Source organism: Mycolicibacterium llatzerense (assembly GCF_025331195.1).
GTDB lineage: Bacteria > Actinomycetota > Actinomycetes > Mycobacteriales > Mycobacteriaceae > Mycobacterium > Mycobacterium llatzerense.
The window spans coordinates 933,040-983,931 of sequence record NZ_LXOV01000001.1; the positions used below are offsets into that span (position 1 = coordinate 933,040).

The 50,892-nt window shown below is 68.2% G+C and carries 40 protein-coding genes and 2 pseudogenes (1 of these 42 only partly in view); 21 read left to right on the top strand and 21 right to left on the bottom strand.

Annotated features, from left to right (window positions below):
- Window positions 1-3,776 carry the 3' portion of an alpha-(1->3)-arabinofuranosyltransferase gene (locus A7G45_RS04845; RefSeq protein ID WP_260937969.1) on the top strand. The gene continues 370 nt to the left of window position 1, outside the view, so the window shows 3,776 of its 4,146 coding nt (coding positions 371-4,146); its start codon lies beyond the left edge, outside the window; it ends in the stop codon at window positions 3,774-3,776.
- Here A7G45_RS04845 and A7G45_RS04850 read toward each other — a convergent pair.
- A complete protein-coding gene (locus tag A7G45_RS04850) occupies window positions 3,742-4,929 on the bottom strand; it encodes an acyltransferase family protein (RefSeq protein WP_260934353.1) in 1,188 nt (395 codons plus the stop codon). The genes A7G45_RS04845 and A7G45_RS04850 overlap by 35 nt on opposite strands.
- A 139-nt stretch (window positions 4,930-5,068) precedes the next feature.
- On the opposite strand from A7G45_RS04850, the gene A7G45_RS04855 reads away from it, so the two are divergent.
- Together A7G45_RS04855 and A7G45_RS04860 are read left to right on the top strand one after the other, a co-directional pair.
- Window positions 5,069-6,265: a cell envelope lipid trafficking protein PgfA gene (locus A7G45_RS04855; RefSeq protein ID WP_260934354.1), complete on the top strand. Its 1,197-nt coding sequence runs from the start codon at window positions 5,069-5,071 to the stop codon at window positions 6,263-6,265.
- A gap of 17 nt (window positions 6,266-6,282) precedes the next feature.
- Window positions 6,283-7,938 carry an MmpA family trehalose lipid delivery protein gene (locus A7G45_RS04860; protein ID WP_260937971.1) on the top strand — a complete coding sequence of 552 codons (1,656 nt, stop codon included), beginning with the start codon at window positions 6,283-6,285 and terminating at the stop codon, window positions 7,936-7,938.
- Here A7G45_RS04860 and A7G45_RS04865 read toward each other — a convergent pair.
- Window positions 7,904-9,373, bottom strand: a complete 1,470-nt coding sequence (locus A7G45_RS04865) for a sugar transferase (protein ID WP_234785506.1) — start codon at window positions 9,371-9,373, stop codon at window positions 7,904-7,906. The two genes, A7G45_RS04860 and A7G45_RS04865, sit on opposite strands and share 35 nt — an antisense overlap.
- Before the next feature lie 316 nt (window positions 9,374-9,689).
- Complete coding sequence (locus A7G45_RS04870) at window positions 9,690-10,877, bottom strand: glycosyltransferase family 4 protein (protein ID WP_260934356.1); 1,188 nt, start codon at window positions 10,875-10,877, stop codon at window positions 9,690-9,692.
- A 57-nt stretch (window positions 10,878-10,934) separates the two neighbouring features.
- On the opposite strand from A7G45_RS04870, the gene A7G45_RS04875 reads away from it, so the two are divergent.
- The 3 genes from A7G45_RS04875 to A7G45_RS04885 all read left to right on the top strand — a co-directional run bounded on the left by A7G45_RS04875 (window position 10,935) and on the right by A7G45_RS04885 (window position 13,614).
- A complete protein-coding gene (locus A7G45_RS04875; protein WP_260937973.1) occupies window positions 10,935-11,693 on the top strand; it encodes a class I SAM-dependent methyltransferase in 759 nt (252 codons plus the stop codon).
- Between the two features lie 55 nt (window positions 11,694-11,748).
- Window positions 11,749-13,221: an aldehyde dehydrogenase gene (locus A7G45_RS04880; RefSeq protein ID WP_260934358.1), complete on the top strand. Its 1,473-nt coding sequence runs from the start codon at window positions 11,749-11,751 to the stop codon at window positions 13,219-13,221.
- Between the two features lie 171 nt (window positions 13,222-13,392).
- Window positions 13,393-13,614 carry a hypothetical protein gene (locus A7G45_RS04885; protein ID WP_260934360.1) on the top strand — a complete coding sequence of 74 codons (222 nt, stop codon included), beginning with the start codon at window positions 13,393-13,395 and terminating at the stop codon, window positions 13,612-13,614.
- Window positions 13,615-13,690: 76 nt separating this feature from the next.
- Here the strand turns inward: A7G45_RS04885 and A7G45_RS04890 are convergent, their stop codons facing one another.
- On the bottom strand, window positions 13,691-14,488 hold the full coding sequence (locus A7G45_RS04890) for a crotonase/enoyl-CoA hydratase family protein (protein WP_260934361.1): 798 nt from the start codon (window positions 14,486-14,488) through the stop codon (window positions 13,691-13,693).
- Window positions 14,489-14,651: 163 nt separating this feature from the next.
- Between A7G45_RS04890 and A7G45_RS04895 the strand changes: the two genes are divergently transcribed.
- Window positions 14,652-14,786, top strand: a complete 135-nt coding sequence (locus tag A7G45_RS04895; RefSeq protein ID WP_260934362.1) for a hypothetical protein — start codon at window positions 14,652-14,654, stop codon at window positions 14,784-14,786.
- Window positions 14,787-14,842: 56 nt separating this feature from the next.
- Window positions 14,843-15,418, top strand: a complete 576-nt coding sequence (locus A7G45_RS04900; protein ID WP_043985663.1) for a TetR/AcrR family transcriptional regulator — start codon at window positions 14,843-14,845, stop codon at window positions 15,416-15,418.
- Here the strand turns inward: A7G45_RS04900 and A7G45_RS04905 are convergent.
- Window positions 15,415-15,942, bottom strand: coding sequence for a dihydrofolate reductase family protein (locus A7G45_RS04905; protein ID WP_260934366.1), 528 nt, complete (start codon window positions 15,940-15,942; stop codon window positions 15,415-15,417). The two genes, A7G45_RS04900 and A7G45_RS04905, sit on opposite strands and share 4 nt — an antisense overlap.
- A gap of 58 nt (window positions 15,943-16,000) precedes the next feature.
- Between A7G45_RS04905 and A7G45_RS04910 the strand changes: the two are divergent.
- The 4 genes and pseudogenes from A7G45_RS04910 to A7G45_RS04925 all read left to right on the top strand — a co-directional run.
- A pseudogene (locus A7G45_RS04910) lies at window positions 16,001-17,119 on the top strand (acyl-CoA dehydrogenase family protein); the annotation flags it as partial.
- A 549-nt stretch (window positions 17,120-17,668) separates the two neighbouring features.
- Window positions 17,669-18,121 (top strand): annotated as a pseudogene (locus A7G45_RS04915) (acyl-CoA dehydrogenase family protein); the annotation flags it as partial.
- 101 nt (window positions 18,122-18,222) lie between these two features.
- The gene (locus A7G45_RS04920) at window positions 18,223-18,708 is read left to right on the top strand and encodes a hypothetical protein (RefSeq protein ID WP_260934368.1); all 486 of its coding nucleotides are present in this window, start codon (window positions 18,223-18,225) and stop codon (window positions 18,706-18,708) included.
- Between the two features lie 54 nt (window positions 18,709-18,762).
- Window positions 18,763-19,230 (top strand): hypothetical protein, encoded by a 468-nt coding sequence (locus tag A7G45_RS04925; protein ID WP_135357739.1) that lies wholly within the window; start codon window positions 18,763-18,765, stop codon window positions 19,228-19,230.
- Between the two features lie 6 nt (window positions 19,231-19,236).
- Here the strand turns inward: A7G45_RS04925 and A7G45_RS04930 are convergent, their stop codons facing one another.
- Complete coding sequence (locus tag A7G45_RS04930; protein ID WP_260937977.1) at window positions 19,237-20,022, bottom strand: crotonase/enoyl-CoA hydratase family protein; 786 nt, start codon at window positions 20,020-20,022, stop codon at window positions 19,237-19,239.
- Between the two features lie 147 nt (window positions 20,023-20,169).
- Between A7G45_RS04930 and A7G45_RS04935 the strand changes: the two genes are divergently transcribed.
- From A7G45_RS04935 to A7G45_RS04945, 3 genes are read left to right on the top strand one after another with little or no spacing between them, the layout of a single operon-like run.
- Window positions 20,170-20,913 carry a lysophospholipid acyltransferase family protein gene (locus A7G45_RS04935; protein ID WP_260937979.1) on the top strand — a complete coding sequence of 248 codons (744 nt, stop codon included), beginning with the start codon at window positions 20,170-20,172 and terminating at the stop codon, window positions 20,911-20,913.
- Window positions 20,914-20,937: 24 nt separating this feature from the next.
- Window positions 20,938-22,554 (top strand): acyl-CoA ligase FadD12, encoded by a 1,617-nt coding sequence (gene fadD12, locus A7G45_RS04940; protein ID WP_260937981.1) that lies wholly within the window; start codon window positions 20,938-20,940, stop codon window positions 22,552-22,554.
- Window positions 22,544-23,788, top strand: coding sequence for an alpha/beta hydrolase (locus A7G45_RS04945; protein ID WP_260934407.1), 1,245 nt, complete (start codon window positions 22,544-22,546; stop codon window positions 23,786-23,788). Before fadD12 ends, A7G45_RS04945 begins: the two co-directional genes overlap by 11 nt.
- A 39-nt stretch (window positions 23,789-23,827) precedes the next feature.
- On the opposite strand, the gene A7G45_RS04950 is transcribed toward A7G45_RS04945, so the two are convergent.
- Together A7G45_RS04950 and A7G45_RS04955 are read right to left on the bottom strand one after the other, a co-directional pair.
- Complete coding sequence (locus A7G45_RS04950) at window positions 23,828-25,246, bottom strand: WS/DGAT/MGAT family O-acyltransferase (RefSeq protein ID WP_260934408.1); 1,419 nt, start codon at window positions 25,244-25,246, stop codon at window positions 23,828-23,830.
- Between the two features lie 45 nt (window positions 25,247-25,291).
- A complete protein-coding gene (locus tag A7G45_RS04955) occupies window positions 25,292-26,515 on the bottom strand; it encodes an alpha/beta hydrolase (protein ID WP_260934410.1) in 1,224 nt (407 codons plus the stop codon).
- 144 nt (window positions 26,516-26,659) lie between these two features.
- Here A7G45_RS04955 and A7G45_RS04960 point away from each other — a divergent pair, with 144 nt between their 5' ends.
- Both A7G45_RS04960 and A7G45_RS04965 read left to right on the top strand, forming a co-directional pair.
- Window positions 26,660-28,819: an acyl-CoA dehydrogenase family protein gene (locus A7G45_RS04960; protein ID WP_260934412.1), complete on the top strand. Its 2,160-nt coding sequence runs from the start codon at window positions 26,660-26,662 to the stop codon at window positions 28,817-28,819.
- 89 nt (window positions 28,820-28,908) lie between these two features.
- A complete protein-coding gene (locus A7G45_RS04965; protein WP_260934415.1) occupies window positions 28,909-30,138 on the top strand; it encodes a septum formation family protein in 1,230 nt (409 codons plus the stop codon).
- Window positions 30,139-30,208: 70 nt separating this feature from the next.
- Here A7G45_RS04965 and A7G45_RS04970 read toward each other — a convergent pair whose 3' ends face one another.
- Complete coding sequence (locus tag A7G45_RS04970; protein WP_260934417.1) at window positions 30,209-31,567, bottom strand: WS/DGAT/MGAT family O-acyltransferase; 1,359 nt, start codon at window positions 31,565-31,567, stop codon at window positions 30,209-30,211.
- Window positions 31,568-31,614: 47 nt separating this feature from the next.
- The gene (locus A7G45_RS04975) at window positions 31,615-33,102 is read right to left on the bottom strand and encodes an amino acid permease (protein ID WP_260934419.1); all 1,488 of its coding nucleotides are present in this window, start codon (window positions 33,100-33,102) and stop codon (window positions 31,615-31,617) included.
- Window positions 33,103-33,207: 105 nt separating this feature from the next.
- Here A7G45_RS04975 and A7G45_RS04980 point away from each other — a divergent pair, with 105 nt between their 5' ends.
- Window positions 33,208-34,125, top strand: a complete 918-nt coding sequence (locus A7G45_RS04980) for an alpha/beta hydrolase (protein ID WP_260934420.1) — start codon at window positions 33,208-33,210, stop codon at window positions 34,123-34,125.
- 271 nt (window positions 34,126-34,396) lie between these two features.
- Window positions 34,397-34,675, top strand: a complete 279-nt coding sequence (locus A7G45_RS04985) for a hypothetical protein (protein ID WP_043391134.1) — start codon at window positions 34,397-34,399, stop codon at window positions 34,673-34,675.
- A 66-nt stretch (window positions 34,676-34,741) separates the two neighbouring features.
- Here A7G45_RS04985 and A7G45_RS04990 read toward each other — a convergent pair whose 3' ends face one another.
- Genes A7G45_RS04990 through A7G45_RS05010 form a run of 5 tightly spaced genes read right to left on the bottom strand, consistent with a single transcriptional unit; the run spans window position 34,742 to window position 40,759 of the window.
- Window positions 34,742-35,887: a 3-ketosteroid-9-alpha-monooxygenase, oxygenase component gene (locus tag A7G45_RS04990; protein ID WP_260934422.1), complete on the bottom strand. Its 1,146-nt coding sequence runs from the start codon at window positions 35,885-35,887 to the stop codon at window positions 34,742-34,744.
- The gene (locus tag A7G45_RS04995; protein ID WP_260934423.1) at window positions 35,884-36,963 is read right to left on the bottom strand and encodes a 2,3-butanediol dehydrogenase; all 1,080 of its coding nucleotides are present in this window, start codon (window positions 36,961-36,963) and stop codon (window positions 35,884-35,886) included. The genes A7G45_RS04990 and A7G45_RS04995 overlap by 4 nt, the downstream gene beginning before the upstream one ends.
- 4 nt (window positions 36,964-36,967) lie before the next feature.
- On the bottom strand, window positions 36,968-38,515 hold the full coding sequence (locus A7G45_RS05000; RefSeq protein WP_260934425.1) for an FAD-binding protein: 1,548 nt from the start codon (window positions 38,513-38,515) through the stop codon (window positions 36,968-36,970).
- 11 nt (window positions 38,516-38,526) lie between these two features.
- On the bottom strand, window positions 38,527-40,209 hold the full coding sequence (locus tag A7G45_RS05005) for a steroid-22-oyl-CoA synthetase (RefSeq protein WP_043391144.1): 1,683 nt from the start codon (window positions 40,207-40,209) through the stop codon (window positions 38,527-38,529).
- Window positions 40,202-40,759, bottom strand: a complete 558-nt coding sequence (locus tag A7G45_RS05010; RefSeq protein ID WP_043391146.1) for a nuclear transport factor 2 family protein — start codon at window positions 40,757-40,759, stop codon at window positions 40,202-40,204. Before A7G45_RS05010 ends, A7G45_RS05005 begins: the two co-directional genes overlap by 8 nt.
- A 203-nt stretch (window positions 40,760-40,962) precedes the next feature.
- Between A7G45_RS05010 and A7G45_RS05015 the strand changes: the two genes are divergently transcribed.
- Entirely contained in the window at window positions 40,963-41,391 is a 429-nt protein-coding gene (locus tag A7G45_RS05015) for a PaaI family thioesterase (RefSeq protein WP_157850368.1), read from the top strand.
- Window positions 41,392-41,411: 20 nt separating this feature from the next.
- On the opposite strand, the gene A7G45_RS05020 is transcribed toward A7G45_RS05015, so the two are convergent.
- The 6 genes from A7G45_RS05020 to A7G45_RS05045 all read right to left on the bottom strand — a co-directional run bounded on the left by A7G45_RS05020 (window position 41,412) and on the right by A7G45_RS05045 (window position 49,967).
- Window positions 41,412-42,443, bottom strand: a complete 1,032-nt coding sequence (locus tag A7G45_RS05020) for a PucR family transcriptional regulator (protein ID WP_260934431.1) — start codon at window positions 42,441-42,443, stop codon at window positions 41,412-41,414.
- Between the two features lie 19 nt (window positions 42,444-42,462).
- A complete protein-coding gene (locus A7G45_RS05025; RefSeq protein ID WP_260934433.1) occupies window positions 42,463-43,461 on the bottom strand; it encodes a MaoC family dehydratase in 999 nt (332 codons plus the stop codon).
- A 1-nt stretch (window position 43,462) separates the two neighbouring features.
- Window positions 43,463-44,980, bottom strand: coding sequence for a fatty-acid--CoA ligase FadD4 (fadD4, locus tag A7G45_RS05030; protein WP_260934435.1), 1,518 nt, complete (start codon window positions 44,978-44,980; stop codon window positions 43,463-43,465).
- 43 nt (window positions 44,981-45,023) lie between these two features.
- On the bottom strand, window positions 45,024-46,298 hold the full coding sequence (locus A7G45_RS05035; RefSeq protein WP_260937983.1) for a calcium:cation antiporter family protein: 1,275 nt from the start codon (window positions 46,296-46,298) through the stop codon (window positions 45,024-45,026).
- Window positions 46,299-46,894: 596 nt separating this feature from the next.
- Complete coding sequence (locus A7G45_RS05040) at window positions 46,895-48,724, bottom strand: phosphoenolpyruvate carboxykinase (GTP) (protein ID WP_043391155.1); 1,830 nt, start codon at window positions 48,722-48,724, stop codon at window positions 46,895-46,897.
- 217 nt (window positions 48,725-48,941) lie between these two features.
- The gene (locus tag A7G45_RS05045) at window positions 48,942-49,967 is read right to left on the bottom strand and encodes a hypothetical protein (RefSeq protein WP_260934438.1); all 1,026 of its coding nucleotides are present in this window, start codon (window positions 49,965-49,967) and stop codon (window positions 48,942-48,944) included.
- 90 nt (window positions 49,968-50,057) lie between these two features.
- Here A7G45_RS05045 and trmB point away from each other — a divergent pair, with 90 nt between their 5' ends.
- On the top strand, window positions 50,058-50,861 hold the full coding sequence (trmB, locus tag A7G45_RS05050) for a tRNA (guanosine(46)-N7)-methyltransferase TrmB (protein WP_071288484.1): 804 nt from the start codon (window positions 50,058-50,060) through the stop codon (window positions 50,859-50,861).
- Window positions 50,862-50,892: the final 31 nt, after the last annotated feature.

Sequence of the window (50,892 nt, forward strand, 5' to 3'; positions counted from 1 at the left end):
CGTCCGAGACCCTGCCCATGATGCTGGCGCCGTGGGTGCTGCTGCCGGTGATCCTGGCGCTGCGCGGCGACCCGCGAATCCGGCAGCTCGCGGCCCGCTCGGCGGCCGCCGTCGCGCTGATGGGCGCGGTGAACGCCGTCGCCACCCTGACCGGCTGTCTGGCCGCGATCATCTGGTGGGCGGCACACCGGCCCAACCGCCGCTGGTGGCGCTTCACGGCGTGGTGGTTCGGCTGCACGCTGCTGGCCATCCTGTGGTGGGCGGTGGCGCTGCTGCTGCTCGGCCGGATCAGCCCGCCGTTCCTGGACTTCATCGAATCGTCGGGCGTCACGACCCAGTGGCTGTCGCTGACCGAGGTGCTGCGCGGCACCTACGGCTGGACGGCGTTCGTCGCGACCAACGCGACGGCCGGTTCGTCGTTGGTCACCGGCTCGGTGGCGGTGCTGGCCACGACGCTGGTCGCGGCCGGCGGCCTGGCCGGCCTGGCGATGCGCAGCATGCCCGCGCGGGGCCGGCTCATCTCGATGCTGCTGATCGGCCTGCTGCTGCTCGCGGTCGCGTACGCGGGTGGGCTGGGCTCCCCGATCGCGCACGAGGTGCGGGCCTTCCTCGACGCCGGCGGCACCCCGCTGCGCAACGTGCACAAGCTCGAACCCGTACTGCGATTGCCGCTGGCGCTGGGCCTGGCCCACGTGCTGGGCCGGATTCCACTGCCGGGCACCGCACCGCGCCGGGAATGGATCAACGCGTTCGCCCATCTGGAGCGGGACAAGCGGATGGCCGTCGCGGTGGTGCTGCTGACGGCGCTGGCCGCCGGGACGTCGCTGGCGTGGACGGGCCGTCTCGCCGCGCCCGGTACCTACCGCGCGATCCCGCAGTACTGGCACCAGACCGCGGACTGGCTCGACGCGCACAACGCCGAGACGCCGGGCCGGGTGCTGGTCGCGCCGGGTGCGCCGTTCGCCAACCAGGTGTGGGGCAACACGCACGACGAGCCGCTGCAGGTGCTGGAGCGCGGCGCCTGGGGCGTGCGCGATTCGATTCCGCTGACCCCGCCCGCGACCATCCGCGCCCTGGATTCCGTGCAGCGCCTGTTCGCCACCGGACGACCGTCCGCCGGATTGGCCGACACCCTTGCCCGCCAAGGTATCTCGTTCGTCGTGGTGCGCAATGACCTGGACCCCGACAACTCCCGGTCGGCCCGGCCGCTGCTGGTACACCGGGCCATCGAAGGTTCCAAGGGGCTGACGAAAGTCGCCCAGTTCGGCGACCCGGTCGGGCCCGGCCTGCTGGAGGGCTTCGTCTCCGACAGCGGCCTGCGGCCCCGCTACCCCGCGGTCGAGATCTACCGCGTGACCGGCGCCGCCACCACCCAGCCGTACCTGGCCGACGCCGACACCATGGCCCGCATCGACGGCGGACCCGAATCACTGCTGCGCATCGACGAGCGTCGCCGCCTGATGGGACGAAACCCGTTGGGCCCCATGATCTTGACCTCCGATGCGCAGCGAGCCGGACTCCCGGTGCCCGAGGTGACCGTCACCGACACCCCGCTGGTGCGGGAGACCGACTACGGGCGCGTCGACGACCATTCATCGGCCGTGCGGGCCCCCGACGATCCGCGCCGCACCTACAACCGCGTCATGGATTACCCAAGCCCCGGCGCCACCCCCGCGTACGGCCAGTGGCCGGGCGGACGGATCACCACCTCGAGTTCGTCGTCCGATTCCACCGCGCTGCCCAACGTGTCCACGGCAGCCGGGCCGGCCGCCACCATCGACGGCGACTCTTCGACCAGCTGGGTGTCCAACTCGCTGCAAACCGCTGTGGGGCAATGGCTTCAGGTCGACTTCGACCATCCGGTGACCAACGCGACCGTCACCCTGACGCCCAGTGCGACGGCGGTCGGCGCCCAGGTGCGCCGCGTCGAAGTGGCAACAGCCAACGGCACCAGCACAATTCGTTTCGACCAGCCCGGCAAGCCGCTGGTCGCCGCCCTGCCCTACGGCGAGACCTCGTGGGTCCGATTCACCGCGATCGGCACCGACGACGGTTCACCGGGCGTCCAGTTCGGCATCACCGACTTCTCCGTGACGCAGTACGACGCGTCCGGCTTCGCCCATGCGGTGAGCCTGCGGCACACCGTCGACGTGCCCGGACCGCCCGCGGGATCGGCTGTGGCGCAATGGGATTTGGGCAACGACCAGCTGGGCCGGCCCGGCTGCGCCGAGGGACCGAACGGCGTCCGGTGCGCCGCCACCATGGCCCAGTCGCCCGAAGAGCCCGTGAACATGAGCCGCACCCTCACCGTGCCGGCACCGATGGCCGTCGCGCCGACGGTGTGGGTGCAGGCGAGGCAGGGTCCGCACCTGGCCGATCTGGTCAGCCAACCCGGCACCACCCGGGCCACCGGCGACGCCGACGTCATCGACGTCGCGGGCTCGGCCTACGCCGCCACCGACGGCGACCCGCGCACCGCCTGGGTTGCTCCGCAGAGCATCGTGCAGTTCCGCAATGGCGCCAACCTGACCGTGCACCTGCCGACCCCGACGACCGTCAGCGCCCTGCGCCTGGTGCCGAGCGCCTCCGAGTTGCCGGCCCACCCGACCGTCGTCGCGGTGGACCTGGGCAACGGGCCACAGGTGCGACGGATCGGCGACGGGCCACAGACCATCAAGCTCGCCCCCGCGAAAACCGACACCATCAAGCTGTCGATCCTGGACTGGCACGACCTGATCGACCGCACCGCGCTGGGATTCGACCAGGTGAAGCCGCCCGGACTGGCCGAAGTCATCGCCCTCGACGAGCGCGGCACACCGATCGCTCCTGCCGACGCGGCCGCGAACCGGCGTCGGGCCATCACGGTGCCGTGTGGCCGCGGCCCGATCGTCGCGATCGCCGGCCAGTTCCTGCAGACCTCGATACACACCACCGTCGGCGCGCTGCTCGACGGTGAGCCCATCGCGGCCCAGCCATGCCAGTCCGCGCCGCTGCAACTGCCCGCCGGGCAACAGGAGTTCCTGATCAACCCGGGTCCCGACTTCACCGTCATCGGCGCCCGGCTGACCGGCCCGCTCGCGGCCCACATCCACAGCGCCCCAACGACTCCCGCGCAGCTGAAGAAGTGGACGTCTGATCACCGCGAAGTGCAGGTGACCCCGTCACCGGTGCAGCGCGTGCTCGTCGTCCCCGAAAGCGTGAACCCGGGCTGGACCGCCCACACCGCCAACGGCGCAATCCTCACCCCGGTGACCATCAACGGCTGGCAGCAGGGCTGGGTGCTGCCGGCCGGTACCGGCGGCATCGTCACGCTGACGTTCGCGCTCAACACCCCCTACCGCATCGGCCTGTTCGGCGGGCTCGCGCTGCTCCCACTGCTGGCGCTGTTGGCGCTGCTGCCGATGCGTCGGCCCGTCGATGACGAACCGACCCAGACCTGGCAGCCACGTCCCGCGGTTGTCGGCGTGGCCCTGGCCGGGTTCGGATTCCTGGTGGCCGGATGGGCCGGCCTGGTGACTGTCGCGGCGGCCATCGGCATCCGGTACCTGCTGCGCTCGCGCGAGCAGTGGCTGGACGGGTGGACCGTCATCGCCTCGGCGAGCGGCCTGATCGGCGCGGGGGCGGTGCTCAGCGCGTACCCGTGGCGATCGGTGGACGGCTACGTCGGACATTCGCCGTGGGTGCAGTTCCTGGCGCTCATCTCGGTGGCCGCACTCGCGGCGTCGCTGTGGGATGCGCCGGCTAACCCACCGCAGCAGGCTCCGGCACGTCCGTGATCGAGCTGTCCCGCGGTGACGGGGCATGCCGGGACTCCCAGCGGCGCAGCAACTCCCGGCAGGGCGACTCGATCAGCCCGTAGCTGACTGCGGCGATCGCGAACCCGAAAACCCAGGTCAGGATCAGCACGATCGGCATGTGGCCGTTGAACGGGAACTCGCCGATCACCGGGAACACCATGGCCAGCGCCGCCAGGTGCCAGATGAACAGGCCGTAGGACCACCGGCCCAACGTCACCATGACGGTGCTGCCGAGGATCCGGTGCGGGGTTCCGGGTGCGTCCAGCACCAGCGGCGCCAGCAGCGCCCCGGCGACGACGGCGCCCATCGCGGTCTTGACCACGACCTGGCTGACGGTGCCCGGCGCGAGCCCGATGTTGCCGGCCAGCGGCGTCGCCGCGATGACGAACGCCACCCCGGCGATGGCGGCCATGACCCAGCGCCGCCGGGCCAGCTGGTGCATCCGGCCGACGGGCATGACCGTCAGCTCCGCCAGCAGCATGCCCGCGGCGAACCAGGAGAACAGCGCCGGCAGCCAGTTCATCTGGTTGACGCCGAACGGCAGGTGCCACGGCAGCGCGGGCCAGGCGAAGCTCGCCACCCCGAGCACCGCGATGGCGGGCACCCGCCAGTCCACCGGCAGTCGGCGGGCCAGCAGCGCCAGCACGGGCAGCACCAGATAGAAGCTGACCTCGACGGCCAGGCTCCACATCTGGGTCAGCCCGGCGGTCAGCGTCAGGGGCACGTAAACCTGGGTCAGCGTGAGGTTCGACAGCCACACCGTGAGATCGGCGTGGGCGTCGGGCAGCAGCGCCAGGATCACCACGACGGCCACCACATAACCCGGCATGATCCGGACCACGCGGGACCGCAGGTAGTGGCCCGTCGGCGGCCGGTGCCGCAGTCCTCGCGCGGCGGCCGCGTGCCCCCGCCACAGCAAGAACCCCGACAGCGCGAAGAACACCGCGACCGCCAGGTCGAAACGGGTGAACAACCGGCCGTACCAGCCGCTGCTGTTGGCGGTCTGGAACGCCACGTGAGTCAGCACGACGCCCATGGCGGCGCAGGCCCGCAGGCCCTCGACAGCGGGCAGGAAACTGCGGGTGCCGCTCACCCGAGCGCTGTCCGCGGTGTCGTGTCCTTCGTCGCCCACGAACCCAGTGTGCCGGGTGCCCGTACTCGGCGGCGAATCTCACTTCCACCCCGACACCACTATGAGGGTGTGCCTTAGTAAGGGCTGTTAGGGTCAGTCGGGTTGCTGTGTGGCTGGCAGACAAAGTGAGGAGCACGGGTTGAACCGCGCTGTGGGGTTGCGAATCGCAGCATGCGTCTTGATGGGGCTCGGCGCCGCCCTGCTGATTGCTGCTCTGCTGTTGACTACTTATACGTCGGGGAAAATCGCCAAGATTCCGCTCGACATCGACACCACGCTGGTCAGCAACGGCACCGGCACCGCTCTGGACCCGGCGTCGCTGCTGGGCGAGAAGTTCGTCGTCAACAAGAACGTTCCCGTGGTGTTGCAGCGCCAGCTCAGCGTTGAGAACCCGGCGAACGCCGACGTCGTGACGCTGCAGGTCGGCAACACCGTCCGCCGCACCGACAAGCAGCAGGACAACGGCCTGCTGCTGGCGCTCGTCGACACCGTGACGCTCAACCGCACCACCGCCGCCGCGGTGACAGGTGCGGCCGGCTCGGTGCAGAAGCCGCGCACCATCGAGGACCCGAACCCGCCGACCAACGTCGCGCTGCCCCACACCGGACTGAGCTACCGCTTCCCGTTCAGCACGGAGAAGAAGACCTACCAGGTGTTCGACCCGATCGCGCAGAAGGCGTACGACGCCAACTACGAGGGCGAAGAAGACGTCAACGGCCTCTCGGTCTACAAGTTCACCCAGAACGTCGGCTTCGACGCCGACGGCAAGCTGGTCGAGCCGATCAAGTTCTCGTCGCTGTATGACAAGGACGAAGACGGTTCGGTGACCGCGCGCGCCGAACTGTGGGGCGTGCCGTCGGCCGAGCCGACCGACCCGATCACCATGCAGCGCTACTACGCCGCTGCGCGCACCTTCTGGGTGGACCCGGTCTCCGGCACCATCGTCAAAGAGAAGGACCGCGGCTTCCACTACTACTCGCGTGACGCCCTCAAGCCTGAGGTGACGTTCGCCGACTTCACCGTCACCTCCAACGAGCAGACGGTCGAGTCGCAGGTCGCCGCGGCCCACGACGAGCGCGACAAGCTGGCCCTGTGGGACCGCATCCTGCCCATCACGTTCGGTGGCCTGGGCCTGGTGTTCCTCGTCGGTGGCGTGCTGCTCGCCGGCTACAGCCTGCGGTCGCAGGCCGCGCTGATCGATCCGGGCCTCGACGCCGCCGGGCATGGCTTCTTCGGCCGGCGCGACACCGATTCCGGACCGATGCCCGCCGCTGAGGCCATGACCGAGAAGCTGCCCACCCAGCGGCCGACCGATCTGCCACCGGACCGGATCTGATCGCTTTTCGTCGTGCCCTGCCGGCGCTGTACGCGCTGGGGCTGACGCTCGCTGTCACCGCGCCGCTGCTGGCGCCCGGTTATCTGCTGCTGCGTGACGCGGTCTCGACGCCGCGGTCCTACCTGTCCGACGCGGCCCTGGGCCTGTCCGAGGCCGCGCCCCGGGCTCTGCCGCAGGACTTCTTCCTGGCCGTGCTCTCGCCCGTCGTCGACGGCGGGTTGCTGGTCAAGGCACTGCTGATCCTGGGGCTATGGTTCGCCGGCTGGGGCGCGGCTCGGCTGGCAGCTGCCGTTCTGGACGCCGGTCTCGGCGGGCAACTGGTGGCCGTCACCGTCGCGGTGTGGAACCCCTACGTCGCCGAGCGGCTGCTGCAGGGGCACTGGAGCCTGCTGGTCGGCTACGGCTGCCTGCCCTGGGTCGCCCTCTCGAGTGATTTGTGCACGATTATCCGCGGTGAGCGCGAACAATCGTGCACAAATCGCTGGAGCCTGGTCTTTTGGGTGGCGCTGGCCGGGCTGACGCCGACGGGTCTGCTGCTCGCGCTGGTGGTGGCGCTGGTGTGTTCGCGGACCTGGCGCGGCGTCTGGGTGACGCTGGCTGCCGCCGTCGGAGCCGCGCTGCCGTGGCTGGTGGCGACGGTGGTGGCGCGCGCGGTACTGCCGGTGGCGAGCGCGGGTGTGCCGGCGTTCGCGGCGCGGGCGGAGCCGGGACTCGGGACGCTGGGCAGCCTGGCCGGGCTCGGCGGCATCTGGAACGCATCTGCGGTACCGGCGTCCCGCACGACGCTGTGGGCGCTGGTCGGGACGGTGGTGCTGCTGGCCGTGGTGGCCTGCGGAGCCCGGAAGGCATGGTCCGTCGCCGCGGCGCGGCCGCTGCTGGTGCTCGCGGTCGTCGCCGTGGTGGTGCCCGCGCTGCTGGCGACCGATGCCGGGTCCGCGTTCCTCGACTGGCTGATCCGGACCGTGCCCAGCACCGGTGTACTGCGCGACGGGCAGAAGTGGGTGGCGCTGGCGATGCCGGGCTATGCCCTGGCCGGGGCCGCCGCGGTGGCGGTGCTGCGGCGCTGGCTGCCAACGGCTTTCGCGGCGGCGGGCTGCTGTGTGGTGGTGCTGGCGGCGCTGCCCGACCTTGCCTGGGGCGTCGGCGGCCAGCTGCGGGCGGTGCAATACCCGGCCGGCTGGTATTCGGTTGCAGCCCAGATCAATTCCGACCCGAAGCCCGTCGCGGTGCTGCCGCCCGACGTGATCCGGCAGTTCCCGTGGGCCGGACCCTCGGCAGTACTGGACCCGCTCCCCCGATGGGTTTCCGCCGACGTGCTGGCAACCGGAGACCTGGTGATCGGCGGCCGGACCGTGCCCGGGGAAGGCGTGCGGGCCCGGCGGGTGCAGGACCTGCTGCTGCGGGGCGCCGACGTGCATCAGTTGGCCGCGGCCGGGGTCGGCTGGGTGGTGGTGGAGGGCGCGGCTCCCCCGCTGTCCCTGCCGATTGCCTATCGGGACAACGACATTGCGTTGTACCGCGTGGGTGGGACGACGCCCGCGGCGTCGAATCGCGCGGTGCTGATCGCCGCGCACGTGGTGTGGCTGGGCCTATTGGTCGGCGCTCTGGCCGCGTTGGTGATCCAGCGGTGGCGGGACCTCAGTACGCCCCTTCGCCGCGTGCCACCACACTGACGGTCTTCAGGATGATCCCCACGTCGGTGAGCATCGACCAGTTGTCGACGTACGAAAGATCAAGGCGCACAGCCTTGTCCCACGTGAGGTCGGACCGTCCGCTGATCTGCCACAACCCCGTCACACCCGGTTTGACGAGCAGCTTGCGCCTGATGTCGCCGTTGTAGGTCTCGACCTCCCGGCGCAGCGGCGGCCGGGGGCCGACGACGCTCATGTCCTGCTTGAGCACGTTGATGAACTGCGGGAGTTCGTCGATGCTGTAGCGGCGCAGGACCTTTCCGACCATCGTCACCCGCGGGTCCTCACGCATCTTGAACATGACGCCGCCGGCCATCTCGTTCGACGGCAGCAGTTCGTCGAGACGCTCCTCGGCATCGACCACCATGCTGCGGAACTTGATCATGGTGAACGGCTCGCCGTCCAGCCCGATACGTTCCGAGCGGTAGAACACCGGGCCGCGGCTCGTCATCTTGATGGCGATGGCTGCGAGCACGAGCAGCGGCGCCGTCCCGATCAGCGCCGCCAGCGCGAATCCGAAGTCGAACGCCTTCTTCAGGAAACTCTTGGCGCCGTGGTACTGCGGCTTCTCCACGTGCAGCAGCGGCATGCCGGCCACCGGCCGCATCGCCAGCCGCGCACCGGCCACGTCCAGCAGGCCCGGCGACACCACCAGGTCGACGTCGGACGCCTCGAGTCGCCAGGTGAGCCGCTGAATTCCGGCGACACCGAAATGTTCGGCGTCGGTCAGCGCCACGGTATCGGCGGCGCAGCGGTCGCCGAGGGCACCGAGGGCGTCGTTCTCGTCGCCGAAGATCGGGATCACCCGATCACCGATCCTGATGACGTCACCGCGCGCGTCCGGATCGCCCGGGATGCCGGCGCCGACCACCACGTAACCGTCGCCCGGATCGTTCATGAGCTCGGTCGCCAGGACCGCGATGGCGTCCCGATCACCAATGGCGAGAACAGATGTCAGGCATTCACCCGCATGCCGGCGCGCACGAACCCGGCGCCGCCACAGCTTGCGTCCGATGAGCAGGCCGATCGTGCCCAGCGGGAATGCCAGGGCCAGGTAGCCGCGCGCGATCTCAAGCCGCGCCAGCAGCGCCACGATCGCGATGACCCCGAACGTCCAGAACGACGCGGCGACGACGCGGCGATACTCCTCGATGCCGCAGCCGAGGATCGACGCGGAGCGGGCGTGATGCAGGGTCAGGACGCCCAGCCACAGGCAGGCCAGCGCCAGCGAGTACCCGGTATAGAGCATAGAGGCCGACGGACCGTAGCCCGCTCCGCCGAATCGGACCCATTGCGCGAACAGCATCGCGAGGACGATGGCCGCGGCGTCGGTGATCAGCACGCGACGCGCGTAATGCGGCTGCCAGACCGTGCGTGAATTCGAAAGCCGGGTGAGCCCGAACGTCGAAAGCGTCATCGGCAACTCCACATGCTCAACTCCTCAGACCTGGTGGTACATCGATGGAGCGGAATATCCAATTACATTGAATGAGAACGGAGTTCGAACGCACTGCATCACCGGGCCCAGTTGCCTGGATCCGCAAAATGAGAGGGACACCCGAAAGCCGGAACCCGAAGGCGGCCCTCATTGCTATTAAATTTGACTTGGCCGTCAGTTTATGCGGCGAGGCGGTGTCCAACAGCAAAACGGCAGATTTGGCTCGTCGTCACGAAGAATTTCCGGAACCGGCGTTGACGCCCGGCAACAGCAGCGCCGCGGCCCGGCTACGACGTCAGACGATCCCGTTGACGTACTTGCCGTCCCGGACGGTCTCGGCAACCGTCAGCATCGCGGAAGCGCTTTGCGGCCACGAGAATTCGGCGGCCCGCACCTGCGCCTTGGTGCCCAGCTGGTCGCGCAGGACGGCGTCGGTCAGCAGGGTCTCGAGCGCGGTGACCAGACCGCGGTGGTCGTCGACCAGCAGGCCCGTGACGCCGTCGACGATCGAATCGGTCAGGCCGCCCGAGGACCGGTAGCCCACCGTGGGCACGCCGTGCTGCGCGGCCTCGATGACGGCCAGCGCCCAGCCTTCCTTGCGCGACGGCAGTGCGTGAACCCAAGCCTGTTGCAGCACTTCGTGTTTGGTGTCCTCGTCGACATGGCCGTGGAACGTCACCGCGGCACTGATGCCGAGCCGCCGGGCGTGCGCGACCAGGCGCTCGTCCCACCAGCCGCCGCCGACGACATCCAGACGCAGCCCCGGCACCAGGGGCGCCAGCAGCGCGACGGCGTCGAGCACGTCCTCGATCTGTTTGTGCGGCACCAACCTCGACAGCACGACGATGCGCGGCTCCGTCGCCCGGGGCAGCGACAGGGACGCCGCCGGAGCGAGGTCGACGCCGTTGCGCACGACAGCGATCCGCGACGCGTCGACGCCCAGATCCACCAGGTCCCGGGCCGACGGCAGCGACACCGTCACGTACTGGTTGTTGCGGTGCAGCCGGGGCGAGAGCCGCGACTCCACGAACCACCCGAACTTGCTCATCACGCGCCCAGCTACCGGCCACTGGTCGCGGTGGCAGTGATGTACCAGCACCATCGCGCGCCGGCCGTAGGCCAGGCGAGCCAGGAAGGGGATGCCGTTCTGCGAATCGATCACCACATCCGGCCGGACGCCGCGCAGCGGGCCCAGCCCGACGCGGGCCAGCACCATCGCCAGCCCGGCCCAGATGTAGACCGACAGCCGGCCACCGCCGCGGCTGATCCGGATGCCGTCGACGACCTCGGTGCGCGACGCCCCGCGATAGCGGGCGGTCCGCAGCGTCACCCGCACGCCGGACTCCGCCAGCTGTGCGCCGATGCGCTGCAGATACGTCTCGCTCCCGCCACCCTGGGGATGGCCGGTGTCGCGCCAGCAGAGCAGCAGCACCGACCGGATCTCGTCAGGAGATCCAGCAGGCTGCTGGGGGTGGTCTGGCATCGAATGAAGGGTACCGGTCAGTAGGGTTGCGGAGTGAATCACCGGGCAGCCAAACGACTGGTCACCACGCGTAAGCGGGCCACCCTCGCGCGCTCGATCCGACTGCTCGGCGAGTTCCGTTTCGAGCAGAGCGACCCGGCCCGCTTCTACGGCGGCCTCGCCCGCGACACCGTCGCGCTCGTGGACGGTCTGTGGCGCGACCTCAACGGCACCGCCCCCGACGGCATGACGGTGCTCGACGTCGGCGGCGGCCCGGGCTACTTCGCCACCGAATTCTCCAGCGCCGGAATGACATACATCGGCGTCGAGCCCGACCCTCGCGAGATGCACGCGGGTCCGGCCGCGCAACCCGATGGCGCCGGTAGCTTCGTGCGCGCCTCGGGCATGGCGCTGCCGTTCGCCGACGACAGCGTCGATGTCTGTTTGTCGTCGAACGTCGCCGAACACGTCCCCGAACCGTGGCTGATGGGCCGGGAGATGCTGCGGGTCACCCGGCCGGGCGGGCTGGTGATCCTGTCGTACACGGTGTGGCTCGGGCCCTTCGGTGGGCACGAGATGGGGCTGACGCACTACCTCGGCGGCCGGCGGGCCGCCGAGATGTACACCCGCAAACACGGCCGCCGGCCGAAGAACGACTACGGATCGTCGTTGTTCGCGGTGTCTGCCGCAGCTGGGCTGGAGTGGGCGCGCAGCACGGGGGCGCTGGTCGCCGCATTCCCCCGCTACCACCCGCAATGGGCCTGGCGTGCGACTTCTGTACCGGTGTTACAGGAGTTCTTGACGAGCAACCTGGTGTTGGTGCTCCAGCCCAGCTGAATGACCTAATTGGAACATGTTCTCGTTTGGCCGAAAACTCGGTAGTGTGACGGCCATGACACAGAGCACGGCTTTCAAAACCGAGTGGGATCAGCTGTTCATCGGCGGTCAGTGGACCGCACCCGCGACGTCGGACGTCATCGAGGTGCACTCCCCGGCCACCGGCGAGCTCGTCGGCAAGGTGCCGCTGGCCTCGAAGGCCGATGTGGATGCCGCCTGTGCCGCCGCCCGCAAGGCGTTCGACGAGGGCCCGTGGCCCAAGATGTCGCCGGCCGAGCGCGCCGCGGTGATCGCCGAGGCGTCGCGCATCATGACCGAGCGCGCCGATGAGCTGAAGTTCCTGCTCGCCGCCGAGACCGGCCAGCCGCCGAGCATCGTCGACATGATGCAGTACGGCGCCGCCATGTCGTCGTTCAACTACTACGCCGGCGCCGCCGACAAGTTCCAGTGGAGCGACATCCGCGACGGCATCTACGGCCAGACCCTGGTGACCCGCGAGCCCATCGGGGTCGTCGCCGCCGTCGCCGCGTGGAACGTCCCCTTCTTCCTGGCCGCCAACAAGCTGGGTCCGGCACTGCTCGCCGGCTGCACCGTCGTGCTCAAGCCCGCAGCCGAGACGCCGCTGTCGGTGTTCGCGATGGCGCAGGCCTTCGCCGACGCCGGCCTGCCCGAGGGCGTGCTGTCGATCGTGCCGGGTGGCCCCGAGACCGGCCGCGCGCTGACCGCCAACCCCGAGATCGACAAGTTCACCTTCACCGGCAGCTCGGCTGTCGGCAAGGAGATCGGCAAGGTCGCCGCCGAGCGCCTCAAGCCCTGCACCCTGGAACTCGGCGGCAAGTCCGCGGCGATCATCCTCGAGGACGCCGACCTGGACTCCACCCTTCCGATGCTGCTGTTCTCGGGCCTGATGAACACCGGCCAGGCCTGCGTCGGCCAGACCCGCATCCTGGCCCCGCGGTCGCGGTACGACGAGGTCGTCGAGAAGGTGGCCGCCGGCGCGGCCGGCATGCAGGTCGGCCTCCCCGATAATCCGGCCGCCATGATCGGTCCGCTGATCAGCGAGAAGCAGCGCGAGCGCGTCGAGAGCTACATCAAGAAGGGTGTCGAAGAAGGCGCCCGCATCGCCACCGGCGGCGGCCGTCCCGACGGCCTCGATTCCGGTTGGTTCGTGCAGCCGACGGTGTTCGCCGATGTCGACAACTCGATGACCATCGCCCAGGAGGAGATCTTCGGCCCGGTGCTGGCGATCATCCCCTTCGACAGCGAAGAAGACGCCATCCGGATCGCCAACGACTCGGACTACGGCCTGGCCGGCAGCGTCTACACCACCGACATCCCGCGGGCCATGAAGATCGCCTCGCAGATTCGCACCGGCACCTACGCGGTCAACATGTACGCGTTCGACCCGGGTGCGCCGTTCGGCGGCTACAAGAACTCCGGCATCGGCCGCGAGAACGGCCCCGAGGGCATCGAGGCCTACTGCCAGGCCAAGAGCGTCCTGATGCCATTCGGCTACACCCCGGAGTAATACCGCCTTCGTCCGGATGGCCACCCGCGCTTTGTCCTTCGCCCCTCGGGGGACTCGGCCGGGTGGCCATTCGGCTTTTCAGCACCGGTTTTTTATCCCAGGCGAACCCCAGCAATCGCTGATACCGTCACGCCCGTCCGAAGGTCTGGCAAACAATCTGGGAGGAAACGTATGGCTGTCTCTGTAGATCTCGACAAAGCACTCGACAAGGCGTACGAGGGCAAGTCCCTCAAGGAAATCCTCGACGCATCGCCCGCCGCGCTGGCCGGGGTCAGCGACGCCGACGCCGAGCACCTCGCCGCGGCGTTCAACATCAAGACCGTGCGCCAGCTCGGTGCCAACAAGTACTTCGCCGTCGCCGCCGCGCTCGTCGCGCTGGAGAACGCCGGCTAGGTTCCTGCGCGAGCAGACGCGAAAACCCCCAAAATCACTTGGTTTTGGGGGTTTTCACGTTTTCTCGGCGAGGTGGTCAGCGGCCCTGGAACTGCGCGGCGCGGCGCTCGACGAAGGACTGCACGCCCTCGGCGGCGTCTTTGGTCGTGAACAGCCTGGCCACCTCGGGCTGGAGTCGCTCGAAGGCCGCGGCCTCACCCGCGCTGCGAGCCAACTGCGCCGAGGCCAGGGTTGCCTGCACACCCAACGGCGCCGCGCGGTCCGCGATGGTGTGCGCGATCTCGATTGCCCGCGCGCGAGCGGCCGCGGCATCTTGCACGACCTCCTGCACCAGACCGATGCGGTCCGCCTCTGCTGCGTCGAATTCGTCACCGGTGAGCAGCCAGCGCATGGCGTTGCCCCAGCCCGCGTCGCGCGGTAGCCGGACGCTGGCACCGCCGAACGGATAGATGCCGCGCAGCACCTCGATCTGGGCGAAGCGGGCGTCGGCGGCTGCCACCCGAATCTCGGCGGCGAGCAGCAGTTCGATGCCCAACGTCAGGCAACGGCCCTGAACCGCCGCGACGAGTGGCTTGGCCCACGGCCCGTCGAGCCGCCAGGGGTCGCGGCCATCGGCGGGGAACGGACTCTCCCCCGCGGCGATGGCGGGAGCGACGTCGAGCAGGTCCAGACCCGCGGTGAAGTGGTCGCCATGGGCGACGAGCACTCCGGCGCGGAGGCTGTCGTCGCGCTCCAGCAGACCGTAGGCCCGTGACAGGTCGGCCAGCATCGCGCGGTCGAACGCGTTGCGCTTCTCGGGCCGGCTGAGGCCCATCACCAGAACATGCCCGTCCCGTTCGAGGGTGACGGTCTGCAGATCGAGATCGGTCGTCATGCGAGCAGTGAACTCCTGATCACGAAATTATGCAAGAGACCATAGTTCTGAGGGAGCGTAGGCCCCGCAGCGCTCAAAACCTCAGAAATATGTGACCTGGAATACATTCTTTGGTCCGATGTGTTGGGCGTTTTATGCTGAGTCCCATATCGAGGAGGGCAGCATGTGGGTGGTCGAGGTCAACGTGAAAGGCCATCGCTTCACGCATACCGTCCTGGGCGCCAACGAACGGCTGCGTGAAGCAGCTCGCGGTGTGCAGGACCGGATGACGCAGTTTCGGAACCGGGTCACGCATTGAGCGCGGCAGCGCCCGCCATCAAGACGGTCAACAAGCGCGGCGCCACCCGGGAACGGATGGTGCGCAGCGCCGCCGCCGTGCTGCGTGAGCGCGGCGCCGCCGGCCTGACCATCGACGAGGTGCTGGTCCGCAGCGGCGCACCCCGCGGGTCGGTCTACCACCACTTTCCCGAGGGCCGCAGCCAGCTGCTGATCGAAGCACTGCAGTTCGCCGGCGACGCGATCGCCGCCCACATCGACGGCTCCGCCGCGTACGGCGGCATCGCACTCGTGCGCGGATTCGTCACCTTCTGGGACCAGATTCTGGCCGACAGCGACTTCACCGCGGGGTGCCCGGTGGTCGCCGCCGCGGTCGGGTCGGGCGACGAAGCGCCGACACTGACCCCCATTGCCGCCGAGATCTTCGACCGGTGGCGCACCGCGCTCGGACACTCCTTCACCGCCGAGGGATTCAGCGATTCCGACGCGTCAGCCCTGGCTGTCACCTGCCTGGCCGCACTGGAAGGTGCGGTGGTGTTGAGCCGGTCGTCGCAGAGCGTCGCTCCGCTGCACGACGTCGCTACTCAACTCGAATTCCTCATCAAGGCAAAGGCTTTCGTCAAGAACAACGGCCTGCCCACCGCCGGCAGCTAGCCGTCCGCGCGAGCCCAGCGCGCACAGACGAAGTCCCCGTTGACCGCGGACTCGACCAATCGCCATTCCGAGCGCACCGGCAATACCGGTGCGCCGGCACCCAGGGAACACGGCGCATAGGACACCACCAGTTCGTCGACCAGGCCGGCCGTCACGAACTGCGCTGCGACGTCCCCGCCGCCGACGATCCAGACGTCACGCTCGCCGGCCGTCTCGACCAACGCCGGATGCAGCTGCGCGACATCGCCGCTGACCGGGCACACCGGGTGCCCCTCAACGACGACGTCCGGCCGCGACGTGAGCACCCACGTCGGTTGGGGGTACGGCCAATCACCCGGTTCGTTCTCGACGACCCACCGGTACGTCGTCGACCCCATGACCAGGGCACCCACCGACTGCTCGAAGGCTTTGTAGCCGAACGGGCCGTCGACGTCGATGTCACGCGAGAGCAGCCAGTCCAGGCTGCCCGCGGAATCGACGATGAAGCCGTCCAAGCTCGATGCGGTGTAGTAAATGGTCGCCATCGCTCCGAGTATGCCGCGACCCACCGACAATCCGAGGCGCCCCGATTACTGTTGCCGGATGGACGATTTCGACGCCCTCCGCGCCGACGACGGCGACCTGTCCGAACTGCGTGCGGACCTGCGCCGGTTCCTGGCCGAGGACGCAAAGGAGTTCGGCTGGGAACCCGGCGTCGACTGCTGGCTGTCGAAGTGGGACGCCGACTTCAGCATGCGGCTGGCGGCAGCCGGCTTCGTCGGTCTCACCATCCCGGTCGAGTACGGCGGCCGCGGCCGCAGCCACATGCACCGATACGTGGTCACCGAAGAACTGCTCGCCCACGGCGCACCGGTCGCCGCGCATTGGATCGCCGACCGGCAGGTGGCGCCAGCCCTGCTGACCTACGGCAGCGAGGACCAGCGGCGGCGACTGCTGCCCCGAATCGCTTCCGGTACTTTGTATTCCGCGATCGGCATGAGCGAGTACGAGGCCGGTTCCGACCTGGCCGCGGTCGCCACCAAGGCCACCCGCACCGACGCCGGCTGGCTGCTGAACGGCAGCAAGGTGTGGACCAGCGGCGCGCACCTGGCACACCAGGTCGTGGTGCTGGCTCGCACCAGCCCCCTGGACCCCGCGCATCGGCACGCGGGATTCAGCCAGTTCATCGTGCCCACCGACGCCCCGGGTGTCACCATCGAGCCGATCGTCCAGATGAACGGCGAACACCATTTCAACGAGGTGCTGTTCGACGACGTCGCGCTGACCGACGCCGATCTGCTCGGCACCGTCGGCGCGGGCTGGCACCAGGTGACCTCGGAGCTGGGTTTCGAGCGCAGCGGACCGGAGCGCTTCCTGTCCACGGCCACATTGCTTTTCGCACTCATCGAGGCGCTGCGAGACGACCCCCGTGCGGACATCGGCGATCTGCTGGCACGGATGATCTCGCTGCGTCAGCTCTCCATCTCGGTCGCCCGCGCGTTGACCGCCGGCCAAGACGCCGCCGTCCCCGCCGCGCTGGTCAAAGACCTGGGCACCCGATTCGAGCAGGACTCCGTGGAGATCGCCGCGGAGCTGCTGGACCGGTACGACGGTCCTGACCGTCCGCGGCTGCAGGCGATGCTGGACACCGCTCGGGTGCATGCGCCACTGTTCACCCTGCGCGGCGGCACCAATGAGGTACTGCGCGGCATCGTCGCCAAGAACTGGACCAAACAGGCTGCCGCCAAACAGCATTCGGACGAGCTGGCCGAACTGCGCGAACTGGCCGACCAGATCGGGCAGTCCGCACAGCCCGCCCGCACCCTGCCGCTGACCTTCGACGATGCCCTGTGGCGCACCGCCGAGAGCTCCGGACTCACCCGGTTGAGCAGCGACGCCGATGCCGGTCCCGCCGCGGCGGCCGTCGTGCTGGGCACCTTGGCACGTCACGCCGCTGCGGTGCCGATCGCCGAAACCGATGTGCTGGCAACGTGGTTGGCGGCAGCAGCCGGTCTCGCCGTACCCGAGTCCGGGCCCCTGACCCTGGCGGTCGAGCAGGTCGCCACCTGGCCGCAGTGCGGGCCGGTGCTGGTGACCAAACGCGGACCGGACGCCCTGTACGTCGCACTGCGCGACTCACCGACGCTCATCAACGGTGGACACAATCTCGCCGGGGAGCCCCGGGCAACCATCGAATTCGACACCGCGGCAAGTGATGTCGTCCAGCTGCCGCTGACGGTCGCCGACGAATTGACCCTCCGCGGCGCCTGGTGCCGCAGCGTCCAGATCGTCGGCGCACTCGATGCCGCCGCCGAGCTGACCGTCGCGCACACCGAAACACGGGTGCAGTTCGGCCGCCCGCTCGCCGCCTTCCAGGCGGTGCAGCACTCACTGGCCTCGATGCTCGGCGAGATCGAACGGGCCAGGGCGGCAACCACTCTGGCGGTCACCGCCGCCGCGCAGTACGGCTTCGGTGACGATCGCACCGGCTACGCCACGACCGTGGCCAAGATCGCCGTCGGCCGGGCCGTCGCCCCGGTGACGACCATCGCGCACCAGTTGCACGGCGCCATCGGCACCACCGCGGAACATCCGTTGTGGCGGGCGACCCTACGGGCCCGCAGTTGGGCTGACGAGTTCGGCAGCACCAGTTGGCACGCCCGCAGGCTCGCGGCCCGCACCGCGACGACCGATCCGTGGGATGTGACGGTGGGCCGCTTCTGAAAGTCGTTGTGACCTAGGTCAATATCCGCGCCGAAAGTGGATTCCGTCCGCTTGTGACGGCGACCACTGCGCTACCGGCGGTCCCGGTAAAAACTTGACGAATGTCAAAAATCAGCGGCGCCTTGGCTGCGTTGGCCGTCTGCACCACCCTGCCCGCGGCGACCGCGGTCGCCGCGCCCGCCCAGGCCGCCGGCACGCACCGCATGACCCTGATGTCGCGGTCTTACACCTGCGACCGGCAGCCGATCAACTACATGAAGTTCCGTTTTCCGGCCGTGCCGACCGCTGAGATCACCTCCGACGGCCGCACCGCCGTCGCCCACATCGACATGCTCGACGGCGCGCGCGACGCGCGGTACGTGGTCCGGCTGATCCCGGCCCCCCATGCCCCGCTCGGTTGCCTCGCCGGTGACCCGAGCATCGGCACCGGCACGCTGAGCACCGACGGCTTCGGCAACGGCAGCTCCACCGTGCAGCTCAACGTGGCTCCCGGCACCACCGGTGTGTGGCTCCAGGTTGATCTGCCCGCGCCGCATTCGCAGTCCCCGGCCGAGTTCTACAGCAGCGACTTCGTCGCCGCAGTCTGACCATTGTTCGACCCCAGCAGCCGACACAAACGATCTTCCCGGTAGAACAAACACATGTCCTACCGGGAGATCGTGACGTCGCGGCGATTCAATGGCCGTCAGGCCGCAGTACTGGCAGCCGCTCTGCTGCTGGCCGGATGTTCGGGCGACAAGCAGCCACCGCAGCCGACCACCTCGTCGTCGAGCGCTCCGGCGCCGAGCACCGCTGCCGCCCCGAGCACCCCCGCAGCCGAAGCACCGCCGTCCCCCACCAGCCGTCAGCTCGACGGCGGGACCTGCCTGCAACTCACCGGCGCCGTGGTGAACCTGATGTCCGGCGCGTCCCCCGACGACGCCAAGACAGCCGGGGACACCATCAACGGCTTCCACCCGCCGGCCGATGTGCAGGCCGCCGTGACGCATTTCGTCAAGACCAACGGCCTGCACTCCAGCGATCCCGACCGCACTCAGTTCAGCCGCACCCTCAACAACTGGGTTGAGCAGCAGTGCCCGGTGCAGCGGTCGGAGAAGAAACCCAAGTAGGGCCGGTCAGCTACCGGTCCACTGCGGAGCGCGCTTCTCGGCGAAGGCCACCGCGCCCTCGCGCGCGTCCTTCGACATGAAGACCGGTCCCAGGATGGCGCCCTGCTTCTCCCACTTCTCCGCGTCGGACCAGTCGGACGACTCGACGATGATCCGCTTGGTCGCGGCGACCGCGAGCGGGCCGTTCGCGGTGATCCGCTCGGCCAGCGCGAGGGCGGCATCCAGTGCGGCACCCGGCTCGGTCAGCTCGTTGACCAGGCCCAGCTCGTGCGCCCGCGCGGCGGTCAGGTTCTCGCCGGTGAGCGCGAGTTCCATGGCGATGGCGTACGGGATGCGCCGCGGCAGGCGCAGCAGGCCGCCGGCACCGGCGACCAGGCCGCGCTTGACCTCCGGGATACCGAATGCCGCCGCGTTGGAGGCGACAATCAGGTCGGCCGACAGGGCCAGCTCGGTGCCGCCTGCCAGCGCGTAACCCTCGACCGCGGCGATCAGCGGCTTGGCCGGCGGACGCTGCGTGAAGCCGAGGCCACGGTCCGAGAGGATGTTCTCGCCCTTGGCGAAAGCCTTCAGATCCATGCCGGCACAGAACGAGCCGCCGGCTCCCGTCAGCACGGCGACGGACAGTCCCGGGTCTTCGTCCAGGCGGTCCGCGGCGGCGGCCAAGCCCTTGCTGACCGCTGAGTTGACAGCGTTCTTGGCCTGGGGCCGATTGATGGTGATGATCAGTATGCGGTCGCGCTGTTCGACGAGGACGGCATCTTCGCTGGTGGCTTCTTCGGTCACGACGGTGATGCTAGCCACAGGGGATTGGCGTCCGGCGGTCAACCAGTGAATAATCAAAAATTAGAACATGTTCTAGTTTTTGCCGCAGTCAGAGGAGAAACCGTGGTCAAGCTGCCCGAAATCACCAAATTCGACCCGGACCTGACCGAGAAGGTCATGGGGATTCTCCGACCGCTGCTGAAGGTCTATCACCGATCCGAGGTCCGCGGACTGGAGAACATTCCGCTGGGTGGCGCACTGGTGGTGAGCAACCACTCCGGTGGCATGCTGCCCATGGACGTACCGATCTTCTCGTCGCACTTCTACGAGAAGTACGGCTACGACCGTCCCGTCTACACCCTCAGCCACGCCATGCTGATGGTCGGCCCGACCGCGGACTTCTTCAAGAAGACCGGCTACATCCTGGCCAGCCACGAGAACGCCGACGAAGCGCTGCGCTCCGGCGGCCTCGTCGTCGTGTTCCCCGGCGGTGACTACGACGTCTACCGGCCGTCGACCGACGCCAACAAGATCGACTTCGACGGCCGCAAGGGCTACGTGAAAGCCGCGATCAACGCCGGCGTGCCGATCGTGCCGATGGTCGGCATCGGCGGCCAGGAGACCCAACTGTTCCTGACCCGCGGCGAGCGCATCGCCAAGGCCCTCGGTCCCATCGCGCGCGCCGCCCGCGCCAAGGTGGTGCCGCTGTCCGTCGGCCTGCCGTTCGGCCTGTCCGCCGTGCTGCCCTTCAACGTGCCGCTGCCGTCGAAGATCGTCATGCAGGTGCTGCCGCCCATCAACATCGAGGCCGAGTTCGGTGAAGAGCCCGACATCGACGCAGTCGACGCACGGGTCCGCAAGGTCATGCAGGACGCTCTCGACGAACTCGCCGAAGAGCGGCGCTTCCCGGTACTAGGCTGACCGCCCGTGGGTATCACCGACAAGCTGACCGCCACTGCCGGCCTGGTCAACACCATGGTCCGCGCCGGTGTCATCGCCCCACTGCGGCCGGACAAGTACGTCCGGATCGCGGGCGCCATGGCCCGCGAAAACATGAGCGTCACTTCAGGTTTCGCCAGTTCCGCGCAGCGCTGCGGTAACCGTCCGGGCCTGATCGACGAGCTGGGCACTCTGACCTTCAGCGAGCTCGACAAGCGCGGCGACGCGTTCGCCGCCGCCCTGCAGCTGCTGCCCTCGGCCAAGGTCGTTGGCATCATGGCACGCAACCACCGCGGTTTCGTCGACGCACTGATCGCGGCCAACCGCATCGGCGCAGATGTGTTGCTACTGAACACTTCCTTCGCCGGCCCGGCCATGGCCGAGGTCGTGGACCGCGAGAACGTCGACGTCATCATCTACGACGAAGAGTTCACCGCGACGGTGGACCGCGCCTTGCAGGATCAAGGTCAGACGGGCCGGCCTCCCGTCACCCGCATCGTGGCGTGGACCGACACCGAGGACCACCCCCTGACCGTCGAGTCCCTGATCATCGACCACCTGGGGCTGCAGCCGCGACGCACCGGCGAGAAGAGCCGGGTGATCCTGCTGACCTCCGGGACCACCGGAACTCCCAAGGGCGCCAAGCATTCCGGTGGCGGCCTGGACGCGCTGAAGGCGATCCTGGACCGCACGCCGTGGCGCACCGAGGAGACCACCGTGGTCGTCGCTCCGATGTTCCACGCCTGGGGCTTCTCACAACTGGTGTTCGCGGCGTCGATGGCCTGCACCGTCGTCACTCGCCGCAAGTTCGACCCGCAGGCCACCCTGGCCCTGGTCGACAAGTACCAGGCGACCGGATTGTGTGTTGTCCCAGTGATGTTCGACCGCATCATGGAACTGCCGGACCACATCCGCAACCGCTACAGCGGCCGCTCGCTGCGGTTCGCCGCGGCCTCCGGCTCGCGCATGCGCCCCGACGTCGTCACCTCGTTCATGGACCAGTTCGGTGACGTCATCTACAACAACTACAACGCCACCGAGGCCGGGATGATCGCCACCGCGACACCGGCCGACCTGCGCGCCGCCCCCGACACCGCCGGCCGGCCCGCCGAGGGCACCGAGATCAAGATCCTGGACGCCGATTTCAAGGAGTTGCCGGCGGGCGAGGTGGGCACGATCTACGTACGCAACTCGACCCAGTTCGACGGCTACACCTCCGGCGCCACAAAAGATTTCCACCAGGACTACATGTCCTCGGGCGACGTGGGTTACCTCGATGTCGCCGGTCGCTTGTTCGTGGTGGGCCGCGACGACGAGATGATCGTCTCCGGCGGTGAGAACGTGTACCCGATCGAGGTGGAGAAGACGCTGTCCACCCACCCGGACGTGGCCGAAGCCACCGTGCTGGGTGTCGACGACGAGCAGTACGGCCAGCGCCTCGCGGCGTTCGTCGTGCTGACCGATGGCGCGACCGCCACCGAGGAATCCCTCAAGCAGCACGTACGAGACAACCTGGCCAATTACAAAGTGCCACGGTCGATTACGGTGCTCGCCGAATTGCCGCGCAACAGTACCGGCAAGATCGACCGCCGCGAGCTGAAGGCGCTGGCCAATGGCGCGTAAATCGGTGACCCTGCTGCGGGCCGTCCTCGGCCTCGTCAACGCCACCAACGCGGCCACCCCGCTGGCCCGCGCCGGGAACCCCGGCATCCTCACCTTCGCGTACGGCTGGCCGTCCAGCGAAGCGGCCGGATTCGTGCTCAGTTCCTCGGTGCTGTCCACCATCCGCCGGGGTCGGCGCGGCGCGTTCTCCGGTACCAGCGGCCGAATCGCGTTGGTGCTCAACGTGATCACCTGGGCCATCCTGGGCTTCATCGTCGGCCGCAGCCGCAGTTCCCGGCCGGCATTCGAAGAGCCACTGCGCGACGTGATCGGACCGGGCAACCCGGCCGATCCGGGCGTCCCGCGCCTGCCCGGTATCGCGCGCACCATGCTGTCGCGCCGCAAGTACAACAAGAAGACCGTCAAGTACGGTCCGCACCGCGCCAACCTGGCCGACATCTGGCGCCGCCCCGACCTGCCACTCGACGGCAAAGCCCCGGTGCTGCTGCAGGTTCCCGGCGGTGGGTGGATGCTCGGCGACCGTCGGCCGCAGGCCTACCCGCTGATGGGCACCCTCGCCGACCGCGGCTGGATCTGCGTGTCCATCGGCTACCGCGTCAGCCCGAAGCACCAGTGGCCGGCGCACATCATCGACGTCAAGCAGGCCCTCGCCTGGATCAAGGAGAACATCGCCGATTACGGCGGCGACCCCGACTTCGTCGCGATCAGCGGCGGCTCGGCGGGCGGTCACCTGTCCTCGCTGGCCGCGTTGACTCCCGGAGATCCCCAGTGGCAGCCCGGCTTTGAGGATGCCGACACCTCGGTGGTGGCCGCGGTTCCCGTGTACGGCCGCTACGACTGGTTCAGCTTCGACGGCCCCGGGCGTCCGGAGATGATGCACGCCCTGCAGCACTTGATCATCAAGAAGCGGTTCTCCACCGATCCCCAGGTCTTCCTGGACGCCTCGCCCATCAAGCGGATAGGTCCCGACGCCCCGCCGTTCTTCGTGCTGCACGGCACCGACGACACACTGATCGATGTCCAGGAGGGACGGGACTTCGTCGCCGCGCTGCGCGAGCGGTCACCGGCGCCGGTGGCATACGCCGAGATCCCGCACGCGCAGCACGCATTCGACATCTTTGGCTCGGCGCACGGCCGCTACGCCGCCGAGGCGATCACCCGGTTCCTGGAGTGGGTGCGCGCCGAGAAGGCGAAGGCCGTTGACTCCGAGGGTGACTCCGAGGGTGTCGGCTAGCCGCTGGTGAAGTCGCGGCGCCAGGTCCGGGCAGGAGCCCTACTGCGCCATCGCGGTCTCGACGACCGTCAGCTCCTCGGAAAGCCCTGCGGCCCTTCGGATTTTCTTGAAGTCCGCCATCATGCCCGCGGTCACTTCATGCGGGTCGTCGGTGGTCGCACCGTCGGCCAGCACCGAGATGTTGAGCTGGTCGACGTAGCTCCACACGGTGATGTTCAGGCCGCTGCCGGCGGTGAGCGGACCGACCGAGTAGATCTCGGTGACGGTGGCGCCACCCACCTTGCCGCGCTCCCGGGGCCCCGGCACGTTGGAGATGTTGAGGTTCAGCACCTTGTTCTGGCCGTCCATGTTGGACAGCCGGCGGAACATCGACTCCATCGGCGCCGGCGGCATGTAGGCGGCCCACCGGGCCACCAGTTCCGGGCCGACCAGCTGGTGACTCTCCTTCGCAAGCATGGCGGCTTCCCGGGCCTGCCTGACGCGCTGCTCGGCGTCGTCAACGTCAACCGGCAGCGAGATCAGCACGCCGCTGAATCGGTTGCCGGAGATGCGATCCGGCGAGAAGTCGTAACTCATGGGCACCGAGGCCAGCAGCGGGTGGTCGGACTTGCCGTCGTACTTCAGCAGCAGCTCGCGCAGCGCCCCCGATGACATGGCCAGCACCAGGTCGTTGATGGTGACGCCCAGCTTCTTGCTGGTTTCCTTGACATCCGCGAGCGCCAAAGTGGCTGTGGCGAAACGTCGTTGGGGCGTGAGCACGTGGTTCATGAAGCTCGCCGGCGGGGTGAACGGCCGGGTCAGTTCCGGCGACAGCTTGCGCGTGCTCTTGCGCACCCGCGCCATGCCGTCGGCGGTGTACTTGACCACGCCGGGAATCCGGCCGATCTGCCGGAGGTGATCGACGAAGGCCGAGCGCACCAGCTCCCCGCGGGACGGGGCCGGATCGGCGATGTAGAGGTCCTGATCGCGCTGCGGCCCTTCGGTGATGTCCATGCCGAGGGCCAGCAGGTTGGCCGAGGCCACCCCGTCCGCCAGCGCGTGGTGGATCTTGCCGACCACGGCCACCCGCCCGTTGGCCAAGCCTTCGACGAGGTACATCTCCCACAGCGGCCGGCTGCGATCCAGTGCGGTACTGGCGATTTCGCCGATCGCCTCGTCCAGTTCACGGCGGCCACCCGGTGCCGCCACCCGCCACGGTCGGACGTGGTACTCGAGATCGACTTCGGCGTGCTCGCGCCACATCGGGTGGTGGAACTTGAACGGGATGTCGACGAGCTGATAGCCGAACGGGTCCAGCTTGTGCAGTCGTTCCCGGAGCACGCGACGGAATTCGTCGATCCCGAAGGTGCGATCACCCAGTCCGGCAAGGTCGATGACGGCAATCTTGAGGGTGTGCATGTGCACGTTGGGCGTTTCCGAATACAGCAGGAACGCGTCCCACCCACTCAGTCGTTTCACTCGACCTCTCCTGCGCTTCGGTCAGACCTCGCCCAGTCGAACGGTCTAGACGACCTCTTCGACACACTGCTGGTTCTGGTTCCGACGAACCTCGTCGAGGAACAACCCTATGGCAGTGGCCATCGACGCCGTGCGAGCACCGTCGGTCATGTCGAAACCGTGTCCGGCACCGGGCAATTCGATGTAACTGACGGTCGACGCGGACACCGCGCGCAGCTCGTGCACGAAGTCGCGAGCCTGCGCCACCGGGATGACGCTGTCGCCGCTGCCGTGGATCACCAGGAACGGCGGCGCATCTCGATGCACCCGCGCGATCGGAGAGGCTTGACGGTAGATCTCCGGGTGCTTGTCGATCCGGCGCCGGACCACGACGCGCTCGAGGAAGTCGACGAACTCCTCGCGCTCCTTAGTGGACCGGTCCTCCCAGTCGTAGCGGCCGTAGATACCCACAACGGCGTCGACCGACGTGTCGGCCCCCTCGGGCAGGTCGGTCTGCAGTTCGGGATCGTTGGCAGTCAGGCCGGCCAGCGCGGCGAGGTGCCCACCGGCCGAACCACCGGAGATCGCGATGAAGTCGCGGTCACCGCCGAACTTGTCGACGTTCGCCCGGGCCCACGCGATCGCGGTCTTGACGTCCGTGATGTGTTGCGGCCAACGGTGGTTCGGGGCCACGCGGTAGTCGATGGACAGACAGACCCAGCCCTGTTGGGCCAGGTGGCTCATCAGCGCGTAGCCCTGCAGCAGCCGGCTGCCGTGCACCCACGCCCCACCGGGCAGGTAGATCAGCACCGGGGCCGGCTCGCTGGGCAGGTCATCGGCGCGCCAGACGTCTAGGAGCTGCGACGGGTTGTCGCCGTAGCGCACCGAGGTGCGGTGCACCTGACGCCGGTGTTCGCGGGCCCGCCAGAACGGCGGCGTGCGCTCGGGCGCAGGCCATTCGATGTCGAGTTCGGCCGGCGGCACGACCCCGGTCAGCGCGGCCCGGACCACCTCGTTGGTGCAATCACGCTCGGCCCGACGGATCTCCGCCACGCTCGGGGTGAACAGCGCCTTGGAGGTCGACGCCCAGAAGCTCGGCACGTGGCGCATGCCCCACAGGGTCATCGCGGTCGCCCCGCCGAGCGGCTCGAGGCTCTTGCCGATCACCGGCAACGAGGCGGCGGCCGTCGCCATCGCCAACAGGTGATCGGAGGGCTTGGCTGCCATGAACCAGCGCAGCCTGGTCGCCAGCGAAGGGCTGTGAACGTCATTGTCCGGTCGAGCCGTCATTTCGCGAGCGTACACCGCGCTGACCACGCGCTTTCGGGGCCACGGCAAGTTGGTGGTCACATTTCGGAGACTGTTCACTTGTGAAGTGCATCACAGCTGATCAGGGGCTATTCGAAGTCGTACCGTCGTGCTTACAGTCAAGCCATGGGTACCTCAGCGCTGGCGATCACCGACGACCACAACGACCTCGCGGACTCGGCCACCGGACTGCTGCACCGGCTTGACAGCCGGGCCGCCGCCCGTGCCACGCTGGAGGGCGGGCCGTCGCATCCGGCCGGATTCTGGACGGCTACAGCCGATCTGGGTTGGCAGGGGCTGGCCATCCCCGAGACCTACGGCGGCTCCGGATTCGGACTGCCCGAACTGGCGGTGGTGCTGGAGGCGCAAGGCCGCGAGCTGTGTCCCGGACCGTTCCTGCCGACCGTCGCCGCCGCCGTCGTCATCGACCGATGCGCCACCGAAGAGTTGCGCGCCGCACTGCTGCCCGGGCTGGCCGACGGCAGCACCACCGCCGCCCTGGGCTTGTCCGGACACGTTCACATCGCCGGCCACACCGTGTTCGGGGAAAGCCCGACCGTGCTCGGCGCCCCGGATGCCGACCTGCTGGTCCTGGTCGCCGGCGATGACGTCGTGGTCGTCGATGCCCACGCCACCGGTGTCACCGTCACACCGCTGGACGGGGCGGACACCACGCGCAGCATCGGCTCGGTGACACTCGACCAGGTCGAGGCGACCGCAGTACTACGCGGCGCTGCGACCAAGGCGCACACTGCTTTTCGCATTCTCGCCGCTGCCGAGGCGGTCGGGGTCAGCTGGGCGGCGCTGGACATGGCCGTCGAATACGCCAAGGTGCGTGAGCAATTCGGTCGGACCATCGGCACCTTCCAGGCCGTCAAACACCATGCCGCCAACATGCTGGTCGCGGCCGAACTCACCACCGCGGCCGCGTGGGACGCAGCTCGCGCCGACGATCTGGATGACGCCTGGTTCGGCGCGGCCGTCGCCGCTGTCCAGGCGATCCACAGTCAGGTCTTCAACGCCGAGAACAACATTCAGCTGCACGGCGGCATCGGCTTCACCTGGGAACACGACGCGCACCTGTACCTGCGCCGCGCCCTCACACTGGCCACGCTGACCGGGGCCGGCGCCGACCCGCTGGCCGATGTGGTCGACGGGCAACGCACCGGCCGAGCCCACGGTGCGTCGTTCGCGCTCCCCGAGGAAGCGGCCGAATACCGCACCGCCGCCCGCGACGCCGTCGCGACGCTGCAGTCGCTGGCCGAGGACAAGAAGCGGGACTTTCTTGTCGATTCCGGTTATCTGGTGCCGCACTGGCCCAAGCCGTGGGGCCGGGATGCCGGCGTGCTGGAGCAGCTGGCCATCGAGGAGGAGTTCCGTGACGTCGAGCGTCCCGACCTCGGCATCACCGGCTGGGTGACGCTGACCATCGCTCAGGCCGGCACCGACGACCAGCGCGAGCGCTGGGTGTACCCGGTGCTGCGCGGCGAGATCATGTGGTGCCAGTTGTTCTCCGAGCCCGAGGCCGGCTCGGATGCGGCCGCGGTGCGCACCAGCGCCAAGAAGGTCGCCGGCGGCTGGCTGGTGACCGGCCAGAAGGTGTGGACCAGCCTGGCCCAGTACTGCCAGTGGGGCCTGGCCACCGTCCGCACCGATCCCGACGCCCCCAAGCACGCCGGCGTCACGATGATGGCGATCGACATGAAAGCCCCCGGCGTGACCGTCAACCCCCTCAAGGGTCTGACCGGCAACGCGCACTTCAACGAGGTGTTCTTCGACGAGGTGTTCGTCCCGGACGCCGACGTGGTCGGCGACGTCAACAAGGGCTGGCTGGTGGCGCGAGCGACGCTGGGCAACGAGCGGCTGTCGATCGGCGGCGGTTCCGGTGCGCAATCCGGCTTCACCGCCGACGATCTCATCGCGCTGTTGGACGCTGCCCAGCCGGAGCTGGCTGCCGGGCTGCGCGACCGCGCCGGCGCGGTGATCGCCGAGGGACACACCCTGCGGCTGCTGAATCTGCGGCGGATCAGCCGGGCCATCGCGGGCACCGGCCCGGGACCCGAGGGCAATGTCACAAAACTCGTGGTCGCCGAGCAAGGGCAGCGTCAGACCGAGCTGGGGATGAAGCTGGCCGGCCCCGCGGCCGTGACCGGGCAAACTCCGGCGCTCACCCAGGCCTACCTGGGCTACCGTGCCATGACCATCGCGGGCGGCACCTCGGAGATCACCCGGAACACCATCGCCGAACGAATTCTCGGCTTGCCCCGCGATCCTTTGCTCAAGTAGGTCGCTACGCATCACGAGTCGGTTGAGACTTAGCGAAGATCGCTTCGCCACGCTGCGCCGATCGGTCGGATATGTCACGCTATGGACCGATGAGTTTGCTATCGGTCAGGTCCTGGGTGTCCCGCCGCGCTTTGCTGGCGGCGGTGCTGTGTGCCCAGCTGATCGCCGGGGTGGTGACCGTGGCCGCCGTCGGCCCGTCCGCCGGCAGCGCGACCGATGACGACCACACCGACGCCGTGTTCCGCAGTGCCCACGCCGGCAGCTGCCTGACCTGGCAACCTGAACCGCCCCAGCGGCCCGCGTTCGTGCAGTGCAGCAGCCCGCACCTGTTCGAGGTCGTCAACTCTGTTGAAGGCGACGGCGATCAGGGGGCCTGCGCAGTGTCAGGACGCCGGTACCTCGGGCCACGCTTCGACCCGAACAGCCGGTTCGCGTACGGCCTGCTGCGCTCGGTGAGCTCTGGCGGTTCCGGATCCAGCAGTCACATCGCGTTGTGCGGACTGCAACTGCCCGGCCCGAACGGCCAGCAGCTGCCGTTCCGCGGGCAGGTCGCCGAGCAGGATCAGTCGCGGGTGTGGCCACCGGGCACGTGTCTTGGGGCCGACATGAAGGGCGGGCAGACAGGCCTGGTGCCCGTGGACTGCGCCGAGCCGCATTCGGTCGAGGCTGTCGGCCCCGTCGATCTCGGCGCGCACTTCCACGACGGCTCGCCGCCATCGGACGCCGAGCAGGAGGCGGTGCTGCGGCCCACCTGCAGCACGATGACCACCGCGTACCTGGCGCCGAAGACGTTGTCGGCCAGCGACCTGACCCTGAACTTCCGGCCCATCGGCCCATCCAGCTGGTCCGCCGGCAGCCACCAGACGCTGTGCGCGCTGGCATCGCGGACGCCCGGCCCCCTGACCGGCAGCGTGAAGTCACCCGGCGCCGCGTCGGCAGTGCCCGCTCCCGTCGCCCCGCGCCCGGTGGCGCAGGCGCCCGTCACCACCGTCACGACCATCGCCCCAACGAGCAGCGCCCCGACCACCGTCGCGGCTCCGGCGGTCGCTCCGAGTACCGCGGCGCCACCGTCGTCCTCGTCGTCGGTGGCATCGCAGGCAGCCGAGGCGCCCAGCGCATCCGTCACCGAAACCACGGCGCCACCGGCAGCCCCGGCCTCGCCCGTCGACAACCCGGCGCATCCGCCGCAGGCTCCCCCGGCCGAACCGGCACATCCTGCCGAGCCGGCACCCCCGGCCGAGCCCGCGGCGCCGTCGCACGTGCTCGAGCTCCCGGGCATGGCCCCGATCACCCTGCCCTGGGCGCCGCCGCCGCTGTAGCCCACTCGCCGAACGTGAGCTTGATGGCGAAAACTAGGCGAAAAGTCGCCATCTTCCTCACGCTCGGCGGCTAGCGGACAGCAGCCTCCAGGTCGGCCAGGGAGTCCTCGAGGTGGCCGAGCAGCCGCTGCAGGTGCGGCACGCTGTGCCGGCAGCCGACGAGCCCGAAGTCGAGGTTGTCGCCGTTGTTGACCAGCGTGATGTTCAGCGCCTGCCCGTCCAGTGCGATCGACAGCGGATAGTTCCCGTCGAGCCGAGCGCCCTTCCAGTACATCGGCACCCGTGGTCCCGGCACATTCGAGATGACGATGTTGAACGGCGGTGGGGTGGCGTCGACGAAACCGGGCACGGTGGACAGCGCGATCGGGGACAGCAGCAGCGCTGACAGGGCCATCGACTCCGTCTTCGACAGCCCGGCGAACACCTGCTTGTTGCCGCGCATCGAATCGGAGATGGCCTGCAGCCGCGTCGCCGGATCCTTGATGTCGGTGGCGAGGTTGCACAGGATCGCGCCCACCTGGTTGCCACCGGCATCGGCGTCGGCCTCGGACCGCAGACTCACCGGGACCATCGCGATCAGCGGAGCGTCGGGCAGGGCGCTCTGCTCGAGCAGGTAACCCCGCAGCGCCCCGGAGCACATGGTCAGCACGACGTCGTTGACCGTGACACCGCCGGCAGCCTGCTTGATGGCCTTGATGCGGTCGATCGGCCAGGACTGGGCCGCCACCCGTCGGGCGCCGCCGATCTTGACGTTGAACATGGTCTTCGGCGCGCTGAACGTCCGGGTCAGGTTCTGTTCCAGCAAGACGGCACGCGCCACCCGGAACGTCGACGGCGCGAGACCCGCCGCCGCGCCAACGGCTTCCAGCGCCGAGCCCACCAACGACGAGCTCTGCTTCGGCGCCCGCTTGCGGGACGGCAGGTCCCACGGCACCCGCACCTCCGGCTCGGCCGGGTCGTCGGACAGCGTGCGCATCGTCATCCGCAGTGCGGACACCCCGTCGAGCAGCGCGTGGTGGACCTTCGAATAGATCGCGAACCGGCCGTCCTCGAGACCTTCCACCAGGTACGTCTCCCACAGCGGACGGTGCCGGTCCAGCAGGCTGGTGTGCAGCCGCCCGCAGAGGTCGAGCAGTTCGCGTACTCGTCCCGGGGAGGGCAGCGCCGAGCGGCGCAGGTGGTAGTCGACGTCGATGTCGTCGTCGTACGTCCAGCCAAAGCTGGCGATGCCGCCCAAGAACCGTGCCGGGCGTTTGCGGTAGGTGGGGTTGAAGTTGGTGTGCGCCAACATGTCCCGATACAGATCGTGGATGAACTCCGGCCCGGCGCCCTCGGGCGGGGTGAACAGCTGCAGGCCGCCGACGTGCATCGGATGTTCCCGCGATTCCCCGAGCAGGAACATGGCATCGGTTGGCGACATGATCTCCACCCGCCAAGTAAACCCCTATTCGGCGGGCGGTGGACCAGGTTGCCGCGTCAGGGCTGGCGTTCGCCCGGCGGCGGCGGGTTGGCGACCACCGGGAACTGACCGGTGAAGCCCTGCCGCTGCTTGGCGATCTCCAGGACCCGGCCACGCGCCGCGTACCAGCCGATGATCAGCGCCGGGATGATGATCACCAGCGTCCCCACCGTCCACGTGCCGACCGGTTTGTCGAACGCCATCAGCACCAGCACCGCGGCCAGGAACACCAGCGTCGCGTACCCGGTGTACGGCGCGCCCCACATCCGGAACGACGGCCGCTCCATCTCACCCCGCTCGGACCAGCGGAACAGCTGCAACTGACAGATCACGATGGTGGCCCACGACGCGATGATGCCGAGTGCGGCCATGTTCAGCACGATCTCGAACGCCTGGGCGGGCACCACGCCGTTGAGCACGACGCCGAGCAGCCCGATGCTGGCCGTCAGACAGATACCGCCATACGGCACACCACGTTTGGACATGACGCCGGTGAACTTCGGGGCGCTGCCGTTCATCGCCATGGAGCGCAGGATGCGGCCGGTCGAGTACAGCCCGGCGTTCAGGCTGGAGAACGCCGCGGTGAGTACGACGACGTTCATCAGGGTGCCCGCACCCTCGAAACCGATCTTCGAGAAGAACGTGACGAAGGGACTCTCGCCGGCCTTGTAGGCGGTGTACGGCAGCAGCAGCCCGAGCAGCACCAGCGACCCGACGTAGAACAGCGCGATGCGGAAGATCACCGAGTTGATGGCCCGCGGCATGATCTTGTGCGGTTCGGCGGTCTCGCCCGCCGCGGTGCCGACGAGTTCGACTGCGGCATAAGCGAAGACGACGCCCGAGGTCACCACCACCAGCGGCAGCAACCCGGTGGGGAACAGCCCGCCGCTGTCCGAGATGACGCTGAAGCCGGTGGTCTGGCCGTCGACCTTGAACCGGCCCGCCAGAAACACCGTGCCGACCACCAGGAAGGTCACCAGCGCAACGACCTTGATCAGGGCCGCCCAGAATTCGAGCTCGCCGAACAGGGTCACCGAGATCAGATTCATACCCATCACGATGGCCAGCGCGATCAAAGCGATCAGCCACTGCGGGATGGCGTCGAACGCCTTCCAGTAGTGGAAGTAGGTGGCGATGGCGGTCGAGTCGACGATCGACGTCATGGCCCAGTTCAGGAAGTACATCCAGCCGGCGACGTAAGCCGCCTTCTCGCCGAGGAATTCACGCGCGTACGACACGAACGAACCCGACGACGGCCGGTGCAGCACCAGTTCCCCGAGAGCCCGCAGGATCAGGAACACGAACCCGCCGCAGATCAGGTAGACCAGGAACAGGCCTGGCCCCGCGTTGTGCAACCGGCCACCGGCACCCAGGAACAAGCCGGTACCGATGGCACCGCCGATCGCGATCATCTGCAGCTGGCGTGGCTTGAGGGTGTGGTGGTAGCCGGCGTCTTCGGCCGTCAGACCGGGTGGCTCGACATGGGTATGCGGCGTGGCAGTCATAGCGATTCAGTGAACACCGGCTCGCAATCTGGCGCAGGACAATTGGTTTCCTGTGTGTGAACACAGGCGTGTCCACAACGTGCTCGGGTCAGTAAGGTCGGTCAGATGTCGGGCATCTCCCAAACAGTCGAGTTCCACCCCGAGTTGGCACGTGCCGCACGGTTCATGCCGCGCAGCCCCATCACGCCGTGGAACCTCCGCTTCGTCCGAAGGCTGTCCAACCTGCTGGAACGCCAGACTCCGGAGGGCACCGAGGTGCTGACGCTGCCGTCGGGCGTCGGGATTCGGCTGCACCGGCCACCTGCCGGCACCGACCGTGGCGGCGCGCTGCTGTGGATTCACGGTGGCGGTTACCTGATCGGCAGTCCGGCGCAGGACGACGTGCTGTGCCGGCGTTTCGCGAACGAACTCGGCATCACCGTGGCGGCGGTCAAGTACCGGTTGGCGCCCGACAACCCGTATCCGGCCGGGCTGGAGGACTGCTACACGGCGCTGCGCTGGCTGGTCGAGCTGCCGGCGGTGGATCCGGCCCGGGTCGCGGTCGGCGGCTCCAGTGCCGGCGGTGGCATGAGCGCGGCGTTGGCTCAGCTGGCGTATGACCGCGGTGAAATTGCTTTGGCAGCACAGCTTTTGGTGTACCCCATGATCGACGACCGGTCAGGCGACCGGCCCGGACTGGACCATCCCGGACACCGGTTGTGGACCCAGAAGTCGAACCGCTTCGGCTGGCGCGCCTACCTCGGCGGTGCCGATCCCGCGGTCGCGGTCCCTGCCCGCCGGACCGATCTGTCCGGCCTGCCGCCGGCCTGGGTCGGCGTCGGGACCTTGGACGTCTTCCACGACGAGGACGTCGACTACGCCGAGCGGTTGCGTGCGGCGGGCGTCCCGTGCGAACTGGAAGTGGTGCCGGGCGCGTACCACGGGTTCGACGGCGTCGCCGCCAAGACGCAGGTGGCTCGCGCGTTCTTTGCCAGTCAGGTGCAATTCCTGCGGCCGATGCTGAACCCGGCCGTCGTCGGCTAGCCCCGTCGGCTAACTCGTCGGCCGCCCACGCCGATCACACAGCTGCCGTAACCCCGCTGCGGCACTGCCGATCCCGTGCCTCAGCGGTCGCGCGAGCGTGATCTTCGTTACTTAGCTTATGCTATCTAATTGATGTTTACGCAGGTCAAACACTGTTTTTAAGAAATTAGCCGATCAAATAAACCCTTGCGGGGAAGCATTTCGGGGCGCATGGTTGTTGAACAGACCAACGACCACAACGGTCTGATCTTCACCGAGAAGAGGCACGGCAATGACCACCCTGACCCATCAGACGACCGAAAACATCGGCCCCCTGCGGCAGCTGTTCCGGCGATCCACCGCTGTGGTGGTGCTGACGGCGGCAGGTCTGGGCGTGGCCGGCTACATGGCCCTCGGCATGCTGCAGGACAAGCCTGCCGACCCGGTGCTGCCGACGTTCTCCGCGGTCCCCGTCCCGTCCGCTCCGGACCTGGACAAGCTGCAGAACCTGGGCCAGCTCGCCGCCATCGTGCAGAGCCCGCAGGTGCCGCAGGCACACCCGGCCCGCTAGGCCCCAATACCCAGCTGAGCACTGAGCCGCCCTCGAAATCGAGGGCGGCTCAGTGCTATTCGGCGACTATTGGGTGGCGTGCGCCCTACCGACCGGTGTGCGGTTGGCCAGGTTCTGGGCCACCTCTTCGTGCCACAGGTCGTTGGCGTAGGTGGTGTCGACTTCCTGCTCGAACCGGGCGACCATGTCCGGTTTGACGTCGGCGGCGTCGACGTAGAACTGCTCGTACCAGCGACGATGCTGGTACACCGGGCCGTCTTCCTCGGTCAGCAGCGGGTTCTCGATGCGCGTCTTGTTCTTCCAGATCTCGACGTCTTCCATGAAGCCGTCGCCGAAGCTGCGGCTCAGCGTCGCCGCCAGCTTCTCGGTCTTCTCCGCCGGCAACGCCGGGTTATTCTGCACCGCGACGCCCCACTGCAGCACGAACGAATCATGGGTCACCGGGTAGTGGCAGTTGATCAGCGCGATCTCCACCGTGAACTCCGGGGCAAGGTCGTTGTGCAGCCAGTTGATCATGTACGCCGGCCCGAAATACGTGGCCTCCGACCGCAGGTAGGTGCCGTCCCACAGTTCGCGCGTCGCGTAGTCCGGCCGCGGCTTGGACTCCATGAACTGGCTGGCGGTGTGGCCCTCGATGACGTTCTTGAAGTACGTCGGGTAAGCGTGGTGAATGTAGAAGAAATGCGCCATGTCGACGTTGTTGTCGACGATCTCACGGCAGTGCGACCCCTCGATCAGCAGCGAGTTCCACTGCCACGGCGACCACCGACCTTCCTCGTAGCCGTCGATGGTCGGCGGCGTCAGCTCCGGTGCGGGCGTCGAACCCTCGGGGTCGTGCCAGATCAACAGCTGCCCATTGACCTCGGTGCTCTGCCAGGCACGGGTGCGAGCGAGCCGCGGGGTGCGCTTGGCGTACGGCACCAGCTGGCACTTGCCGTCGCCACCCCAACGCCAGTCGTGGAACGGGCACGCGACCGCGTCGCCCTTGACGGTGCCCTGCGACAGGTCCCCGCCCATGTGCCGGCAGTAGCCGTCCAGTACCTTGAGCTGGCCCTGCGAATCAGCGAACACCACCAACTTGGTACCGAACGCCTCGATGGCATGCGGCTTGCCGTCGCGGAACGACTCGGCCAATCCGATGCAGTGCCAGCCGCGCGCAAACCGCGTCATCTCCACGCCCGCGTCGATATGCCTGACTTCGGCCTCAGTCATGTTGCGTCCCTTCCGAATTGCTCCTGGCTGACCAGGATTTTCACTTCGGTATCCCGGCCCGTCGACTGCAGAGCGTGAATGCCTTTTTCAAGAGCGTCGGCCAACTGAATACGGCTGGTGACGAGCGGCACGGGGTCCAGTCGCCCGTCGGCGATCATGTCGATAACGGTACGGAAGTCGTCCCGGGAATAGGCGAAACTTCCCGTAACCCGTTTCTCGGTGATCATGAACAGGCTCGGGTTGACCGTCACGTCGGCGTGGTACATCGCGACGACGACGGTCGTGCCGCCCTTGCGGAGCGCGTTGACCGCGGTGTCGAACGTGGCCTGGCCCGCCCCCGCGGCGTCGAAAGAAGCGTCCACGCCCTGGCCTTTGGTCAGCTCGTGGACAAAGCCACCGAGGTCGGTCTCGCGGGGATCCACGACGTCGGCACCGAGGGCCGCCGCCAGCTCACGCCGGGCGGTGCTCATCTCGCTGACGACAACGCGTTGCGCGCCTTGCGCTTTCAGGCACAGCAGCAGGCCGAGGCCGATGGGTCCGCCGCCGACGACGAGCGCCGTCTGGCCCGCGGCGATGCCACTGAGCCGCACGGCGTGCAGCGCGACGCTCAGCGGCTCGACCAGCGCGCCGGTCTCGGGCGTGAAGCCGTCGGGCAGCACGAACACCTTGTCCGCCGCCGCGACGACATACTCGGCGAAACCGCCACCGCCGCCGTTGACGCCGAGGAAGCCGAACTGCTCGCACAGGTTCGGTTCACCACGCAGACAGGCGGCGCAGGTGCCGTCTTCGAAACTCGGTTGGACGGCGACGAGCGCGCCGACCGGAATGCCGTCGACACCGTCACCGACCTCGGTGACGTAGCCGGCGAACTCATGGCCCAGGACGTGCGGTCCGGGCTGCCCGACGAGCGGATGCGGCCAGTCCACCGGCACCGGCGCAGTCTCGTACAGGGACAGGTCCGAGCCGCAGATGCCGCTGCACGCAACCCGGATCTTGACCTTGCCGGCGGTGACGTCGGGCTCGGGAATCTCGTCGAGCCGGGCGTCAGCCGCGCCGTGTAACCGCCACGCTTGCATTCGTCTACCCCGCTTCGCCGATCATGTCGAGCACAGCCAGATGGGAGAACACCATGCTGGTGCCGATCGGGTTGCCGCCGCCCGGGTACGCGTAGCCACTTGGCGCGGCCATAGTGTTGCCCGCCGCGTACAAGCCGGTGATCGGGTTGCCTGCGGTGTCGAGTACCTGGCCGGTGGTGTCGGTGCGCAGACCGCCCTTGGTGCCGAGGTCGGAGATGCCGAACTTCGCGGCGTGGAACGGCGCCTTGTCGATGCGGACCATCGGGCAGGCGCCACCGGAGAAGGCGCGGTCGTAGGCTTCGTCGCCGCGGCCGAAGTCCGGGTCGGAACCGGCGTCGGCGTATTCGTTGAACTGCGCCACGGTCGCGACCAGCTGCTCGGCGGGCACACCGATCTTGGCGGCCAGCTCCTCCAAGGTGTCGGCGGTGTGCCACAGCCCGGCGTCGACGTACTTCTCGGTTTCCACCATCGAGACATTGGTGGCCTTGATCGGTGGGACGCCCGCATCGGTGTCGTCGTAGATCATCCAGAACGGCAGCGTCATCTCGCCCTTGGCCAACCGGTCCACGGCGACGCGGCCGATCCGGTCGTACGGCGCGGACTCGTTGACGAACCGCTTGCCGTCCTGGTCGACGAAGATGCCGCCGGTGAACCACAGCGCGAATGCGCTGCGGCCGTCCGGGTGTGTGAGGCCGGGTGACCACCAGGCCTGCTCCATCAGGTCGGTGTCGGCGCCGACAGCGATGCCCGCCTCATGCGCCTGGCCGAGATTTCCCCAGGGCCCCATGGTGTCTCGCGCCTCACCGGGCACGCCGTACTTGTGCCGCAGCTCGTCGTTGCCCTCGAAGCCGCCGGCCGCGAGCAGCACACCCTTGCGCGTCCTGATCGCCTTACGGACCCCGTCGGTCTCGACGACGGCACCCACGACGGCACCGTCCTCGGTCACCAGCTCCACCAGCGCGGTGCCCAGTTGCGTTGCAGCCGAAGGGTATTGCTTCAGCGCCACCAGAAAACGGGCGATCAGCGCCCGGCCGCCGATGAAGTAGTCGTCGGGCTGCGGGACGCCGAGCCGGTCGTTGTCCAGCGGGCCGCGCACCAATTCCTTGAACTCAGGCGCCTTTTCGATCTTGAGCGGACGGGCCGCGACGTGCCGCTGACCATCCGCCCGGGCCTTCGGCATCTTCCCGAAGTAGTCCGGCCAGGGCAGCATGTCGAACTTGATGTTGGGATCGGTTTCCAGGTACTCGATCAGCGGAGCACCGCTGCGGACATAGGTGTCCTGCAGCTCGCGCGGCGTCCGATCACCGACGACGGCGTGGTAGTACTCCAGCGCGTCGTCGATGGTGTCGTCGGTGCCGGCCCGCTGCAGCACCGGGTTGCACGGGAACCACACGCCGCCGCCACCGGAGTAGGCGGTGGTGCCGCCGAACTTGTCGGTGGCCTCGACCAACAGCACCTCGAGTCCCTCACGCGCGGCGGTGTAGGCACCGGTGACGCCACCGCCACCAGAGCCCGCCACCAGCACGTCAACCGTCGAGTCCCAGTCCGTCATGCCCAAACTCCCTATAGGTATCGCTGCCGTCCGTACTGCGTGAACTCATCGTCCAACGCGCGCTTGGCATCGTCAGTCATGGGTCGGTAATCAGGTACGCCCCGACCCACCCAGCGGTACACCAGTTCCTCGGTGTGCCACTTGTCCGCTTGCAGCTCGCGCTTGAGCACCTTGTTTGAGCCGGTGACCGGCAGCGAGTCCGAGATCCGCAGGAAGCGCGGCGTGCCCTTCTTGCCCAGGTCATCCTGGTCGTTCAGGTACTTCACGAACTTGTCGACGTCGAACAGGATCGGGTCGGCGACCTCGATGGCCGCCATCACCTGATCACCCGAGCGGGAGTCCGGCACCGCGTACACGCCCGCGGCGATCACCTCGGGATGACGCCGCAGCACGCGTTCGATGGACAGCGCCGAGGTGTTCTCGCCGTCGACCCGGATCCAGTCACCGCGCCGGCCGGCGAAGTAGATGAACCCGTTCTCGTCGAGGTAGCCGAGATCGCCGGTCCAGTACCAGCCGTTGCGAATACGGTCGGCGTCGGCGGCGTCGTTCTTGTAGTAGCCCTCGAACTTCTTGGTGCCGAGCTTGTCGATGATCTCGCCGACGGCGTCGTCGGGGTTCAGGAGCCGGCCGTACTGGTCCAAAACCGCTGGGACGCACTCGATCATGGTTTCAGGGTTGACGATCGCGACACCCGGATGGGCCGGCCGGCCGAGGGCGCCCTCGGGCTGGTCGGGGTCGAGTACGACGGCGCCGCCGCCCTCGCTCGAGCCGTAGCCCTCATAGAGGTCGGCACCGAAGCGGCGCTTGAAGTAGGCCTGGTCCTCCGGGGAGGCCTCGGTGCCGAACCCGCGGCCCAGCTGGTTGTCGGCGTCGTCCGGCTGTTCCGGTGTGGCCAACAGGTAGCCGAGCGCCTTGCCCACGTAGGTGAAGAACGTCGCGCCGAAGTACCGCACGTCCGGCAGGAAACCCGACGCCGAGAAGCTCGGGGTCAGGCAGACCGTCGCGCCGACGGCCAAAGCCGGGGCCCACAGCGCCATGATGGCGTTGCCGTGGAACAGCGGCATGCAGCAGTAGTCGACGTCCTCGCGGACGTGATTGAACTTGTCCACCGCCGAGTAGGCGATCCACGCCAGACGGCCCTGGCTGCACTTGACGGCCTTCGACGCGCCGGTGGTGCCGGAGGTGAACAGCAGCAACAACAACGACCGTTGGTCAACACCGTCCGCCGCCGCGATTTGTGCACGATTTTCCGCACCTGCCGCGGATTTTCGTGCACAAATCGCGTCCTGGTAGGCCGGGTTGTCGACGACGAGAATGCGGTCGGGCGGCAGGCCGAGGTCCAGGCCCGAAAGTCGTTCCCGCCCAGCCGAATCGGTGACGATCAGCTGACAGTCCGCGTGCCGAACCTCGCCGGCCAACTCGTCGTTGCCGCGCGTCGGGTTGATGCCGACGATCGTCGCCCCCGACAGGGCGGCACCGCCCAGCCAGAAGATGAAGTCGGGCACGTTGTCCAGCAGGACACCGATGTGGAAGGGGCCGTCAGCCCGCAACTCCGCGGCGTAAGCGCCCCGGGCGGCGGACTCGCGGACCACCTCGTCCCAGGTCCAGTCCTGGTCCCGGGTGCGCAATCCCAACCGCTCGTCGCCGAGGCGGTCGAGCAGCAGGGCCGCGATGTCCTCGCGGGGCTCAGGCATTGGCGGCGGCGGCCTGCTGGTCGATGTACTCCTGCGGCAGGTCGTCGACGCTCAGCTTGGTGACGCTGACCGGGCCGGTCTGGTAGGCGTCCTCGCCGATGATCAGGCCGTCGGCGTCGATCGGCCAGTTGATGAGCTGCCGGAACACCAGCAGGTAGTCGCCGTTCGGATCCTCGACGTCGACGCCGATCGCCTGCGCGGCCACACCCGGGTAGATCATCTTCATCCAGCCTTCGGTCATCACCAGATCATCGTCCACGGCGAGGCGATCGATCTCGAAGACGAGGTGATTGGCGCCGCTGGCCATGAACGCCTCGTAGTAGGCGCGCACACCCTCGGTGGTTTTGGGGCCCATGTCGGTGTTGGCATACCAGAAGTGGTAATCCGGGTTCGGGGACAACGTAGCCATCAGGCGGTCCAGGTCCGGCACCGCCTCGGCCAGCATGTGCTCGAGCACGATGCTCAGCACCTGGCGATGGCGCTCGTTGGTGGTGCGCGACAGGCGTTCTTCGACGAGTTCCCAGGTCTTGGTGGGGTCGATGATTGCCATGCGGGTACTCCTCGGGTCTGCGACTGAGCGTGGGCTGTTCAGCTTGTATGGCCATCATCACGAACCCGACCACCCCCGGTCATCCGACGTACGTCGGGTTGTTCTCCCAAATTCTCCGACGATCGTCGGATATCCGTAAACGTCGCTGGTCGTTGCTGAAGGCGATAACATGCGAATTTCCGGGGCGACAGGAGGTGCCGGCCATGGCGCACGCGATCCGCGATCCGCTCGAAGCGACCGAAGACCTGCGCCGATCTCCCGTGCATCAACACATGCAGCTCAGCGTGGTGTCGCAGGAGCAGGGCGTCGCGATCCTGTCGATGCCGCTCGCGCCGGACCTGGAAGGGCTCGCGCCGGGCAGCGTCCACGGCGGGATGCTGGCAACGCTGGCCGACGCCGCTTCCGGCTTTTGCCTCGAAGGCTTCTTCGACCTGGAATCAGAAATCCCGGTGACGACCGACATGCACGTCCGTTACTACCGGCAGCCGCATGGCGGCCCGCTCGTCGCGGAAGCACAGGTGGTGAATGTCGGCCGCCGACTGCTGAGTTGCGAATGCACGATCGTCGACGCATCCGAGCGAGTCCTGGCGCGGTCGACGGCGACGTTCATGATCGTCCCGTTCGACGGCTGACGACGCGGCGCCTTCCGGATTCAGTCCGTCAATTCGGCCGACGACAGCGCGATCCGCCGGATCATCAGAACCAGGGTCGCCGAGAACCGGTCCAGCGGATCGTCCATGTCCCAGCCCAATTGGGATTCGATGTGCGCCAGTCGCGCGGCCACCGTGCTGTGGTGCACGTGCAGTTCCTCGGCGGTCCGCCGCAGCGAGCCGAACACACAGAACGCCTCTGCCGTCTCGACCTGCAGGCGGCCTGTGGGGGTCGCCGCGATCTCGTTGATCCGGGTCAGCGCGTGATTGCCGCGCGTGGCGTCGGGCGGCAGCTCGGCCAGCAACTCCAGCGCGCTCAACCGCTCGAAGGCGACGGCGCGCCGGCCGAAGCCGGTCGACGACGCGAACCGCAACGCCCGCAGCGCCTGGCCCCATGATGTCGGTGCCGCGAACACGCCGCCCGCCGCCCCGAGCCCGACCCACGGCCCGCGGTCGGCACCGACGGGCAGCGGCGCCGGGAACGCGGTGACGATCGCCTGGTCCAGCTCGTCGGACAGGGCGCGCGTGTCGGTCCGGCCCTGGCACACCACCGCCGTCGCCGTACCCAGGTCCGCGGTCCGCACCGACACCGACGTCAGTGCCGATGTGATGACCCGTAACGCTTCCGGCGACGACTGCGCCGACACCGCGAGCACCCGGACCTCGCGGGACTCGTCGAGCCCCAGCAGCCTGATCGCCCGCGCCCGGTCCTCCGGCCGTTCCCGGCTCGACAGCACCACCTCGACGAGCGCCGGGTCACCGAAGCTGGGCGGCACCCGGGCACCGATGGCCCCCAGCGTGTGCCGCACCCGGTCCAGCAGGACGCCGTCGAGCGGGTGGGCCGGGGCGTCGCGCTCCAGCCAGACCTCCGGAGCCGGGCCGTCCCAGCGCACGTGGACGGGACACCCGGCCACGCCCCGCGCCGCCTCCAGCACGGCGTCGACGCCGGTGGCGTCGAGATCGTCGAAGAACCGGACGAGCCGCAGCACCGACTCCGGGTCACTGCCCAGCTCGGACAACCGCAACGCGCTCACGCCGCCATTCTGACAATGCTCAGAACTGCAGGACGCTGAACCGCCAGTCCAGTACCTGCCGGTCCGGGCCGTCGGTGGCGGCCGCGAACACCACCGACCGCAGGTCCAGCGTGCCGCCGCGGCCCGACGACGACGCGTGGGCCGCCTCGATGTGCAGCTCGCTGTAGAGGGTGTCGCCCTCGTGCACAGGTCCGGTGTGGTCGCAGGACTCCCAGCCGAGGACGGTGACGATGTTCGGCAACAGCCGCGTGGCCTGTGCCAGCGCGAGGCCGATGGTGTGCCCGCCGTACACCAGGCGACTGCCCGCCACCCGCGAATCATGGTGCGTGGCAGCGATATTGAGTGTCAGCCGGGCCAGCTCCGGGGCGCTGCTGACAACATCGGCGGTGCTCGTCAGCAGCTGGCCGGCGAGTGCCGGATCGAACTGCGGGCCGGGCACCGCGGACCGCCAGGCGTCGACGTTCCACTCCGCGGCGGGGTCCGGCAGGCCCGGCACGTCGGCGCCGATGGTGCTGAGGTCGTCGGCGCGGCCGGTGTCGGCGGCGTCGTCGCGCAACGGCAGCATGGCACACCGGTGGAAATCGAGCACCGTGCGGCCGTCCTGGTCGATGGTGATCATCCGCAGCGCGGCCAACCCGGTGCGCGGCTTACCCGGCTTGGCCGAATTCTGTTTGAGGCCAACCACTTCGGTTCGCGTGCTGATGGTGTCGCCGATATGCGGGAAGCGATGGAACCGCAGGCCGCGGTAGAACAGATTCGCCTTGACCCGCTGGGTCACCAGCGTGGACTGACCGATCGCGACGTCACAGACCAGCGCCGGATGCGCCAGTGCCCGCGCTGATCCGGTGACTGCCGCAGACAATCCGGCGTCCAGCGGCAGCCGCATACGATCGCCGAGGATCGCCTGGTGTACCGCCGCCGCGCCGTCCGTGAGCGTCATACCCGGCGCCCAGTCGAAGACCTGCCCTACGCCGAGATCCTCGAAAAATGGTCCACCAGCAGTGGTTTGGCCCGACATGTCAGACAGAGTACTTTTCGATGAGCGATTGCTTGTACAACTTGCCGGTGTCCGTCCGCGGCAGTTGCTCTTCGAAGGAGATGGATCGCGGGCACTTGTAGTGCGTCAGCCGGTCCCGCAGCCAGGCCAGCAGTTCGCCGCCGAACTCGCGGGTGGCGTCGGCCGGATCCACGGTCTGCACAACCGCTTTCACGCTCTGGCCCATCTCGGCATCCGGAATGCCGAACACCGCGGCGTCCATCACCTTGGGATGGGTGACCAGGACGTTCTCCGCTTCCTGCGGGTAGATGTTCACGCCGCCACTGATGATCATGTGGTGGCGCCGGTCGGTGAGGTAGAGGTAGCCGTCCTCGTCGAGGTAGCCGATGTCGCCGACGGTGGCCCAGCCGTGCTGATCCCGTGAAGCCGCGGTCTTTTCGGCGTCGTCCAGGTACTCGAAGGTGTTCCCGCCCTCGAAGTAGATTTCGCCGGGCACGCCCTGCGGCTGCTCGTTCCCCTCCTCGTCGAGGATGTGCAGGACGCCCAGCATCGGCTTGCCGACCGACCCTGGATGCGTCAGCCAGTCCTCGGCGGTGATCAGGGTGGAGCCGATCGCTTCGGACGAGGCGTAGTACTCGTCGACGATGGGCCCCCACCAGTCGATCATCTGCTTCTTGATCTCGACCGGGCACGGGGCGGCCGCGTGCATGACGCGTTGCAGCGACGACAGATCGTAGGAATCCCGCACGGACTGCGGCAGTTTCAGCATCCGGGTGAACATCACGGGCACGAACTGACCGTGCGTGATGCCGTAGCGCGCGATGGCGTCCAGACAGCCCTCGGCGTCGAACTTCTCCATCACGACGGTGGTGATGCCCTCGGCCTGAATCTGCATCGACCACACCGACGGCGCCGTGTGATACAGCGGCGCGGGGCTGAGGTAGACGGCATCCTTGGGCAGCCAGAAGCTCATCAGCATCTTCATCAGTCCGGGCACCTCGGCGGGCGGCAGGTGCGTCAGCTCCCGTTTGATGCCCTTGGGGCGGCCGGTGGTGCCCGACGAGTACTGCAGCAGGTCGCCTTCGATCTCGTCGGCGATCGGTGTGTCAGGTTGGGAAGCAACGCATTCCGGGTAGCTGTCCCAGCCCGGCAGTTCGCCGCCGGCGATGAGGAGCAGCTTGGGCAGTCCGCCGTCGAGGTGCTCGGCCAGGCCGGCGCAGGTGTCGCTCAGGGCCGCCGAGCCGATCACCGCGGTGGCTCCGCTGTTCTCGATGATGTACGCGGCTTCGGCCGCCGTCAGGTGGATGTTGATCGGCACGTAGTACAGGCCACTGCGCCGAGCCGCCCACATCGCGGCATGCATGTGCTCGTTGTTCTCCATGAGGATGGCGACGACGTCACCCTCGACGAGTCCATTGGCGCGGAAGTGGTGTGCCAGCCGGTTGGCACGGGCCTCGAGTTCGTCGAATGTCACCACGGTGCCCGACGGGTGCAGGATGACGGCCGGTTTTCCATTGCCCACGTGCTGGCGAATCTGCATGACGGCACTCTACGACAGACAACTTGACACCTGTCAAGTGGTGTCAGTGACCGGCGGGAATCAGTTCCCTACCGTCGATCGTGGACTCGCCGGCATCGTGGTCCGACGAGGCGAACGGCGCCCGCATCGTCGCGGCGACATGGCGACGGTTGATGATCAGGCCCACGACCGTCAGCGCACCGTAGATGCCGCACAGCACCAGCCGGCCGGTGGTCGAGGTGATCGGGAACTGCACCACGAACAGCGCCAACAGCAGCCACGCCGTCGCCCGGTGGAAGCGCAGCGACAGGATGAGGGCGACGCCCATCATGGTCTGGGTGGCAGTCAGCAGCACTTCTTCGATCTGCCGGCCATCAAGAACGAGTGCACCAGCACCACCACCGGCCACGTAGGCGATGGGCAGCGAGCCCATCAGCAGCGTCCACTGGTTGACCTTGGACGAGATGAGCATGGCGATCGCCGCGGTGCTCTTGCCCCGCGCGGCGAAGATCGTCGCGATGATGAACTCCGGCGCCTCCGAGGCCAGCGGCGCCAGCCACTGCACCAGCAGGAACCGGTCGACGCCCAGTTCGGTACCGGCGTTGATCAGGCTGTTCGCGAACGGCTCCGCGCACATCAGAATGACGGCTCCGGACACCACGAACAGCGTCACGACGGTGATCCGGCGGGTCCGGTCCGGCAGGGCGCCGATGGCCGCGGCCGTACCGACGAGCTCAGGCTCTTCGGGCTCGCCGCGAGTCAGTTTGTACAGGTAGAAGCCGAACCAGGCCAGCATCGCGACGCCGAGCACCAGGTGGATGCGGCCGGTGGTCGGGATGATGAACGCGACGAGTCCGGCGATGAGCAGGAAGCCCAGCTCGACCCGGTTGCCGGGTTCCAGCGCGAGCATCGATTTGCTGGTCTGGTCCGCCGACATGCGCCGCGCGACGTACAGCCCGACGATCACCACGACCGGCCAGCCGATACCCATGAGCAGCCGGTTGGAGCCGGTCATGTTGGCGGCGGCGTACTGCACGTACTCGGCGTTGTGGCCGGCGACGTAGGCGTAGTAGAGGTCGACGGCGTACTCGGGCAGCACCGCGATCAGGGCCAGCACGGCGATGGCGAGGCCACCGGACACGTCGACCTGCGCCGCTTCCGCCGCCCAGGCCAGCACGAAGCTGGCGGCGACGACGGCCGCGCCGTAGGCCAGCAGCGAGACGACGGGGTTCGGGTGCACGCCCGAGAGGCGCAATGCCACCGCCGGCGCGACGAACACAGCGGCCAGCAGCAGGGATCGCACAAGCGGCCGACGCGCGGTCGGGCTGGCTGATCGGATGCTGGTCACGTCGCAGACGGTACGCACCAAAAATCGGCTCAGCAACTTAGTGTTGCTACGAATTGCTGTGGATTGCGGTACTGAATTTGCTGGTCAGCGTCCTGAATGTTTCAAGTTCGGTCACCTTAACTTGAATGTGTGGCTAATCAAGATCGAATGTGGTGAGAAGCTGACGACCGTACGTGGAGCGTGCCGAACAGCCGAGCGGTGTCCGCCGATGTTGTCGTGAGTGGTGTCAGTGGCCAGATCCCGGCGAGAAAGTCCGTGAGTGCAATCGCGGTGGCGATGTGCCGGTGGTTATTGCACCCAGGGACCGCTGGCGCCCAGAAAAAGTACCTGGGTTCAGTCACGGCGGTGGCGCGCGCCTGGTGATTGACGCTGGGGACTTGTTTTACCGCGGTTCTACTTCGGGCGAGCAGATTCCATCCCATCAGCGGGTCACACCGCGGCGGTCCCGCCACGAGCGTGCGCACAGCGCGCCTGCAGCGCCGGATCCGCGATCCAACTGCGCATTCGGGCCGGAACCACCCCCACAAATACACAAAACCCCCGATCTCCTGGGAGACGGGGGTTGTGTGTTTGTGCGGGGAGAAGCCTTAGGCCTCTTCAGCCAAGCGGTGCTTGAGGGCGTCGAACTCGTCCTTGATGCCGGTGGGCAGCTTCTCGCCGACGAACTCGAACCACTCTTCGATCAGCGGCAGCTCGTTCTGCCACTCGTCGACACGCACGGCCAGCGCCTCGTCGACGTCGGCGGCCGACACGTCCAGACCCTCAAGGTCCAGGTCAGCGGCGGTGGGAACGATGCCGATCGGGGTGCTCTTGCCCTCGGCCTGGTGCTCGATGCGCTCGATGGCCCACTTCAGCACCCGGCTGTTCTCGCCGAAGCCCGGCCACAGGAAGCGGCCGTCGTCGCCACGGCGGAACCAGTTGACGAAGAAGATCTTCGGCATCTTGGACTCGTCGGCGTTCTTGCCGATGTTGATCCAGTGCTGGAAGTAGTCACCGACGTGGTAGCCCAGGAACGGCAGCATGGCCATCGGGTCGCGGCGCACGGTGCCGACCTTGCCCTCGGCGGCCGCGGTCTGCTCGGAGCCCAGGGTGGCACCGATGAACACACCGTGCTGCCAGTCGCGGGCCTGCGTGATCAGCGGCACCGTCGTCTTGCGACGGCCACCGAACAGGATCGCCGAGATCGGCACACCCTGCGGGTCGTCCCACTCGGGGGCGACCGACGGGCACTGCGAGATCGGGGTGCAGTAGCGCGAGTTCGGGTGCGCGGCCTTGGTCTCGGTCTCCCGGAGGATCCAGTCCTGGCCCTTCCAGTCGATCAGGTGCTCGGGCTCGCCTTCCAGGCCCTCCCACCAGACGTCACCGTCGTCGGTCTTGGCGACGTTGGTGAAGACGGTGTTGCCGGCGGCGATGGTCTTCATGGCGTTCGGGTTCGACGACCAGTTGGTACCCGGCGCGACGCCGAAGAAGCCGAACTCGGGGTTGACGGCGTACAGCTGGCCGTCCTTGCCGAAGCGCATCCAGGCGATGTCGTCACCGACGGTCTCGGCGCGCCAGCCCGGGATGGTGGGCTGCAGCATCGCGAGGTTGGTCTTGCCGCACGCCGACGGGAACGCCGCGGCGACGTAGTAGGCCTTGTTCTCCGGGGAGATCAGCTTGAGGATCAGCATGTGCTCGGCGAGCCAGCCCTCGTCGTGCGCCATGGCCGAGGCGATGCGCAGCGAGTAGCACTTCTTGCCCAGCAGCGCGTTGCCGCCGTAGCCCGAGCCGTAGCTCATGATCTCGCGGGTCTCGGGGAAGTGGGTGATGTACTTGGTCTCGTTGCAGGGCCACGGCACGTCCTGCTGGCCCGGCTCCAGCGGCGCACCGATGGAGTGCAGCGCCTTGACGAAGAAGCCGTCGTCGCCGATCTTGGCCAGCGCCTTGGCGCCCATGCGGGTCATCGTGCGCATCGAGACGACGACGTACTCCGAGTCGGTGATCTCGACACCGAGCTTGGGGTCCTCGGCGTCCAGCGGGCCCATGCAGAAGGGCACGACCCACATCGTGCGGCCGCGCATGCTGCCGCGGTAGAGGTCGGTCATGATGCCGCGCATCTCGGCCGGGGCCATCCAGTTGTTGGTGGGGCCGGCGTCCTCTTCGCGCTCCGAGCAGATGAAGGTCCGCGACTCGACGCGCGCGACGTCCGACGGATCCGACAGCGCGAGATACGAATTCGGCTGCTTCTCGTCGTTCAGCTTCTGGAAGGTGCCTGCCGCGACGAGGTGAGCGGCGAGGCGGTCGTACTCCTCGGCCGAGCCGTCGGCGAACATGACCCGGTCTGGCTGAGTCAGCTCCGCAACTTCACGCACCCAGGCCAGCAGCCCGGCGTGAGTGGTCGGAGCGGCGTCGAGACCGGGAATGGTCGCTGAGGTCATCAAATTCTCCTGCTCGCAAATCGCAGCTATACCTCTTTAGAGGTTAACGTGAGTGACATACAAGTGGACAATCGGGCGGCTGTCCGATCTCTCACAAGAACGATTCAGAAAGCTCAATCGGCAGTCCTGTATCCGCTGGTACCGCGATTCGGGGCGGGTGACGGACGGTTACCGGTCAGTAGCGCGAGAGCCTCGCTCCGCACAATTCCAAAATCGCTCAATTTCTCGTTTTGTGATCTGCGGACGCCAGGCCCGCCTGGACCTCCAGTAACCGGTACGCCAGTTCCTCCTCGGTCGCCTGCCGCGCCGCCGCGACAGCCGTCCCGACCCAGCGGTCCAGCATCGCCCGACGATGCAGCCGTGCGCGGACGCCGATGACGGTCATGGTCAGCGCCAGGCCCAGGGCCAATCCCATTACCCCACCGATCCCGTCGGGCACCCCGGCCACCCCGGTCGCCATCCTGGCCAGCCCCAATGCCGCCCCCAGGCCGAAACCCGCGCCCAGCACGATTCCCAACCACATCTCGTCGGCGCGCTGGGCCAGCACCGGGCCCGTGACCTCGGGCGGTGGCCATCGCCGCCCGGGGACGAGGCCGCCCAGCGCGGCAACAGTGGCTTCGCGAACCCCGTCGGCGACCGCGGCCAGCCGGTCGCGGGCATCGGCCTCGAAGCCCTCAGCCGCATCCCGGCCGGACGGCACCCTGCTGAGCAGGTCGGCACGCACGTCGTCGTACCGCCGGCGGGTCTCCCGCACCAGCTCCAGCCGGAGCCGCTGCAGTTCCAGCCGGGACGTCCCGGGCCACGCGCCGGACTGCGCGAGTAACCGCAGCGAGCCCCGGCTGATGTCGGCGGCGCAGCGACGGTGCAGGTCGTCGGTGGTACGGCGGCTGTAGCGGCGCCAGTGCAGCGCCCGGCGCAGATGGGCGTCGGCGTCCATGGCCGGGTCGACGACGAGGCCGTCGGCTGCCAGTGCTGCGGCAGCGGACGCGGTGACGAGTGCCGCCGTCGCGTCGGACGTCAGCCAGCGCCGCACGCAGTCGTCATCCAATTCTGTTGCAGCCAAGGCGATTTCACTCATCGCCACACAAATCGCCCGGTACCGGCCGGCAGCATCACCGGCATCGGGACCGGAGACGACGTGCGCCAGGCCCGGAACGTCCGTCACCAACTCGTCCAGCGCAGCGGTGAACCGCTGCCAAACATCCCCTGACAACACGCCCCCCAGATGCCCGCCCGATGCCATCGTCGCACCTCCGCGCAGGTGTGACCGACGCCGTTTTTCAGGCAACTGTTGGGTATCAATCTGCACCACGATGCGGGCTCTCACGGCCAGATGAGAGACGATGGACGGATGTATGCCCAGCGCGAGGACGACGCTGCCTCGTCGGCCGGCGCCTCGGCGGCCGATTTCGAGTCCGTCTCCGAAACCACGGCGGCCCCCGCACACCAGCACCGGCGCGTCACCAGCTTCCGGTCCCGCCGGTCGAGCCTGTCCACCGGTCAACAGAGCACGTGGGACCGTCGCTGGCCTGAACTGGGCAAAGTCGCCCGGTCCGAGGACGGCGAACCCGCGCCGCTGATCGATACCGCCGCCTGGTTCGGCCGCACCGCACCCGTCGTGTTGGAGATCGGCAGCGGCACCGGCATCTCGACGCTGGCAATGGCGCAAGAAGAACCGCACCTGGACGTCATCGCGGTCGAGGTCTACCGCAAGGGCATGGCCCAACTGCTCGGCGGCGTCGACCGGGCCGGCCTGACGAATGTGAGATTCGTCCGCGGCGACGGCGTCGACGTGCTGGAACACATGATCGCGCCGGGCAGCCTCACGGCGGTCCGCGTGTTCTTCCCCGACCCCTGGCCCAAGGCCCGGCACCACAAGCGCCGGCTGCTGCAGGCGGAGACCGTGGCGCTGATCTCGAGCCGCCTCAAGCCGGGCGGCATCCTGCACGCGGCCACCGACCACGCCGACTACGCCGTGCAGATCGCCGAGGTGGGCGATGCCGAGCCGACGTTGAAGCGCACCTCGGTCGACGCCGACCTGCCCATCTCGGTGCAGCGGCCCACCACCAAATACGAGGCGCGGGGCATGCGGATGGGCAGTCCCATCACCGAGCTCATCTGGGAGAAGCCGGAGTGACCATCACCGAGGCCATCCCACAGGTCAAGCC

What these genes read in the sequence shown, in the direction of transcription:
- A7G45_RS05010 (WP_043391146.1), bottom strand. Translation starts at nt 40,759, where the DNA reads ATGGCAATCATCGACCCCACCAAGACCTGGGAACTCGTCGAAGAACGC.
- A7G45_RS04890 (WP_260934361.1), bottom strand. Translation starts at nt 14,488, where the DNA reads ATGACGACCGATCTCGATCTGCAGACCGTCACCCTCGAACGGGACGGG.
- A7G45_RS05005 (WP_043391144.1), bottom strand. Translation starts at nt 40,209, where the DNA reads ATGCCTGAGCCCCGCGAGGACATCGCGGCCCTGCTGCTCGACCGCCTC.
- A7G45_RS05000 (WP_260934425.1), bottom strand. Translation starts at nt 38,515, where the DNA reads ATGACGGACTGGGACTCGACGGTTGACGTGCTGGTGGCGGGCTCTGGT.
- A7G45_RS04900 (WP_043985663.1), top strand. Translation starts at nt 14,843, where the DNA reads ATGGTGCGCAGCGCCGCCGCCGTGCTGCGTGAGCGCGGCGCCGCCGGC.
- A7G45_RS04880 (WP_260934358.1), top strand. Translation starts at nt 11,749, where the DNA reads ATGACACAGAGCACGGCTTTCAAAACCGAGTGGGATCAGCTGTTCATC.
- A7G45_RS04960 (WP_260934412.1), top strand. Translation starts at nt 26,660, where the DNA reads ATGGGTACCTCAGCGCTGGCGATCACCGACGACCACAACGACCTCGCG.
- A7G45_RS04935 (WP_260937979.1), top strand. Translation starts at nt 20,170, where the DNA reads ATGGGGATTCTCCGACCGCTGCTGAAGGTCTATCACCGATCCGAGGTC.
- A7G45_RS05025 (WP_260934433.1), bottom strand. Translation starts at nt 43,461, where the DNA reads ATGTCGGGCCAAACCACTGCTGGTGGACCATTTTTCGAGGATCTCGGC.
- trmB (WP_071288484.1), top strand. Translation starts at nt 50,058, where the DNA reads ATGAGAGACGATGGACGGATGTATGCCCAGCGCGAGGACGACGCTGCC.
- A7G45_RS05015 (WP_157850368.1), top strand. Translation starts at nt 40,963, where the DNA reads ATGGCGCACGCGATCCGCGATCCGCTCGAAGCGACCGAAGACCTGCGC.
- A7G45_RS04985 (WP_043391134.1), top strand. Translation starts at nt 34,397, where the DNA reads ATGACCACCCTGACCCATCAGACGACCGAAAACATCGGCCCCCTGCGG.
- A7G45_RS04885 (WP_260934360.1), top strand. Translation starts at nt 13,393, where the DNA reads ATGGCTGTCTCTGTAGATCTCGACAAAGCACTCGACAAGGCGTACGAG.
- A7G45_RS04865 (WP_234785506.1), bottom strand. Translation starts at nt 9,373, where the DNA reads ATGACGCTTTCGACGTTCGGGCTCACCCGGCTTTCGAATTCACGCACG.
- A7G45_RS05040 (WP_043391155.1), bottom strand. Translation starts at nt 48,724, where the DNA reads ATGACCTCAGCGACCATTCCCGGTCTCGACGCCGCTCCGACCACTCAC.
- A7G45_RS05045 (WP_260934438.1), bottom strand. Translation starts at nt 49,967, where the DNA reads ATGGCATCGGGCGGGCATCTGGGGGGCGTGTTGTCAGGGGATGTTTGG.
- A7G45_RS04905 (WP_260934366.1), bottom strand. Translation starts at nt 15,942, where the DNA reads ATGGCGACCATTTACTACACCGCATCGAGCTTGGACGGCTTCATCGTC.
- A7G45_RS04925 (WP_135357739.1), top strand. Translation starts at nt 18,763, where the DNA reads ATGTCCTACCGGGAGATCGTGACGTCGCGGCGATTCAATGGCCGTCAG.
- A7G45_RS04945 (WP_260934407.1), top strand. Translation starts at nt 22,544, where the DNA reads ATGGCGCGTAAATCGGTGACCCTGCTGCGGGCCGTCCTCGGCCTCGTC.
- A7G45_RS04955 (WP_260934410.1), bottom strand. Translation starts at nt 26,515, where the DNA reads ATGACGGCTCGACCGGACAATGACGTTCACAGCCCTTCGCTGGCGACC.
- A7G45_RS04980 (WP_260934420.1), top strand. Translation starts at nt 33,208, where the DNA reads ATGTCGGGCATCTCCCAAACAGTCGAGTTCCACCCCGAGTTGGCACGT.
- A7G45_RS04975 (WP_260934419.1), bottom strand. Translation starts at nt 33,102, where the DNA reads ATGACTGCCACGCCGCATACCCATGTCGAGCCACCCGGTCTGACGGCC.
- A7G45_RS04995 (WP_260934423.1), bottom strand. Translation starts at nt 36,963, where the DNA reads ATGCAAGCGTGGCGGTTACACGGCGCGGCTGACGCCCGGCTCGACGAG.
- fadD4 (WP_260934435.1), bottom strand. Translation starts at nt 44,980, where the DNA reads ATGCAGATTCGCCAGCACGTGGGCAATGGAAAACCGGCCGTCATCCTG.
- A7G45_RS04895 (WP_260934362.1), top strand. Translation starts at nt 14,652, where the DNA reads ATGTGGGTGGTCGAGGTCAACGTGAAAGGCCATCGCTTCACGCATACC.
- A7G45_RS04870 (WP_260934356.1), bottom strand. Translation starts at nt 10,877, where the DNA reads ATGCCAGACCACCCCCAGCAGCCTGCTGGATCTCCTGACGAGATCCGG.
- A7G45_RS04965 (WP_260934415.1), top strand. Translation starts at nt 28,909, where the DNA reads ATGAGTTTGCTATCGGTCAGGTCCTGGGTGTCCCGCCGCGCTTTGCTG.
- A7G45_RS04920 (WP_260934368.1), top strand. Translation starts at nt 18,223, where the DNA reads ATGTCAAAAATCAGCGGCGCCTTGGCTGCGTTGGCCGTCTGCACCACC.
- A7G45_RS04990 (WP_260934422.1), bottom strand. Translation starts at nt 35,887, where the DNA reads ATGACTGAGGCCGAAGTCAGGCATATCGACGCGGGCGTGGAGATGACG.